Below are 57671 nucleotides of genomic sequence, written 5' to 3'. Positions count from 1 at the left end.
TCCGCGCCCGGGACGCGCCCGGATCCCGTCGCGGAAGCCGGTGTCGACACCTACGCCTGGCCGCAGAACGAGACCTCCACCGGCGTCGCGGCTCCCGTACGCCGGATCGAGGGAGCCGACGCCGATTCGCTCGTGATCGTCGATGCGACGTCCGCGGCCGGCGGCCTCGACGTCGACGTGTCGCAGGCCGATGTCTACTACTTCGCACCGCAGAAGAACTTCGCGTCCGACGGCGGCCTGTGGCTGGGCCTCTTCTCCCCCGCCGCGCTGGACCGTGCCGCGCGCATCGATGCCGGCGACCGCTGGATCCCGGATTTCCTGAACCTGCAGACCGCGATCGACAATTCCCGCCTCAACCAGACCTACAACACGCCGTCGCTGTCCACGCTCGTCACACTCGACGCACAGGTGCAGTGGCTCAACGAGCAGGGCGGCCTGCCCTTCGCTACCGCGCGCACGGCGGATTCGGCAGGGCGCCTGTACCGCTGGGCCGAGGCGTCCGCTGTCGCGACCCCCTACGTCGTCCGGCCGGAGGACCGCTCCAACGTGATCGTGACGGTGGACTTCGACGACGCCGTGGATGCTGCGCGCGTCGCCGCGATCCTCCGAGCCAACGGGATCGTCGACGTCGAGCCCTACCGCAAGCTCGGCCGCAACCAGCTCCGCATCGCCACCTTCGTGGCGATCGAGCCGGACGACGTCTCGGCCCTGATCGCCTGCATCGACCACGTCGTCGAGAACCTGCTCTAGGGGCCGGCGTCCACAGGCCCCCGCTGTGTGGACAACATCGGGTGACTGGTCCTCCACATTCACGTCCTGCCCTGCGGAATAGAACATGTGTTCCATAAAATAGAGCCATGGCCATCGCACCGACAGAACCGCTGACGCGGGCAGGAAGCTCGTTGGATGCGGCGCGCACCGCCCTTGCCGACTGTGCGAGTACCTTCGGCCGCCGGCACCATGTCCTGTCCAGGACCGAGGCCCTCGACCTCGTCGTCGAGGTCGAGAACGTGTCCAGGATCGTCGATCACCTGCAGATCCTCGTCGCCCGCGTTGCGGAGGACCATCATCTCGACGCGGACGAACGACCGGACGCCGGCCTCGTGTCCGTGCCGGTTCGGCCTCGGATATCGACGACCGTCCCCGGCCCGGAGCAGACATCGTCTCCCGCGCGGGCGGGGAGCGGCGACGGGTTCAGGGACTGCGCGGAGTTCCTGCGGGCCGTGCTGGGCATCGGTCGCGCGGAGGCGCGACGGCGGCTGACCCTGGCTGCGGTCGTACTCCCCGGCCTGTCGGCAACGGGAGCGACCGTGCCTGCGCCGCTCGGGGTTCTGGGCGATGCGTCCAGGGCCTGCCTGATCAGTGGTCGCGCGGCCACCGTCATCGCGCAGGCCATCCAGCGGGTGCACTCCTTCGCCACACCGGATCAGCTCGCCTCCATGGAGCACCACCTCACGCGCCAGGGCATCGAGTCCGACGAGGACGTCCTGCGGGTGCTGGCCCGCCGCTGGGAATCAGTGCTCGATCAGGACGGACAGGAGCCCACGGAGAAGATCCTGCGGGCCCGGCAGGGCGTGTTCCTCAAGGGCCGTCGCCATGGCCTGCACGTCCTCGAGATCGGTGCGACCGATGAGCAGTTCGAGCACCTCGCCACCGTGATGAATTCGGCAGGAAATCCTCGCGGAGCCCAGCAGCAGCCGGCCTCTGCGGCGAGTGCCACAGGAGAAGTCCACGGGGTGGCACCTGCGGTTGCCACCGGGGCACCCCGGAGCGCGGCCAATGCCACGGGCAGTCTCTGGAGCGACGGTCTCGGGAGCAACGGTATCGGGAGCGACGGTATCGGGAATCCGTCGAACAGCCCGGCCGCTGGTCACGGTGGTCCTCCGACGGTCACAGCCGGTGCCGGCGCCGCCCCCACGAGGGCACAGAACCTGCTGGAAGGCCTTGTGGCTGCGTGCAGGATCGCCCTGTCCGGTCCCGGTCTTCCGGCATCTGGTGGACACCGCCCACAGGTCATGGTGACGATCTCCTACCAGGATCTCGTGGGCAAGGCCGAGCGGGCCGGCTCCGCCGTATTCTCGGAACAGGTCAGTGCCCGGACCATCCGGAAACTCGCCTGCGATGCCGACCTCATCCCGATGGTCCTGGGAGGAAGCGGTCAGGTGCTGGATCTCGGACGGGCCCAGCGGCTCTTCCCTCCCCACCTCCGCCGTGCCCTGGTAGCACGCGACAAGGGCTGCGCCTTCCCCGACTGCTCGATCCCGGCCAGCTGGTGCGAAGCCCATCATCTGACGCCCTGGTCCCGTGGCGGATCCACCAGCATCGACAACGGCGTCCTGCTGTGCTCGCACCACCACCACACCGTTCACCAGGGAACCTGGGACGTCCACTCACGGGCAGGCATCCCGTGGTTCACTCCACTCACCCGCACAGGACGCACGGGCGGACCTCGGCGAAACCTGTTCTGGCAGGCAGGGCAGGTCATCGATGCGGACGTCGGGCATCAACGGATCCCGCCCGCCCCGACCTAGCCGGACTAGCCGAACCGGCAGGGCCTTGTGGGCACCCTCGATGCAGGATCATCGGCCGGGCATGACGTGCGGCGGGCACCAGCAACCCTAGGGCGTGCCGTCGCCCGCCCCGGCCTCATGATCGAGCCGAAGGCGCCGGGGCGCCGACCGGTCGTAGCGCAGCCGCACCTCGTGATAGCGCCAGGCCCAGAAGATCCCGGCCGCGGCCGCGATGAGTCCCGAGGCCGCAGCGACACCCAGGCTCCACCGTGGACCGAAGACGTCGGAGACCCAGCCCACCACCGGTGCGCCCAACGGCGTCCCCCCGAGGAAGATGGCGAAGTACAGGGCCATGACGCGACCACGCATGGCCGGATCGGTGGTGGTCTGCACGTAGGCGTTGGCGCTCGTCATCAGCGTCAATGCGAACAGCCCGACAGGTACGAGCGCCAGCCCGAACAACCAGAGGGTCGGCGCCAGGGCTGCGAGGATGCAGGCGATGCCGAACGCGGCCGATGCACCGAAGACGAAACGCAGGCGCGGACGGTCCCTCCGCGCCGACAGCAGGGCTCCCGCCACGGACCCGATGGCCATGACCGAGGACAGCACACCGAAGACCCCGGCGTCCTGCCCGAACTCCGTGCGGGCCATGGAGGCGATGAAGACCGCGAAGTTCAGGCCGAAGGTACCCACGATGAAGATCGCGAGCAGCACCATCATGAGGTCCGGCCGATGCCGCACATAGCGGAACCCCGCACGGATCCGGCCCTTGCCCGCCGCCTGCCGGGGCTGCTTGTTCAGCTCGGAGCTACGCATCACGAGCAGTACGTAGACCATCGCACCGAACGTGAGGGCGTTGATCATGAACACCCAGCCGGGCCCCACCCCGGCCGTCAGCAGGCCGGCGACCGCAGGGCCGATCAGTCGGGCACCGTTGAAGGAGGCACTGTTGAGGGCCACGGCGTTGGGGAGGTACTCGTCGCGCACGAGCTCGGACACGAAGGCCTGCCGTGCGGGCGCATCGAACGCCGAGACGATACCGAGCGCCAGGGCGAAGGCATAGACGTGCCACAGGACGGCGACGTCGAGGATGACCATCAGACCGAGACCGACGCCGAGGAGCGCCATGCCCACCTGCGTGACGGCGAGCAGCCGACGCCGGTCGACCGTGTCCGCGATCAGGCCGGCCCACGGCGCGATGACGAGCTGCGGCCCCAGCTGCAGCGCCATGACGATACCGAGGGCCGACGCGTTCTGCGGCGTGAGGATGTCGTAGACCAGCCAGTCCTGAGCGGTCCGCTGCATCCAGGTGCCGATGTTGGAGATCAGGGCTCCGACGAACCAGAGCCTGTAGTTGTGGATGCCCAGCGATCGGAAGGTGCTCATGCGCGTCCCGTCCCGCTCCGGTTCCACAGGGCGGTCACCGGGTGTGGGTGTCTTCCGCGGCGTCGTCGGTGGACCCCTGATCGTCGGAGCCGACGGCAGGAGCCGCCTCTCCGTCCTGTGCCCCGGCGACGGCGGACGGTGCCGGCTCGTCCGCCTGGGAGTCCTCGGGGCGCACCCGCTCGGACCACGGCAGCCACTCGGGCGCGATGAGCGACGCTTCCGAGGGCAGTAGTCCGACCTCGCAGATCGTCACGTCCTTGCTGCGCGCCACACGGGCCACACTGGCGTACCAGTGCCACCCTCCGTATCCGGGGACGAACGCCTCGAACCGGTGCGTGACGAGGCGCTCGCCCTCGACGACGGCGGACACGTGGCGTCCGACCTGCGCCTCGGGGGCGACCTCGAGGATGCCGAGGCGCGCGCGGTCCACCGCGGCTTCGAGCACGACGTCGGACTTGGGGATGCGACGTGACGCCCGGGGCTTCCGTGGCGTCCCGGTGGAAGCGGACACGTCGGCTTCGTGCGGCGGCATCACGGCGTCGGTGGGCGCAGGAGCGTCGGCGGTCTCCAGGTTGCTCGGGGTCATGACCGAAGCCTACGCGTCGAGGTCGTCTGCGACGGCCCTCAGCACGGCCGCGACCTTCGAGGCGTGCGCCTTCTCGGGGTAGCGCCCCTTGCGGAGGCCGTTGGACACCCCGTCGAGGAGCTTGATGAGATCCTCGGTGATGACGGCCATGTCGTCTGCGCTCTTGCGGGTGGCCTTGACCACCGAGGGCGCCTGCTCGAGGATGCGTGCGGACAGGGCCTGGGGGCCGCGACGCCCGTCGGCCACGCCGAACTCGAGCTTCGTGCCGACCTTCACCTCGCTCACGCCGGCGGGCAGCGCCGAGGCGTGCAGGAACACTTCCTTGCCGTCGTCGGTGGACAGGAATCCGAAGCCCTTGTCCGCGTCGAACCACTTCACTTTGCCGATGGGCACGTCGTCTACCTCTTCTTAGCTGTACCGGGCGGCGAGCGCCTGCGGTCCGGGCCCCGGCCCGCGAGTACTACCCGATGCCCGGGCGCACTGCCGCTCGGCGCAACCGGGGAAGTCTGTACCCCCTAGGATATAGCGTTTTCCGCGGCCACCGTCGCCGTGGTTCTTGTAGTCTGGGACGGCTATGATCCCCGATGAACCGACTCCGGCCCCCTCCCCCGACTCCCCCCGCAACGCTGTCGACGACTTCCCGGACAGGACGTCCCGTGGCCGGTCGGTGATCCTGGTCCTCGCAGTCATCTTCGCGGCGGTCGGGCTTCTCTCGCTCGCCGCGATCCTCGCCACCGCGTTCCTCCAGGGGACGGTGTGGCCGGGGTTCGTGCTCGCCACCTACTTCTGCCTGCCGATCGCCTTCCTCCTGATGGCCTCGCTCCTCATCTGGTCAGCCGTCTCCCGCCGCCGATCCTGAGCCGGCCCGGCAACGCCAGGACGACGTCGGGCTCCCGGTCACCCCCGCCCGTGTCGGAGGCGGCAGGTACCCTTGAATGAATGTCCGCCATCCGAGCATTGGCCGAAGACCTGGCCCGCAGGAGCGACGACGACCTGCGCGGCCTGCTCGCAGTCCGGCCCGATCTCATCCTTCCCCCGGTGCCCGACTTCGCCGCGCTCGCGGCACGGGCGTCCACCCGCGTCAGCCTGCAGCGCGCCCTCGAGAACGTCCCTCGCCCGTACCTCCAGGTCCTCGAGGCGATCGTCGTCCTCAGCGACGACGACGGCGCCGCCGTCTCGCAGGCACGGCTGATCAGCGCCTTCACGGATGTGGACCCCGTGGCCCTCGACGCCGTCCTCACCGACCTCGTGGCGCGCGCCCTGATCGTGGGGTCCGCGATGGGGGGCTTCCTGCCCGTGGGCGCACTGCCCGACGCCGTCGGCCCCTACCCCGCCGGACTCGGCAGGCCCTTCCGCACGCTCGCCAGGTCCATCCCGCGCTTCGGTCCCGCGCTGATCCAGGCCGTGCCGCTGCTGGACCCCGATGCCGTCGACGGCGCGATGACGAGCGCCTCCGCCGCGCAGGCCCTCGCCCTCCTCACGGCGGACCCGGCCAGGTGGGACCGCGTCCTGTCCGACGCCCCGGAGCCCGCCGTGACGCTCCTGTCCCGGTTACGGGACGCTCCGGTCGGCTCGACGGCGGCCGCGGGCGACACGGACACGCCGCCTGCGGTGCGCTGGCTGCAGGACCGGTGCCTGCTCGCGCCGCTGGATGCCCTGCACGTGGAACTGCCACGGAACGTCGGGATGGCGCTGCGCGGGCATGCCGTCTTCCCGTCGCTCGACGTGGTGCCGCCCACCGCCACCGGGCGCACCACCCGTGCGAGCCTGCGCGACAATGCGGCGTTCGGTGCCATCGCTGAGACCCTCCGGCTCATGACCGCCCTCCTCGGTTCCGTGTCCTCCACGCCCGTCGCCACCCTGCGCTCCGGGGGCGTCGGGGTGCGGGAGCTCCGGCGGGTGCGAGAGGCGCTGCGCAGCGATGACGGCACGGCGGCGTGGCTGCTCGAACTCGCCGCCGCCGTCGGGCTCCTGACCCTCGATCCCGACGACTCGCGCTGGAAGACCTCCCGGCTCGACGCCTGGGAGGCCCTGGACCGGGACGCCCAGTGGCTCCTCCTCGTGGAAGGGTGGCTGGCCGTGGACCGGGCGCCGGCACTCGTCGGGTCCCGGCTCCCGGAGGGCACCGCCATCAACGCACTCGCCGCGGAGGCCTCCCGGCCAGATGCCCCCATGGTGCGCCAACGGCTCCTCGCCGTGGCCGTCGAACTCGCCGACGCCGCTTCGGGTACGGACGCGGCCCATCCGGCACCGGTCCCCGTCCTCGACGAGCAGTCCGTCATCGGCCTGGCCTCCTGGCACCAGCCGCGCCTGCACCGGCGGTTCGCCCGCCTGCTGCCCGGCATGCTCGCCGAAGCCGCCTCCCTCGGGTTGACCGGCGGCGGCGCCCTCACCGATGCCGGACGGCTGGTCGCCGAGGACCGCTTCGAGGACGCCGCACTCGCCGTCCGCGAGGCCCTGCCGGAGCCTGTCTCCCAGGTGGTGCTGCAGGCCGATCTCACCGCCGTCGCACCCGGATACCTGCAGCCGGAGATCGCCCGCGGACTGCTGCGCATGGCCACGCCCGAGGGGCAGGGCCCGGCCACCACCTACCGCTTCTCCGCCGACTCGATCCGTGCGGCACTCGACGCCGGCGAGGACGCGCCGTCGATCCTCGCCTTCCTGCGCTCCTCCTCGGCCACCGAGGTACCGCAGGCCCTGGCCTACCTCGTGGAGGACACCGCATCGCGGTACGGCAGGCTCCTCGTGGGCCGCGCCGGCAGCTACCTGCGCACGGAGGACGACGCCGTCACCGCTGCCGTGCTGGCGGACCCCCGGGCCGCGGTGCTCGGCATCGTCCAGCTGGCACCGACCGTCCTGGTCTCGCCGGCCTCGGCGCCCGAGCTGACGGCGCTCCTGCGGGACCTCGGGTTCTCGCCGGCCTCGGACGCCGTCGGTACCGTCGGTCCGCCGCCCGGGCAGAGCGAGCCCTCCCCGCCCGCCCGCGTGCCGGCGGACCAGCTGAGGTCGCGGCTCAACCCCTGGTCCGTGGCCGAGGACGAGATCGCCGCACAGCTCACGGCCCTGCGCTCGGCGAAGCCCGGTCCGGCGGACCCTGGGAGCGGATCCGACAGTGGGACGCTCCTCGGGCTGGAGACGCTGCGGGCCGCGATCCGGTCCCGCAGTCGTATCCGCCTCGGCACCGCGGACAGCGAGGGGAATCACGTCCGCCAGGTCCTTGTTCCACTCTCGGTATCGGGGGGCCGCCTGCGCGTGGTGGACCCCGAGACGCAGGTGGAGAAAGTCGTGTCCGTGCATCGCGTTATGGACGTGGAAATCCTCGAAGGGAGCACCGCAGATGGCTGACGGGCCGCTGATCGTCCAGAGTGACAAGACCATCCTGCTCGAGGTGGACCACGAGCAGGCCACCGAGGCACGGCATGCGATCGCAGCCTTCGCGGAGCTCGAACGTGCCCCGGAACATGTGCACAGCTACCGCCTCACCCCGCTGGGTCTCTGGAACGCGCGTGCCGCCGGGCTCGACGCCGAACGCGTCCTCGACACGCTCCTGAAGTACTCACGCTTCCCGGTGCCGCACGCCCTGCTGATCGACATCGAGGACACCATGTCCCGGTACGGTCGCCTCCGTCTCGAAAAGGATCCGCAGCACGGCCTCGTGCTGCGGACCACCGACTACCCGGTCCTCGAGGAAGTCCTGCACGCCAAGAAGATCCAGCCGCTGCTCGGCCCGAGGATCGACGGCGAGACCGTCGTCGTCCACTCCTCCCAGCGCGGCCAGCTCAAGCAGCTGCTGCTCAAGCTCGGCTGGCCCGCCGAGGACCTCGCGGGCTACGTGGACGGGACCCCCCATCCCATCGTGCTCGACGAGACCGGCTGGTCCCTCCGCCCCTATCAGCAGCTCGCCGTCGAGAACTTCTGGTCGGGCGGTTCCGGCGTCGTCGTCCTGCCCTGTGGTGCGGGGAAGACGCTCGTGGGAGCCGCCGCGATGGCCACGAGCCAGACCACCACGCTGATCCTCGTCACGAACACCGTGTCCGCCCGGCAGTGGAAGGACGAGCTGCTCAAGCGCACCTCGCTCACGGAGGAGGAGATCGGGGAGTACTCCGGAGCCGTGAAGCAGGTGCGGCCGGTGACCATCGCGACGTACCAGGTCCTCACCACCAAGCGGGGTGGACTGTATCCGCACCTGGAACTGCTCGACGCGAACGATTGGGGCCTGATCGTGTACGACGAGGTCCATCTCCTCCCCGCCCCCATCTTCAAGATGACCGCCGACCTCCAGGCGCGGCGCAGACTCGGGCTCACGGCCACCCTCGTGCGCGAGGACGGCCGCGAGGGCGAGGTGTTCTCGCTGATCGGCCCGAAGCGGTACGACGCCCCGTGGAAGGACATCGAGGCGCAGGGCTACATCGCCCCGGCCGACTGCGTGGAGGTACGGGTGGACCTGCCGCGCGACGAGCGGGTCGCGTACGCCATGGCCGAGGACGCGGACAAGTACCGTTTGTGCTCGACCTCAGACGCGAAGTCGGACGTCGTGGAGAAGCTCGTCGCGGCACACAAGGGCGAACAGCTCCTCGTGATCGGCCAGTACATCGACCAGCTCGACGACCTCGCGGCTCGGCTTGATGCACCCCTGATCAAGGGTGAGACGACGGTCAAAGAGCGGCAGCGGCTCTTCGACGCCTTCCGGGCGGGCGAGGTCACGGTGCTGGTGGTGTCCAAGGTCGCGAACTTCTCGATCGACCTGCCGGAGGCATCGGTGGCCATCCAGGTCTCGGGCTCGTTCGGATCGCGGCAGGAGGAGGCCCAGCGCCTCGGCCGCCTGCTGCGTCCCAAGGCCGACGGCCGGGCCGCCCGCTTCTACACCGTCGTGGCACGGGACACGCTGGATCAGGACTTCGCGGCGAAGCGCCAGCGCTTCCTCGCCGAACAGGGCTACGCGTACCGCATCCTCGACGCCGCCTCGATCGGGGACGTGCCGCTCGGGGACACCCCGGCCGGCGATGCTCCTACGGGTGATGCGCCCACCGGGGACAAGGAGCCCAGAGACTAAGGAGCTATCCCACAGGGATGGTCCAGCCAATTCACAGACAACGTGCGGATACTGGTGGGGTGAAGAAAACAGCCCCCGAAGCGAAACTGCTGGTCGTCGACGACGAACCGAATATCCGCGAGCTCCTCTCCACCTCGCTCAGGTTCGCCGGTTTCGACGTCGTCGCCGCCGCCAACGGTCGCGATGCCCTCGCCGCTGCCGAGACGCACAACCCCGATCTCGCCGTGCTCGACGTCATGCTCCCCGACATGGACGGCTTCACCGTCACACGTCGCCTGAGGGCTGCCGGCAGGCACTTCCCGGTGGTCTTCCTGACCGCCCGGGACGACACCGACGACAAGGTCACAGGACTGACGGTCGGTGGCGACGACTATGTCACCAAACCGTTCAGCCTCGACGAGGTCGTGGCCCGCATCCGGGCCGTCCTGCGCCGCACGCATCCCCTCGAGGACGACGACGCCGTGATCCGCGTCGACGACCTGGAACTCGACGACGACGCGCACGAGGTGAGGCGCGGCGGGGAGACGATCGACCTCTCCCCCACCGAGTTCAAGCTCCTGCGGTACCTCATGATGAACCCGAACCGCGTGCTCTCGAAGGCCCAGATCCTCGACCATGTCTGGGAGTACGACTTCAACGGCGACGCGTCCATCGTGGAGTCCTACATCTCCTACCTCCGCCGCAAGATCGATCGGAACCCCGACGCCGTCGCCCTGATCCAGACCAAGCGCGGAGTGGGATACCTGCTTCGCACCGCCGACAAGCGGTAGCGCAGCCCCTTGATCAAGCGCTGGACCGCGGCGTCGCTCCGCTCGCAGCTCGTTGCGATCATCATGCTCCTGATGATCGTCACGGTGGGTATCACCGGCCTCGCGACGGTGTCCCTCCTGCGCGACGGACTGATCGACCGCGTGGACGCCGATCTCCAGAGCAACGCCCGGGCCGTCGCGGCCGAGATCTACACCGCCGAACCGCAGGCGGACGGCGCCGTGCTGCGGTACTACGCCGCCGTGCTGGACGGGAACGGCAACAAGCTGGTGGCGAACCAGTCCGATGATGCCGAGGACATCCCGGACCTCGGCGGCATCACCCAGGAACGCATCATCGACCTCGATGGCAGCGGCTTCGACGTGGCCAGCACGGACGCGGACAGTGAGGGCTGGCGGGTGCGGATCTTCAGGTTCGCCAACACCGAGGGCTATCTCGCGATCGGTTCCCGCCTCAACACCGTCAACGAATCGTTGCAGGAGGCCACCGAGATCATCTTCACCTCGGGCCTGATCACCACGGTGCTGGCCTCACTCATCGCGTTCGTCGCCGTCACCCGGCAGTTCGCCCCCCTCGCACGGGTGGAACGCACCGCAGCGGCCATCGCCGCCGGCGATCTCTCCCGTCGTGTCGCCGTCGAACGCCCCTCCACGGAGATCGGGCGTCTCTCGCGGTCCCTCAACGCGATGCTCGCGCACATCGAACGGGCGTTCGCCGCCCGGACGACGTCGGAGACCAAGATGCGTCGCTTCGTCGCGGACGCCTCCCACGAACTGCGCACACCGCTCGTCACCATCCGCGGCTACTCCGAGCTCTACCGGCACGGTGCCCTGCAGAAGGAGGAGGACGTCGCGGCTGCGATGGGGGGCGGATCGAGAGCGAGGCCGTGCGCATGGGCCAGCTGGTCGAGGACCTCCTGACCCTCGCGAGGATCGACGAGCAGCGCCCCCTCGACATGAAGCCGGTGGACCTCATGGTGCTCGGCCACGACGCCGCCTTCGACGCACGGGCCACGGCACCGGACCGGACCATCACCGTGATCGGGCTCGACGGCGGTCACCCGCGCTCCGCACCGACCCGGGGCGATGAGGCCCGCCTGCGCCAGGTGGTCGCGAACCTGATGACCAATGCGCTCCGCTATACCCCGGAGGGCTCGCCGATCGAGCTCGCGGTCGGCGTCGCACCCGTACTGCACGGTCACAGCGATGCCATCCTCGAGGTCCGCGACCACGGCCCCGGGATCTCCGAGGACGACGCCGCGAAGGTCTTCGAGCGCTTCTACCGTGCCGACACCTCACGGCACCGCGAGACGGGCGGCACGGGGCTCGGCCTCGCGATCGTGGCCGCGCTGGTCGCCCAGCACGACGGCTCCGTGCGGCTGGAGGAGACTCCGGGCGGCGGCGCCACGCTGTCGATACGGCTGCCGCACGTGCCGGCCGAGGACCAGGCCGACGACGTCGACCACGCCGATGAGGCTGAGGCTGAGGACGATCAGGAGCACGCCTACTCGAACGGCATCTCCCCTCCACAGGCACCCTCGACGAAGCCCGTTGTCCACAAGCAGCGCGAGGGCCGCTGAGGGTCCCCTGCCGTGCCCTAGCGTCGGACGAGTCCAGCACGCGTGAGCACAGAGGAGCACAGCAATGGCATTCTTCAACGTAGACACCGACAGCCTGGCCGCGAAGAGCAGCCAGGTGCAGGCCACCATCACGAGGCTGCGCGCGGAGGTCGACTCGATGCAGGCCGGGCTGCGTGAACTCGAAGGACTCTGGACCGGCCAGGCCGCGAACAATTTCCAGCAGCTGATCCTGCAGTGGCGGGCGACCCAGCAGCAGGTCGAGGAATCCCTGACCGGCATCAACGAAGCCCTCACCATCGCCACCCAGCAGTACGCCGAGGCCGAGCTGAGCAATGCCCGCATGTTCATGAGCTGACCCGATCGCGCCGACGACAGCAGGCTCCACCCCGTCCGCGTATCGGGACGGAGGCGGCCGGAACGCCTGCGGTCCCCGTCCGGGCCGTGGACGCCGGAAGGGCGGCACTCCCCTTCGGGAGTGCCGCCCTTCTCGTACTCGGGTGGCGGGTGGCGCCGGGAGGGCTAGAAGCCGCCCATGCCGCCCATGCCGCCCATGTCGTCGCCACCGCCGGCAGGAGCTGCCTTCTCCGGCTTGTCGGCCACGACGGCCTCGGTGGTGAGGAACAGGCCTGCGATCGACGCCGCGTTCTGCAGTGCCGAGCGGGTCACCTTCACGGGGTCGTTGACGCCGGCGGCGAGGAGGTCCTCGTACTCGCCGGTGGCCGCGTTGAGGCCGTGGCCGGCGGGCAGGCCGCGGACCTTGTCGACGACGACGCCCGGCTCGAGGCCGGCGTTGAAGGCGATCTGCTTCAGCGGAGCATCGATGGCGACACGGACGATGTTCGCGCCCGTCGCCTCGTCGCCCGAGAGCTCGAGGTTGGCGAACGCCTTGGCGCCGGCCTGGATGAGGGCTACGCCACCACCGGCGACGATGCCTTCCTCGACGGCTGCCTTCGCGTTGCGGACGGCGTCCTCGATGCGGTGCTTGCGCTCCTTAAGCTCGACCTCCGTGGCTGCGCCGGCCTTGATGACTGCGACACCGCCGGCCAGCTTGGCCAGGCGCTCCTGCAGCTTCTCGCGGTCGTAGTCGGAATCGGAGTTCTCGATCTCGGCGCGGATCTGGGCCACGCGACCGGCGATGGCGTCGGCGTCGCCGGCTCCCTCGACGATGGTGGTCTCGTCCTTGGTCACGACGACCTTGCGCGCGGTGCCGAGCAGGTCGAGGGTAGCGGTCTCGAGCTTGAGGCCGACTTCCTCGGCGATGACCTGGCCACCGGTGAGGATGGCGATGTCGGCGAGCTGTGCCTTGCGGCGGTCACCGAAGCCCGGAGCCTTGACGGCGACGGACTTGAAGGTGCCGCGGATCTTGTTGACCACGAGGGTCGCGAGGGCTTCGCCCTCGACATCCTCGGCGATGATCAGCAGCGGCTTGCCGGACTGCATGACCTTCTCGAGAACGGCGACGAGATCCTTGACGTTGCTGATCTTCGAGTTGACGATCAGGATGTAGGGATCCTCGAGCACCGTCTCCTGGCGCTCGGCGTCGGTGACGAAGTAGCCCGAGATGTAGCCCTTGTCGAAGCGCATACCCTCGGTGAGTTCCAGTTCGAGGCCGAACGTGTTCGACTCCTCGACGGTGATGACGCCTTCCTTGCCCACCTTGTCGAGGGCTTCGGCGATCAGGTCACCGATCTGCGTGTCACCGGCGGAGATCGATGCCGTGGCAGCGATCTGCTCCTTGGTCTCGATCTCCTTGGCGGAGGCGAGCAGCTCGTCGGTGACGGCCTTGACAGCCTTCTCGATGCCGCGCTTCAGGCTCAGCGGGTCAGCTCCGGCAGCGACGTTGCGCAGGCCTTCCTTGACGAGGGCCTGGGCGAGCACGGTGGCGGTGGTGGTGCCGTCGCCTGCGACGTCGTCGGTCTTCTTGGCGACCTCCTTGACGAGCTCGGCACCAATCTTCTCGAACGGATCGTCGAGTTCGATCTCCTTGGCGATGGACACGCCATCGTTCGTGATGGTGGGGGCGCCCCACTTCTTCTCGAGCACGACGTTGCGACCACGGGGGCCGAGCGTCACCTTGACGGCATCAGCGAGGATGTTGAGCCCTCGCTCGAGGCCGCGGCGGGCCTCTTCATCAAAAGAAATGATCTTGGCCATAACGGCTTAGGTCCTTTCGGGACGGTTGCATCTGAAGCACTTGAATGCGCTGCCTGTGTGCGGTGCCCGCGACGGCCGGACGACGCCTGAACGATCTCTTTCACGTTCCGGGCGCCACCCCCACCACAGAGGTTTGCCTGCTTCACTCGCCACCCGCAGATTTAGCAGTCTGCGCGCGTGAGTGCCAACTCAATAATTAGCACTCTCACCACCTGAGTGCAACCTGCCCCGCCCCTGGACGGCGTGCTTGTGACGGTGTGGCGAACGGTTGCACCCGGGGCGTAGCGCAGAGGGCATCGAGGGCATAGGTTGGGCCTATCACGAGCACAAGGGGAGGCACAGTGTCGTCGTCAGCAAGCGGTCCCGAAAGACAATCGGACGGTCAGTCCGAGGGGCAGTCCGAGCGGCAGTCCGGCGGGCAGCCCGGCGGGCAGCCCGAGCGGCAGGACCCGGAAGCCACCGCCTCCAGCGGGAGCCCCACCACCCCGGGACAGGACTCCAGCGGCGGTCCGGAAGGACGCCCCTACCCCGGTCCTGCGGGCGCCGGCGACGCCGCGACCTCGTCCCGGCAGCCGGTCACCAAACCGTACACACCGGCTACGGACGCCGATCCGTATGCGTCCAAGCCTCCGGTGCAGAACCCGTACACCCAGCAGACCCCGGGCCAGGATCCGTACCAGCAACAGATGCCTACCCAGAGCCCCTACCCGCAGGACCAGAACCCTCAGGGCGGCTACGGCCAGAGCCCGTACGGGCAGGCGCCCGGCGCACAGTCCCCTCCGACCCAGGGCGGCTACCCGCAGGGTCCGTACAACCAGGGCGGTTACCCGCAGGGCGGCTACAACCAAGGCGGTTACCCGCAGGGTCAGTACGGCCGGCCGTACGCGCCCCAGAAGTCCCGCGTGGTCGCCGGAGTCCTCGGGATCCTGCTCGGGTCCCTCGGTATCCACAGGTTCTACCTCGGCTACACCACGATCGGTATCGTCCTGGTCCTCCTGTCCACCGTCGGAGTGTTCCTGACGTTCGGGCTCAGTGCCATCGCGGCCGGTATCTGGGGACTCATCGAGGGCATCCTGATCCTCGTCGGATCCGACCAGTTCAGGACGGACGCTCGCGGCGTGCCGCTGAAGGACTGACTCTCAAGGAGTGACGCTCGCGGCGTGACGGTCGCGCGGGCGGCCTGCCCGCCGGTCGCGACCGCGCTCCCAGCTGCGGCCCCGGCCGCCGTCATTGCCGCACTCCCGGTCGCACCCGCGGCCGCAGTCAAACCGCGGTTCCGGTCCCGGTCACGGCTACGTTTGCCGGTCGCAGCCGTGCTCACAACCGCGGCCCGTCACAGTCACGGCTTCGGCCGCCGGTCACGGCCGCAGTCACAACTGCGGTTCAGGTTCGTTCACAGCTACGGTTGCCGGTCGCAGCCGTGCTCACAACAGCGGCCCGGTCACAGTCCCGGCTTCGGCCGCCGGTCACGGCCCGGGTTCCAGCTCCGGTCCTAGCTACGGCCGCCGGTCGCGAGCGCGGCCCCGGCTACAGCCCCCGGTAGCAGCCGCGGCCGAACCGGCACCACGTGGAATGCCTACTGGAACTCCGGGCCGAGCACCACGGAGATGTACGGCGAGATCCCGGGGCTGTCGGCGAGGTCGGTGATGCCGAGGTCCGCCGCCACCGCCTCGGCGGCCGCCCGCTGCTCCTCCCCGTTGTAGAAGACCACGGAGGTGTCCAGCGGTGCGCCGGCCCAGTTCCCCGGCAGCGCCGACACCCAGCCCTCGGCGGCCAGACGCGCCGAGGCCACCGACGCCAGTCCGGGAGAACCGGTGCCGTTGAGGACGTTGACCGTCTGGGCGAGATCGAGGTCGGCCTCGTCAGCACCCGTCGTCGCGTCCGCATCCGGTTCGTCGGTCGCGTCGCCGTCATCCGCGGCGGTGGCTCCGGTCGAGGCCGACGGCTCGTCGGACGACGCATCGTCCTGGGTGGCCGACGCGCTGGGTGCGCTGCTGGGCAGCACGGCTGCAGCGCCGTCGCCCCCACCGGTGAAGCCCAGCCTGGGGAGGAGGAAGTAGGCGCCGAGGCCGATCAGGAGAGCGAGCACCCCCACCGTGATCTTGAGGCCCAGCCCACTCGAACGTGCCGGGATGAGCCGCTCCCGGTGGACGCCCTGGCGCGCGGAAGCCTCCGGGACCTTGTCGAACTCGTCCCGTGGGTGATCAGTCATGGATGAGGTTGTCCTTCGCTCGTGGACCGTGGCGGGCTGGATCAGATGTCCGCGCCGAGGCGTCGGGCGGAGCGTGCCTTCTGGCGGGTGGATCGCAGGCGCCTCAGCCGCTTCACGAGCATGGGGTCGTGGGCGAGGGCTGCCTCGGTGTCGATCAGGGCGTTGAGCACCTGGTAGTAGTGCGTGGCCGACATGTTGAACAGGTCGCGGATGGCCTGCTCCTTCGCACCGGAGTACTTCCACCACTCGCGCTCGAGGGCGAGCATGCGCTGTTCACGGTCCCCCAGGGCCGGCTTCGGATCCTGCCCGGAGGCCGGGTGTTCCGGGTGGCTCTGTGGCTCCACCATCGCGCCACCGCCTTCCGTCTGCCGGCACAACTGTCCTCCCATGGTAGAGCGGAATTACACGGGTGTCATTCCGGGAGCGGGGCCCTGATGGGGGCGCGAGAATGGGGCCATGACCCACGATGACGGCGCACTCTTCGATCTTCCCGACACGCCTCCCGCGAGCAGTACGACGAAGGCCCGCGGAGCCCGGAAGGGAGCCGGGACCACGGCTCCCTCACCCAACGCCTCGGCCTTCCCGTTCGCGGCACCGGCCGACGTCGGCGACCTCCTCCCCGCCGACTGGGCCGAGGCCCTGAAGCCTGTCGAACCGGTCCTCCACCAGCTCGCCGAGTCCCTCGGGTCCGATCTCGACAAGGGGCGGCAGGTACTGCCCGAGGCTCACCACATCCTCCGTGCCTTCACCACTCCGCTGGCCCGCGTGCGCGTCGTCATCGTGGGCCAGGACCCGTACCCGACGGCGGGCCACGCCGTCGGGCTGAGCTTCGCCGTCGACCCTGCGACCCGCCCCATCCCGCGAAGCCTGGTGAACATCTACCGTGAGCTGGCCTCCGACACCGGCTCCGCGCCGCCCGCGACGGGCGATCTGTCCGGCTGGGCGGAGCAGGGCGTCCTGCTCCTCAACCGGGTGCTCACGGTGCGCGCCGGCGAGACCGCCTCGCACCGCGGGATCGGGTGGGAACTGGTGACGGACGCGGCCATCGGCGCACTCGTGGCCAGGGGCGGCCCGCTCGTGGCCATCCTCTGGGGCAAGGACGCCCTGCGCCTCAAGCCGCTGCTCGGCGCGACGCCCACCGTCGAGTCCGTGCACCCGAGCCCGCTCTCCGCCTCCCGCGGATTCTTCGGCTCACGACCGTTCACCCGCGCGAACGAGCTCCTGGCGCAGCAGGGAGCCGACCCGATCGACTGGTCGCACACGGCGGCGGACACCTCCGGCGCCTGAATCGGCGCTGATCCGGCGCTGATCCGGTCCAACCGTCGGTGCCACCCGCTCGGGCCTACCGCCGCCGGTTCCGCTGGCGCTCGTTGGAGCTCAGCTTCCGCGTGAAGGGCCTGGCGAGGTTGTCCCCGAGAACGACCCCCGCGGCGACCGCCAGCACGATCGTCAGGGCGTTGAAGAGGCCGAACGCGCCGTCGCTCGCCACCTCGGAGTCGATGGTGAGCATGTACATGGAGCGGAAGATGGTCAGTCCCGGATACAGGAACAGGACTGCCGGGACCGCGACGACCAGCTGCGGAGCACCGAGCCGGAGTGCCACGACGCGCGACAGCGCACCGATCAGGATCGCGGCCAGGGCCGGCGCGAGCCGGTAGCCGACGCCCGCAGTCATCGCGCTGATCATCAGGAGGTATCCCGCGACGGCCACGAGGGACGTCGGGATCACGAGCTTCACGTCGGTCTGCTCAGCGACGCAGATCATGGCCACGGCCACGAAGGTGAGCACGGCGACCACCGGCCACGGATACCGGCTGCCCGAGGACTCGAGGACCTCCAGCTCGGGGATGCCGAGCGCTGCTCCGGCCACCAGGGCGACGGCGATGCCCGCCACGAGGGCGGCGAAGACGAGGACCGCGGAGAGGAACCGGCCCGCGGCGGTGACGGGGAATCCGTTGATGGCATCCTGGGTCGCCGAGACGAGCCGGCCCGTGGGCAGGAGCAGGAGGATGCCACCCACCACCACGAGGGCCGGCGAGATCGGCACGTGCAGCCACCAGAACAGCAGCGCGATGAGGGTGACGAGTGCGGAGGACGTCGCGACCGAGAAGAATTCCGGTACGCGCCATTCGCCCAGCTTGCGGCTGACCAGGTCCACGAGGATGCAGCTGGCGAACCCGATCAGTGACGCGAGCGGGCTCCCGCCGACGAACGCGACGATGGCTGCCGCGAAGATCCCGAACGCCCCCGTGACCATCCAGCGCGGGAAGGGCTTGGGCCGGTGGATGATCTCGTCGAGCCGCTGCGCGGCCTCGGTGCGCGAGACACCGCCGTCGGCGATGTCGGAGACCAGCCGGTGGATGGCCGTGAGGCCGGCGTAGTTGTTCGTCCAGGAGCGCACCACCCGCAGGACGGTCGTCGGCGTCTGGTCCCTCGCCGAATAGTTGATCACCACTGACTGGTTGGTGATGTCCACCTCGATGTGGTCGAGGCCGAAGGCCGCGGTGACCGCGATGATGCTGCTCTCGACCTCGAGGGCTCCCGCGCCGTACCGGAACATGGTCTCGGCGAGGTTGAGCGCGAAGTCCAGGGCCTTGCGTGCACTGGCGTCCGGGCCGCCGACGTGGATCATGGGGTTCGCATACGGGCTCCCGGCGAGCCGCTCCACGATGCTCATGGCCTGGGTGGGCGGGGCCTCGCCCTGGACGAGGCGCCGGAGCATGGTGCGGGCGGCCGCGTTGGGACGGGTCGACGACGGCACGCTACGGGGCGTGGTGGGCAGCGCGTCGGTCGGCCGCGCAACGGGTTGCCGCTGCCGGCCCTGGCGTGGGCCCTTCGGAGCGGCGGCCGGACGCCGCGGCGGCATGGGGGCCTTCGGAGGCTTTCCGCCGTCGCCCTTGCCCGCAGCGAGCCTGCTCTTCTCGTCGTCGCTCGGATCGAAGGGACGCCGGATGACGGGCAGGGCTTCGGCGACGGGCGACGGATTGGTGGTGGGCGAGTGGCCCTCCACCGGTTCCTCACGATGGCCGTCTGTCATGCGAGCACCTCTTGAATCGTCCCTCCGGTGGTTCGGGTGGCCTGGGAGGCCTAGTAGAAAGGCTGCCGGTGACGGCGCCAGTGGATCTGCCGGGCGACACGTTCGCCGATGGAGTGCCACACACGGTAGGTGCGGGGCCGGACGATGGCGTCGTAGCATCCTGCGAAGTCGGTCACCGTCTTGGTGAAGCTCGTCTTGAACATCCCGAGCCCGTACTGCGGGTGGTCCTTGTCCTTGAGCCGGCTGGCCGGAGGGGTGCCGCAGAAGTCGTACTCGCGGGCGCCGAGGCGTTTCATATCAAGGATCGCCTCCCACTGGACGAGGTGCGAATCCCCGTACTGGTTGCGTTTGGGCAGGGAGCCGCCGTCCTTGTAGGTGGCCTTCCGGCCGTAGAGGATGACGAACGCACCGACCGAGGGTTTCCCGTCCTCGAAGACGAAGTAGAAGCGCCCCATGCCGGCGTCGACGAACTCCTGCCAGAAGCCGCGGTAGTACTCGTACGGCCTCGGCACGGCGGAGAGGCGGCCCTGCTGGGCCTGGCCGATCAGCGCGTACATGGTTCTGTACGTCTCCTCCGTCGGCTCGACCCGCTGGGCCTGGACGCCGTCGCGCAGCGCACGGCGCACGGCGTTCCGTCCGCGTGAGGAGAGGTTCCGCAGCAGCTGGTTCTCGTCCGGGGTGAGGTCGAGGATGGCGGTGCTGTCATTGGCCTGGATGTTGAACGTCTTGACGAGACCGGCGCCGGTGAAGAGGGCACGCAGCTCGTCGGTATCCGGGAAGTCGGGTTCGATCTTCACCGCGAACACGCGGCCCGGACGGCGACGGGCGTAGGCGACGACGGCGTCGACGAACGGCGGGACGTCCTCGGGTACGGCGGTGTCGGGGGCCCTTGATCAGGTACCAGAGGGCACCGAGGGCGGGGATGCTGCGCTGGTAGGCGATGACATAGCTGGTGTAGGCGGCGGACTCGACGGCGAGGTGGACCGGCAGCCAGCCCTGGCGCTGCTTGACGCGGCTGAACGGACCCGACTGGAGGATGTTGCCTCCCAGCGGGTTCGCGGGGACGAGCTCGTCCCAGCGCGCCACCTCGTCCGCCGTGGCGGCACGTGCGGTGAACTCCGTCATTCTCAGTACCAGCTCTCGTGGTGGCGCATGCGGTGGATCTTCAGGGCGGCCCGTTCGCCGATCCGCAGCCAGGCGCGGTGCTGGAGGGGCCTGACGGGGAGGTCGAAGGTGCCCACGAAGTCGGTGATGGTGGAGTTGAACCCGGTCTTGAACATGCCGATGCCGTAGTGCTCGTGGTCCTTGTTCTTCGCCTCGCTCGACGGCGGCGCGCCACAGAGGTCGTACTCCGTGACCCCGCGGGTCTTGAGCCACTCGATCGCTGCCACCTCGAGCAGCGCGCTGGCTCCCCGGACGGTGCGCTTGCGTGTGCTGGCGGCGTCCTTGCGGCTGGCCTTCGCGCCGAGCACCATGATGAAGTCCGCGGACACCACGTCGCCGTCCACGTAGGCGAACAGGAAGGCCCCTGCCTGGGCACGGGCGTGGCGCTGCCAGAAGGCGGTGTAGTACTCCTCACTGCGGATCGAGAAGCTGCCCTCCGCCGTCTCGTCGAGCAGGCGGTAGAAGATGCGGCAGTTCTCGTCGTCGACCTCCACCACGCGCGTCTCGACGCCGGCCTTGCGGGCAGCACGGATGTTGTAGCGGGTCTTCGAGCCGAAGGACGCCTCGATGCTCTCGAGGTCGCCGGAGATGTCGAGGATCACCGTCGACACGTTGGGCTGGACGTTGACGGTGCGCATCAGGCCCGCGGCCTCGAGGGTCGCCGCCACGGCGGGATCGGCGGGGAGTTCCGGGTCCACCTTGATGCCGAACACGCCCCGGCGGGCGGCGAATGCCTTCAGCTCGGGCAGCAGCGCGACGAGGGCTGCGGCGTCGCGGACGCCCGGGCCCTTGGGGACGTACCAGTAGCGGCCGAGCGGGAGGACGGTCTTCTGCAGCACCGTGAGCGCGGTCCCGTCCATCATCAGGTAGACCGGGGTCCAGCCCGTAGCACGCTTCTGCTCGGCGAATTCCCGCCCCTGCATCACGTTCCCGCCGTCCGGATTATCCCTGATGATGCTGTTCCAACGGGCTATCTCGTCGGGCGTCGCGAAGCGGGTAGTCATGATGATCGAGTCTACGGTAGGGCCCGAATCCCCTCCAAAGCAGCAGCGCCAGCCCGCCGATCGTTGCCTGGGTGACCTATCGCTGGGGCGCCCGGCCCGGTTAGCATCGCGATATGGACTTCAGATACCTCGGCAACAGCGGATTCAAGATCTCGGAAATCACCTACGGCAACTGGCTGACCCACGGGTCACAGGTGGAGAACGACGTGGCGACACAGTGTGTGCGGGCAGCACTCGATGTCGGCATCACCACGTTCGACACGGCGGACGTGTACGCGAACACGGCGGCGGAGACGGTTCTCGGCGAGGCCCTGAAGGGTGAGCGGCGGCAGTCGCTCGAGATCTTCACGAAGGTCTGGGGTCCCACGGGCCCCAAGGGTCATAACGACGTCGGACTGTCCCGCAAGCACATCATGGAGTCGATCGACGGCTCCCTCCAGCGCCTGCAGACCGATTACGTGGACCTGTACCAGGCACACCGGTACGACTACGCGACGCCCCTCGAGGAGACGATGCAGGCGTTCGCGGACATCGTCCGCCAGGGCAAGGCCCTCTACATCGGGGTCAGCGAGTGGACCGCGCAGCAGATCCGCGACGGACACGCCCTCGCGAAGGATCTCGGCTTCCAGCTGATCTCCAACCAGCCGCAGTACTCCATGCTCTGGCGGGTCATCGACGGCGAGGTCGTCCCCACCTCCGAGGAACTGGGACTGTCGCAGATCGTCTGGTCGCCGGTGGCCCAGGGCGTGCTGACGGGCAAGTACAAGCCGGGCCAGCAGCCCGAGCAGGGTACCCGCGCCTCGGACGACAAGGGCGGCGCCGACATGATCAAGCGCTGGATGAGCGACGAGGTCCTCACCGGCGTGCAGAAGCTCGCACCCATCGCCGACGGTGTCGGCCTCACCATGGCGCAGCTCGCCATCGCCTGGGTGCTGCAGAACCCGAACGTCGCCTCCGCCATCATCGGCGCATCCCGCCCCGAGCAGGTCGAGTCGAACGCGGCCGCCGCGGGCGTGAAGCTCGAGGACGACGTCCTGAAGGCCATCGACGACGCGATCGGCGACCTCGCCGAGACCGATGTGGCGAAGACGGTCTCCCCCGCGACCAGGCCGGCCTGATGACGGAGGCAGCAGCGCTGCGGGTCGCCGTCACCGGCTCGAACGGCAAGCTGGGCCGCAGCGTGGTGCGCGGACTCCGTGAGGCCGGGCACCACGTCCTGGAACTGGACCAGCACGGCGAGCGCAGCCCCGACTTCCTGCGGATCGACCTGCGGGACTACGGACAGGTGGTCGACGCGCTCCTCGGCGTGGAGGACAGGCACAGCGGATTCGACGCCGTCGTGCACCTCGGGGCCATCCCGGCGCCGGGGCTGCAGGCCGACGTGGCCACCTTCCACAACAACATGACGGCCACCTACAACGTCTTCCAGGCGTGCCGCCGCGCGGGGATCAGGCGGATCGTCTACGCCTCGAGCGAGACCGTCCTCGGGCTGCCGTTCGACACCCCTCCGCCCTACATCCCCGTGGACGAGGAGTACCCGGCCCGCCCCGAGAGCACCTATTCGCTGGTCAAGCACCTCGAGGAGCAACTGGCCATCGAGCTGACGCGCTGGGACCCGCAGCTGAGCATCACGGCGCTGCGGTTCTCGAACGTCATGGATCCGGAGGACTATGCGGAGTTCCCGTCCTTCGACGCGGACGCCACCGCCCGCAAGTGGAACCTGTGGGGCTACATCGACGGACGCGACGGCGCGCAGGCCGTGGCGAAGGCCCTGGCGAACGCCGCCCCGGGGTTCGACCGCTTCATCATCGCCGCGGCCGACACCGTCATGACGCGCACGAGTGCGGACCTCGCGGCGGAGGTGTTCCCCGACGTCGACGTGAGGCGTGAGGTGAGCGGCACCGAGACCCTGCTCTCGATCGACAAGGCACGGCGCGTGCTGGGGTTCGACCCCCGCCACAGCTGGCGCGACCACGTCTAGCAGCCGCGCCCCCGGCCGGGCGGCGGCGTCGACTGTCGCCCGGCCGGGAACATCAGTAGGCTGATGATCGAAGGATGCGCAGCACCGACGAAAGGCAGAGAAGATGACCGAGAACCTTCCCGATGAGGAACTGACCATCGTGGGCGAGGAGCCCGAGACGCCGAACGACTCGCTCGCTCCCGAAGCCTTCGACCCCGTACTCGAGGGCCAGCCGGACGCGTACGAGGGTGCGGCGGAGGACAATCCGGAGCGCTGGCAGGAGGATCCCCTCCTGCAGGACGAGCCGGGCGCAGCCGAGACCGGTGACGACGAGAACGACTTCGACGAGAACGGTGTGTCCGCGATCGGCGAGGAAGGCTACCTCAGCGACCAGACCCTGCGCGACGAGACGGCCGAGGTGCGCTTCGAGCACGGGGACGAGCAGTACCCGACCACGGAGCCCATGCTCGGCGAGGCCGCAGCGGACGTCGACTTCGGCATGATGGAGGACGACGAGGTCGACGCGAGCGACGACCCCGCGAACCGCGGCGGATCGCCCCTGAGCGCGATGGACGAGCAGGACGTGAAGTAGTCCACCACCGCTCGTGGACCTGACGAAGCCCCGGGTACGCCCGGGGCTTCGTCATGTCCCCGGATGTCCACGCGGCGTCGCGTTCCGCGCCTGGTGCAGGGCACCGGGAGCGGCGGGCGTCCCCTCGACCGCGCAGTGCGCCGGGTGCTCGCTCTCCGGGACGGCCGGCTTCCGGATGGTCAGGGCCGCCAGGAGGCCGCCGCACACCAGCACCACGGCGCCGATCATGCAGGCCGCGGCGAACCCCGCCTCGAACACGGCCGGATCGCCGTAGGCGTCCCCGGTGAGCCCGACGGCGGCCGGCAGGACGGCGATGGCGACGAGGCCCGCCGCGCGGGCCACGGCGTTGTTCACCCCCGACGCCAGTCCTGCCTGGTGTTCGGGCACAGCGGACAGGGCCGCCGACGTGAGGGGCGCCACGAGCAGCGAGAGGCCCAGCCCCAGCACCACCACGGGCGGCAGTACGTCGAGGACGTAGGACGCCCCCGGCCCGATCCGCAGCATCAGGACCAGCGCCACGGCGCACAGCAGCGGGCCCACGGTCATGGGGATCCTCGGGCCGATGCGCGAGCCGAGCGCTCCCGCTCGGGGGGAGAGCACGAGCATCAGGGCCGTGATCGGCAGCATCGAGGTCCCGGCTCCCACCGGGCTGAATCCCGCCACGATCTGGAGGTGCAGGACGAGCAGGAAGAAGATGCCGCCGAAGACGGCGTAGATGAGGAAGGTAACGGCGTTCGCGGCGCTGAACTGACGGTTGGCGAAGATCCGCAGCGGGAGCATCGGATGCGCCGTGCGCCACTCCACGACCAAGAACACCGCGGCGGCGAGGAGACCGAGGACGGCGCTCGCCAGGACGGCCGGCTGATCGAAGCCCCTGGCCGGCGCTTCGATCAGCGCATACGTCGTGCCGGCGAGGGCCAGGGCGCCGAGCACCGCTCCGGCGACGTCGATCCGACCCGTGGCTGCGTCGTCGCGGCTCTCCGGTACGTGACGTGCCGCGATCCAGACGACAGCGGCGGCGAGGGGGACGTTGATGAGGAACACCCACCGCCAGGAGACGCTCTCCACGAGCCAGCCTCCGAGGAAGGGGCCGATCGCGGTGGCCACTCCACCGAGGCCGGACCAGGCACCGATCGCTCGGGCGCGATCCTCGCCGGAGAACCCCGCCTGGAGGATGGCGAGGCTCCCCGGCGTGAGCAACGCCCCGCCCACGCCCTGGAGGGCACGCGCCGCGATGAGCAGACCGGCGTCCGGGGCCAGTCCGCAGAGCAGGGATGCGACGGCGAACCAGATGACGCCGATCACGAAGACACGCCTCCGCCCGAACCTGTCCCCGAGGGAGCCGCCCAGCAGGATGAAGGAGGCGAGCGTCAGGGTGTACCCGGTCACCATCCACTGCAGGGCGGCGAAGTCGGCGCCGAGGTCGGCCCCGATCGTCGGCAGGGCGACATTCACGACTGTGGCATCGATCCCCGCGATGCCGGAGCCCAGCACCGTGGCCAGGAGGACCCACCTCCCGGCGGCTGTCCCCATCCGGATCTCGCTCATGACCCACCCATCCGTCCGCCCTGCCCCGCGCCCGTCAGGCCGCGGGATCACGCACAGTGTGGCACTGCCGTCGCCCCGCCGTCATCCCGCACCCGGCGTCGGGCCGTGGACCGGGGCCCGGTTCCGGGCCCCGGTCCGCACCGCGCGACCGATGGGACCGTGGCCCGGCAAGGAGGCGATGTCCGGAGCATGGCCGGGGTACGGCACCGCGCGTGACACCGGCCACACCCGGAATAGCCTCCCGCCCCACCCGGTTACCGACCAGTAGGAAACCAACCGGAAAGCAGGCCCCGTGAAGCTCTTCTCCCCCCTGACCCTCGGCACGCTCGAACTCCCCAACCGCGTCGTCATGGCACCGCTCACCCGGGTGCGCTCGGGCGAGGCGGGCATCCCGGGCGACATGGTCGTCGAGCACTACCGCCAGCGCGCCTCCCTCGGCCTGATCATCAGCGAGGGGACCTACCCGAGCCACGCCGGGCAGGGCTTCCCGGGCCAGCCGGGCCTGGTGGAGGACGAGCAGCTCGCGGGCTGGAAGCGCGTCACCGACGCGGTGCACGCGGACGGCGGACGCATCGTGGCGCAGGTCATGCATGCAGGCCGCGTCACCCACCCCGACACCAACGGCGGCTACGAGGTGGTCGCGCCGAGTGCCATCGCGATCGACGGCACCACGCGCACCGGCACCGGGAAGCAGGCGTATCCCGTACCGCACGCCCTCACGACCGACGAGCTCCCGGGGATCATCGAGGAGTTCGTCACGGCCTCCCGGAAGGCGATCGACGTGGCAGGCTTCGACGGCGTGGAACTCCACGGCGCCAACGGCTACCTGCTGCACGAGTTCCTCTCGCCGGAATCGAACCAGCGGTCGGACGCGTACGGTGGCACACCCGAGAAGCGGGCGCAGTTCGTCATCGACCTCGTCACCGCGGTCGTCGCGGAGGTGGGCGCCGAGAAGGTAGGGCTGCGCATCTCCCCCGCCCACAACATCCAGGACGCCCTCGAGACGGAGGCCTCCGAGGTCCACGCCACGTACGGCACGCTCGTCGACGCCCTGGCACCTCTGGGCCTCGCCTACCTCAGCGTGCTGCACGCCGAGCCGACGGGCGAGCTGATCCAGGACCTCCGCAGGCGTTTCCGCGGCCCCGTACTGATCAACAGCGGCTTCGGTGTGATCACCAACCGCGAGGAGGCCATCGCCATCCTCGAGGACGGCGTGGGGGATGCCGTCGTCGTCGGCCGTCCCGCCATCGCCAACCCGGACCTGGCGCGTCGCTGGCGCGAGAACCTCCCGGAGAACGAGCCGAACCCGGCGACGTTCTACTCCACCGGACCCGAGGGCTACACCGACTACCCGTTCTACGACGGCTCGGTCAACGCCAACTAGTCCCGGCCCAGCTGCACCAGCGACAAGGCGCTCCCGTCACCCGACGGGGGCGCCTTTCTGCATCCCGCCGGCCCGTACAGGGTCCCGACCCGGGTCTCGGTCGGTCAGCCAGGCCCTCAGGCGGGGGTACTGCGCGGCCGCCCAGGCGATCAGGAGTGCTGCCGCGAGATGTGTGTGGAGCATCAGCATGACTTCGGGCGAGTGCCCCTGAGCAGGCCCGGCGCCGACCGGGACCTCACCGCCGTGATGCACGCCACTGGACGGAATCGTCGACGACGTCCCCGTCCCGAGCCCACCGAGAAGCCAGTGGAGCACCTGCTGCGCGACGCCGAGCAGCAGCAGGACGGCCCAGCCGGGCAGCCGGGCCTGAGCCACGAGGGTCGCCGCCAGGACGGCGAGCGCCGCGAGCCCGCAGAGGATCGGGACGCTCGGGAGCGGCCCACCGGAGAGGGCATGGGCGCCCAGCCCGAGGCCGACGGACAGCAGTCCCACGCCGGCGGATCGCAGCATCACCAGGGTGCGGTCGGCGGGACGGGAGACCGGGTCCCCTACGGCGTTCATGCGTTGATCGTAAGCATGCTGAGAACTCCGCGTCACGCGGAAGGTTGCGGGTTATGCTCGCGGCGCTCTGTCCGTAGACTGACCATAAGGGGGCTTAGCTTCCCTGCAACCCGAAAGGACGAGCACATGTCAGAGAATCCCGGCACCAACGACAGCTCCCACGACAAGGCTTCAGCGGACAAGACCTCGGACGATTACCCGGAGACCGTCCGGGCACACCCCGAAGAACCGGCCGAGGGCGCGGACTCGGAGGAGAAGTACAGCGACGGCTCGCAGTAGCCACGCAGCGAACGCGGAAGCGCCGGCCCGATGGGCCGGCGCTTCCCGCGTTCGACCCGCTCCTGCCTCCGGCCCGGGGACCGGTGGCGAGGGACGGATGCGGGCGGGCGGCGCTGCGTCAGCGCGTACCCTCGACCACCTCGCCGAACGGCACCTCCTGCGACAGCTCAGCCTGCCGGTCCAGGGCGTGGCTGCTGACGAGGATGCCGTACTTGCCCTCGGCGACTGACTGCTTCATGACCATCAGCACGGTCTCGGCGAAGCCTTCGTCCTGCGCTTCGAGGAAGGTGATGTAGGCGGGCGGGAGGTTCTCGGGAACGGTGAGCATGACTTCACGCTACCCGTCGCCACCCACGCCTGCCGAGCGTTTTTCAACCCCGGTCGCTGCGGCCCCGCATCTTCTCGGCACCCCGTCCCGAGTGATAGACCATAAGTGTCCTTAGTGTTCCGGTGCGGACGCCTGTACCGGGATGACCACCACTGACATGACAGGGGATCTACGTGACGCACGTACTCAAAGACCACGCCCAGCTGTTCGAGCTGCCCGGCCCATGGACCACCATCTATGCGGAGGGAAGCACCGGCACGGTGGACGGCCTGTCGAACGATGAGATCCTCCCCCGCAGCATCGCCCAGGAGATGAAGGCCGCCGGCGCTCCCGCCGAGGACGTCGACGCCGCGGTGGCGGCGCTCGGCACGACCGCCAAGGGACTCCCCGATCCGGTGACGCGCTACCTCCTCGTGAACAACGGGCAGGCCGTCGTCAACGAGTTCCTCCCCGGCAACCTCGTCGGCCTCGCGGTGACGGCGACCGGACCGATCCCGGACCTCACACCCCTCGTCCGGCACACACCGGAGGACTTCGCGTACCTGGTCGCGGAGGTGGGGCACCACGGGGGCGAGGTGTACCTGCGGTACGCCGACGGCGACGAGGAGCACATCACGTCCGGCGATCCGGACTCCACGATCGAGGGCGACACCATGCACACCCGCAAGCTCGGGAGCGGCGGCTGGGGCCACCGGCGCATGCAGCAGCACGCCGAGAAGGTCTGGAAGATGAACTCCCGCGAGGTGGCGTCCGAGATCGACCGCATCTCGGCCGAGCACGACGCCCAGCTCATCATCGTGGCGGGCGACATCCGCGCGCGGCAGCTGGTCGCGGACGAGGTCTCGCAGGAGTCGCGGGCCAAGCTCAGCATCATCGAGAGCAATACGCGCGCCGACGGCGCTGACGAGACGACGTTCCTCGAGCAGGTGCAGCAGCTCGTGGCACTCACCATGGCCGACCGGCAGCGCAATCTGCTGGAACGCCTCGCCGAGAAGGAAGGCCAGGGGACGCGGACGTCGGCCATCGGTCGTGGCGCCGTGATCACCGCGCTGCAGCAGGCGCAGGTGGAATCGCTCCTCCTGGAGACCACCGCCTGGGACGGCGAGACCCTCCTGGCGCTCGACGCCGCACCGTGGATCGCGACGTCGGAGGCGGAGACCGCCGGCGCCGGCGTCCTGGGCGAGGTACCGGCCGTGGCCGGGCTGCTCCGGGCCGCCGCCCTCACCGACGCCCAGGTCACCATGTACCCGTCCGGGGCGCTCGAGGAGAAGCCCATCGCTGCGCTCCTGCGCTGGCCCACGGGTCCCGACGTACCGGCAGCGGTATAGCCGGTGGCGGAGGATACCGCCGCCGACTTCGTCGTCCGCCGCCTCGCCGCCTGGCGCGTCGAGCGGATCTTCGGCTACAGCGGTGACGGCATCAATCCCCTGCTCGGCGCACTGCGCCGGGCGGGGTCGCCGTCGTTCGTCCAGGCACGCCACGAGGAAGCCGCCGCCTTCATGGCGGTCGCCCACGCCAAGTACACCGGCGGAGTCGGCGTGGTGACGGCCACGCAGGGCCCGGGCGCCGTCCACCTCCTCAACGGCCTGTACGACGCGCGGATGGACAGCGTGCCGGTCGTCGCGCTCATCGGGCAGCAGAGCCAGACCGTGCTGGGTTCCGCCTACCAGCAGGAGATCGACCTCCTCAGCCTGTTCAAGGACGTGGCCTCCGCGTTCCGTCAGCAGGTGGCGGACCCCGAGCAGCTGCCCATGGTGCTCGACCGGGCATTCAAGACGGCCCTCGCCACCAGGTCGCCCGCGGTCGTCATCCTCCCGCACGACGTCCAGCAGGCACCTGCACCCGAGGTGCCGCACGAGCACGGCGTGGTGCCGTCGTCGCCGGTCTGGTCGCTCGGCTGCGTCTCCCCGCGGGAGACAGATCTGCTGGACGCCGCGAGCCTCCTGAACGACGGCGGGAAGATCGCGATCCTGGTGGGGCAGGGGGCGGCCTCTGCGCAGCAGGAGGTCCTCGCCGTCGCCGACCGCCTGGGTGCGGGGATCACGACGAGCCTGCTCGGCAAGCCCTTCGTCGACGAATCGCTGCCCCATGCCACCGGCACCATGGGACACCTGGGCACCACCGCGAGCGCCTACCTGATGGACAACTGCGACACCCTGCTCATCATCGGTTCCAACGACCCCTGGACCGAGTTCTACCCGGCACCGGGGCAGGCCCGTGCCGTGCAGATCGACATCGACCCGAAGGCCATCGGCAACCGGTACCCCGTGGAGGTGGCCCTGCACGGCGACGCGGCGGAGACTCTCGGAGCCCTGCTGGTCCTGCTGCACGGACACCAGGACCGGTCCTGGCGCAGGGAGGTCGAGGAGCAGGTACGGCAGTGGCACCGGGTCGCGACCGAGCGGGCCATGACGCCTGCCACGCCCGTGAATCCGGAGCGGGTGGTGCACGAGCTCAACGCCGTCCTGCCCGATGACGCGCAGGTCGCGGTCGACGTCGGCAGTTGCGTCTACTGGTACGCACGCCAGCTCCGGCTGCCGCGCGGCGTACCCGCCCACCTCTCCAGCACGCTCGGCTGCATGGGTGCCGGGGTGCCGTACGGCATCGCTGCGAAGCTGGCACATCCGGACCGCCCCGTCGTCGTGCTCGCCGGGGACGGAGCCATGCAGATGGCCGGTCTCGCCGAACTGGTCACGGTCTCCGGACTGTGGCGCGACTGGGCAGATCCACGGTTCGTCGTGTGCGTGTTCTCGAACGGCGACCTCGCCGAGGTGACGTGGGAACAGCGCGAGATGGAAGGGGAACCGCGGTTCGAGGCGAGCCAGTCGCTGCCGGCCGTCGACGTCGCGGCCTACGCCCGCCTCCTCGGCCTCGACGGCGTGAGGGTGGAGGATCCCGAGGATCTGGCGGACGCCTGGCGGCGGGCCTTCGCCGCGGACCGGCCCTTCGTCGTCGATGTCGTGACCGACCCCGACGTGCCGTTGCTGCCGCCCTTCCCGGCGGGCGCCGCGAAGCTCGGGTCCATGCGGGGCGCCATCGGGCAGGAGCCGGCGGGCAGTGCGGCGGGGCTCCTGCAGCGCTACGCGGAGATCGAGGAGGGCACCGGGTCCCGGTCGTCCTGACCGGCAGGGGCGGTGCCAGCTAGCGGCGCCGCCTCTGCGCGGCCTGGCGTCCGAGTTCCGCCACCGCGGCCGCGGCGATCACGAGCGACAGCGCGACGGCGGCCAGCATCACGTACAGGACCACGAGGGTGGTCATCGGCGACGAGGCGCTGTGGAGGATCCGCAGGCCGCCGAACAGCCCCACGGCCCAGAAGATCCCTACACCGATGAGCGCATACGCCGCACGCCCCTGGCCACGGTCGAAGCCCATGCTCCGCGCGCACTGCGCCAGGAGACCCTGCCATTGGTTCATAGGTCAACTATTACTGTGCCGCCGCACACCGCTGCGAGCCCTCCGCTATCGTGTCCCTCACATTGACAGCCCTCCGGAGCTCATGCAGCCGCCCGGGGCCGGTCCCTCACCGGCCCCGGCGCCCCGGCCCACGCCGGAGCCAGGGCAGAACCCGCCAGCCGCCCGTGACCCCGGTGGCCTCCCGATCGGCGCGGAACACGTTCCCGGATGCCTCGGGCATCGACCCGCCCTTCAGGGCGAGTGCCACGTATACGCGGGCCACGACCGGCTCGTAGACGGCGGGGGCCAGGGCCCGGGCGTAGACGAACAGCGACTGGACGCGCCCCACCTGCGTGAGCCGCCGGGGCCTGCGGGAGACACGGACGATCGCGCGTGCCACGCGGACCGGGTCCGCGACCGGTGGGAGCGGACGCACGGGCCGGCCCGTGTAGTTCGCGGCGTGCTGGTGGATGGGGGTGTCGATGGTGGCCGGCAGGACGGCGCAGACGTGGATGTCCGGCGCATCGCGCAACTCCATGCGCAGCACCTCGAGGAACCCGAGGAGCCCGAACTTGCTCGTCACATAGGGGCTCACGAGGGGTGAGGTGATCCTCGAGTAGACGGACGCCACCGACACCAGGACACCGCGGCCCTGGCGCCGGAACACCCGCAGGGCTGCACGCGCCCCGTACACCTGGCCCAGCAGATTCACCTCGACGAGCCGGTCGAACACCTCCGAGGGCGTCTGCTCGAACGTACCGAAGCTGTAGAGGGAGGCATTGCCCACCCATACGTCGATGCCGCCGAAATGCTCGACGGCGGTCTCGGCCAGACGGTCGACGTCGGCCTCCGAGGAGACATCGGTGGGCACGGCGACGACCCTCGCCCCCCGGTCGCGGCATTCGGCCGCGACGGCCTCCAGCGTCCCCGCATCCCGTCCGGCCAGGACGAGCCGGGCGCCGTCGTCGGCATACAGGCGAGCCGTCGCCCGCCCGATACCACTGGATGCTCCCGTGATGACCACTGTCGCCGACTCACCCATGCGCCTGCCTCCCGCTCGTCCATCCCGCACCCTCGCAGGTCCCCTTCCGAGTCTTGGGGGGCGTCACGGAATTGTCACGCACTTCCGGGATGGCCCCCGTGAGCCCCGCCCCGCCCCGACTCCTGCTCCTACCTTCGTGGCCGGGCGGGGTCGCCGCCAGCCACGTCGTCGCCAGCCGGACCGACGCGCCGGCCGACACACGGAAGGGAGCACCCCGCGAGGAGCACTCCCTTCCGTCGGACGTGGCTGCGGTCAGGTGCCGCGGCGCTGATCCTTGTCCGTGGTGACGTCGGGGTCCACCTCGTCCGCCGCCTGGACGTGGTGCGCCACCTTGCCCCGCAGCCCCTCGGCGTCGTTCTGGCGTTCCTGGGCCTGCTGCCGGAGCCGCTCGGCCTCGACCTCCGCCCGCTGCGCCTCCGCATCCGCCATGGAGGCCTTCGCCTCACGCTCGCGGGCCTCGAGCTCCGTCGCCTTGGCCTGCTCACGCATCTCCGCTGCGCGGTGCCTGTCCTCCTCCTGCTGCCGCTGCCGATGGGCGGTCCCGCGCTTGCGGGCCAGCATCGCAACGACGGCGATGATCGCCAGGAGCACGACGATCCCGACGATGATCCAAACCACTTGACCTGTATCCACTGCTGACTCCTTCACTCGTCGGCGCCGAGGCACCGAACCCGGTTAACCCCCGAAGCCACCGAGGCCGGGGATCTTACCCAGCAGGTCCTTGGGGTTGATGCCGAACTTCGCAAGCAGGTCCGCGTGCTGCTCCGGGTCCACCTGGTCCGGGAGTTCGGACTGCGCCTGATCGGCGTGGTCGTGCTTGCCCTGGCTCTTCAGCAGGTCGATGATCTGCGACTTGTCAATCTTCACAACTGTCTCCTCGTAGTCTCGAACGCCCATTACTAAGCGTGCTTACGAAAGCATGGCACAGGGTTCCGCGCTTGTCACGAGTGTCCGCCCGGACCGCCCGGACCCCGGGCGGACGCAGGAGAATGGGCGCCATGGACCTCACCATGACACTCCTCGCCGACACCCACGTCCCGAAGCGCGCGAAGGACCTCCCGGACGAGGTGTGGGCAGCGGTCGGGGCCTCGGACGTCGTCGTGCATGCCGGGGACTGGACGGAGGCGGCCCTGCTGGACGAGCTGGAATCCCGCTCGCGCCGGCTCATCGCCTGCTACGGCAACAACGACGGCCCTGAGCTCCGGCGTCGCCTGCCCGAGGTCGCGCGGGCGGAGCTCGACGGCGTACGCCTCGCGGTGGTGCACGAGACCGGCCAGAAGCAGGGCCGCGAGGCCCGCATGGAGGCCCTGTACCCCGACGTCGACGTCCTGGTGTTCGGACACAGCCACATCCCCTGGGACACCCGGACCGCGTCCGGGGTGCGGCTCCTCAACCCCGGCTCCCCCACCGACCGCCGGCGCCAGCCGTACTGCACCTACATGACGGCCGTCATCAGCGCAGGCCACCTGGAGGTCACCATGCACCGGCTGCCGCTCCGCTAACGCGGGTCCGGCCGGCTGTCCAGTGGCGTGCCCACCGGCGACACATTCCCGCACACCTGTTCGTCAGGTCAACGATCTGCCTAGGGTTTACAGGGTGAGTACCGCGAACACCACCAGTACCTCGTCCGGCCGCTCCAGCGTCAAGTGGATCCTGATGCTGGGAGCCCTCGCGGCCCTTCCGGCCATCACGACCGACATGTACCTCCCCTCCCTCCCGGCGGTCGCCGACGACCTCGGGACCACCCAGGCCGCGGCGCAGTTCACCATGTCCGGCATGCTCATCGGCGCGGGCGTGGGCCAGCTCGTCATCGGGCCGTTCTCTGACCGGTTCGGCCGACGCCTGCCCCTGCTCATCGGGATCTCGCTCCATGTCGTGACGTCGATCCTGTGCTCGATGACGCCGGACATCGGCTCCCTGATCGCCCTGCGGGTCTGCCAGGGCTTCTTCAACGCGGCCGCCTCGGTGGTCGCCATCGCCGTCATCCGCGACCGGTTCGTCGGCTCGGACGCCGCACGGCTGCTCTCGCGGCTGATGCTCGTCATCGGGGTCGCACCCCTCTTCGCCCCGACCGTCGGGCAGGCCATTGCCGGCGCGTGGCAGTGGCGCGCCGTGTTCTACGCCCTCGCGCTCATCGGACTCGCCCTCGTGCTCATCGTGTGGCGCTTCATGCCGGAATCCCTGCCCCGTGAGAAGCGGCGCTCGGGGGACCCCCGGCGCGTCGCCGGCGGCTACCTGGCGCTGCTCCGCGACCGGCACTTCATGGCCCTCGCGGTGATCCCCGGCCTCGGACTCGCCGTGATCATGAGCTACGTGGTCGGTTCACCCTTCGTCTTCCAGGACGAGTACGGCCTCAGCCAGGGCCAGTTCGCCGCCGTGTTCGCGCTCAACGGTGCGGCGATCGTGGGGTCGGCCCAGCTCAACGCCGCCCTGGTCCGGCGTGCGGCACCCATCCGCGTGCTCCGGGTCGCCGTGATCGTGCAGCTGGCATGCGCACTCGTCCTCCTCGCCCTCGTACTCACCGGTCTCGGCGGCATCGTCGGGCTGATGGCGGGCCTGTGGCTGGTGCTCGGGACGCAGGGACTGATCCCTGCGAACTCCTCCGTGCTCGCACTGCACGACTACGGACACATGGCCGGTACTGCCGCCGCCGTGATCGGCGCCCTGCAGTCCGGCGTGGCAGGCCTGGTGAGCCCGCTCGTCGGCCTCCTCGGCGGCGATGCGCTGGCAATGGTGTGCGTGATGCTCTCCGTCGCCGCCCTCACGCTCGTGGTCCTGGGCCTCGGCACACCCGCCTACCGCAAGGGCGGCTGGCGGGAGCGGGACGGCATGGACCCGGGCCCGACGGCGACGGCCGGCGAGACGGAGGAACGCGAGGCCGAGCAGGTGGAGGCGCAGGGCCCCGACCAGCGCTGATACCGCCGTCGTCGCGCAGGCCCGTGGCTCACGGGACGATCCCGATGTTCCCCCTGGCGTGGTGGAGGACCGCGTGGGCCGTGGTCCCGAGCCGCGCCCCCAGGGCATTGCCGCCCTTGGCCCCGAGGACCACGCAGCACGCCGTCGTGGTCCGTTCCACGATCAGCCCTGCGGCCGAGTGACCCGCGGCGGACTCCTCCGCCACGGACAGCCCGCTCACGCCCGCCAGTTGGGCCGCGGCCCGTTCGAGAACAGGGTCCCGGCCGTCGGACGGCAACGGGGCCGGCGTGCGTCGGCGGTGTACGCGCACATGGAGGAGGTCCAGGCGCTTGTGCAGGGTCCGCGCGAGATCGGCGGCCGCCACGGTGGCCCGGTCGCTCGCGGGTGAACCGTCGACGGCGGCGATGACGGTGTCGTACGTCGGCCGGGCTTCACGGACGACCATGACGGGGCACGACGCGCTCGAGGCGAGGCGGAGGCTGACCGACCCGATGAGCAGTTCGGCGAAGCCGCCGAACCCCCGGGTCCCCGTCACCAGCAGGGATGCCTCCGCCGAGAGCCGCGTCAGGGTCTCGGCCGGGAACCCGACGACGAGCCGTGCGCGGACCTCGAGATCGGGCTCGGCCCGGGCCGCGAGGTCCTGCCCTTCGGCGACGAGCCTCTCGGCCTCCCGGCGCAGGCCGCTGTCCTGCACGCCCGTGACCGGACCGAGATCGTGGGTGAAGAACGGCCACGACCAGCAGTGCACGACATCGAGGGGTAGCTGGGCGGAGATCGCGTACCGGGATGCCCACAGGACGGCCCGCTTCGATCCGTCGGAGCCGTCGTACGCGACGAGGACGGGCCGTCGCAGGGCGATGCCGCCGGCGCTCTCGGTCATGTCCCGGGGCCGGCCCGCCGGACGGCCGGCGCTCCGCGGATCAGCTGGCCTGGCTCCATGACGGTTGCTCCTTGGTCTCGGGCGGCGCCACCCTTCCATTATGACTGCGCCGTTCCCCGCCGGGTAGGGCCGATCTGCCCGGTGGAAGGGCCCTTCGACCCTCCCGCCACCGGACGGATGGGGCCATCATGGTCAGCACGACGTCTGCTCGCGCAGGCACATGAGGTGCTGAGGTGGAGGAGGACGGATGCCCGGCATCGAGCGTGGCAGGGCCCCGCGGCAGGTCTCGGTGTTCATCCTGGACGACCACGAGCTGGTGCGCCGCGGGTTGCGTGAGCTGCTCGAGGACGAGGGCTTCGTGATCGTCGGGGAGTCGGCGTCGGCGGAGGAGGCGGCCCGGCGGATCCCGGCGCTGTGCCCCGATGTGTCCATCCTGGATGCGCGATTGCCGGACGGTGCCGGGATCGAGGTGTGCCGCGACGTGCGGTCCGTCGATTCGTCGCTCGCGTGCGTGATCCTGACGAGCTACGACGACGACCAGGCGCTCCGGGGCGCCGTCCTCGCCGGGGCGACGGGGTACATCCTCAAGGAGATCCTCGGGTCCGACCTCGTCGAGAAGGTGCACCTGGCCGCCGAGGGGGTGTCGCTCTTCGAGACAGGGGTCCGCGAGCGCATCGTCGCCGGGCTCGTGGAAGCCTCCGTGGAGGACCCGCGCCTGGCCGCCCTCACGAGCCAGGAGAAGCGGGTCCTCGATCTGATCGGAGCCGGGCTGACGAACAGGGAGATCGGCGCGGAACTGTTCCTCGCCGAGAAGACCGTGAAGAACTACGTGTCGTCCCTGCTCTCGAAGCTGGGGTTCCAACGACGGACGCAGGCGGCCGTCTTCATCTCCAGCCCTGAGCGTTCTCCGTCTGCCTGACGTCGACCGGCATCACGAGGTGGATGCGGGTCCCGTGACCGGGGCTGCTGGTGATCGCGAGCGTGCCTCCGCAGAGCTCTGCCCGGCGCCTCATGTTCGCCAGCCCGCTTGCTCGGGCCGGGGCCGTGAAGCCACGGCCGTCGTCCTCGATCGCGAGTTCCACCTGCCCCTCCGAGGCGGCGAGCGTGATGGTGATGACCTGCGCGTCGGCATGCCGGAGCGCATTGGAGAGCCCTTCGAGGAGGATGGCCCTCAGGTGGTCCGCCCGGTCCCCCTCCACGAGGGAGTCCACCGGGCCGGAGAGGTGGAGGACCGGCTCGAGGTCGTGCCCGTCGAAGGCATCGGCCACGAGGGAGAACACCGTCGAGGTGAAGCTCGGTGCGGCCTGGGGGACGGACCGGAGGGAGTAGATGGTGTCGCGGAGCTCCCGGATGGTCGCGTCGAGCTCGGTCGTGACGGCGGAGATACGGTCCAGCGCGTGCGCGTCGGCCGTGTATTTCCGGAGTGTCTGGATGCTGAGGCCCGCTGCGAAGAGACGCTGGATGACGACGTCGTGGAGGTCCCTGGCGATGCGGTCGCGGTCGCCGAACACGGCTTCCTGCTCGCGCCGGCGGTGGGCCCGCAGCAGTTCCAGGGCCAGCGACACATGGGAGGTGAAGGACCGCATCATCTCGTGATCGACGTCCGAGAACGTCACGGTGCCCGAGGCTCGGCCGATGAGGAGGAAGTGCCGCTCGCCTTCACCGGGGAGCCTGCTGCACAGGGCGGTGTCGATCGTCTCGGCTGCCGTACCGGGGAGGACCAGGGCGAGATCGGTTCCGGTGATCAGGGCCGGCGGCGAGGTGGCCGTGAGATCCCGGAGCAGGGCGGCCCCCCGCACACGTCGCCCGAGGTGGGCCTCGGCGCCGGCGCCGTCGGCGGCTTCGCAGATGAGCCCGCGATGATGGCCGAGGTCCCGCAGGACGATCACGAGGGTACTCTGCGACGCGCGCAAGGCATGCTGCGCGACCAGCTCGAGGTCGCTGTGGGTGCCGGTGTGCCGCCCGAGAAGCTGGCGCGCGGCATCGAGCCCGCCTTCCAGCCACCGGGTCCTGCGGTTCGACTCGTCGAACAGCCGCGAGTTCTCGATGGCGATCCCGGCCGCGGAGGCCAGGGCGACGACGAGCTGCTCGTCGGCATCGGAGAAGTCCGCTCCCCCGCGCTTCTCCGTCAGGTACAGGTTCCCGAAGACCCTGTCATGGACGCGGATGGGCACACCCAGGAAGGACGTCATCTGCGGGTGATGGGCGGGGAACCCGTAGGCGAGGGGGTGACGGCGCAGGTCCGCGAGGCGCACCGGCCGCGGTTCGGTGATGAGCAACCCCAGCACCCCGTGGCCCTGGGGAAGCGGCCCGATCCTGGCGATCTCGTCGTCGTCGAGGCCCACGGTGATGAAGGGACGCAGCAGGCGGCCGGGTCCGATGACGCCCAGCGCCCCGAACCGGGCGTCGACCAGCCGGCAGGCGGCGGAGACCACCCGTTCGAGCACGGTGTCGAGGTCGAGGTCGTCCGCGATGGCGGCGAACGCCGAGAGGATGTTCTCGATGCCCGCGGTGGGGGGCTGTCCCTGTGATTCCGGGGGCAGGTACTGCGGCTGTCTGTTCACAGAACGTTCCGTCCTGTTGCCCGGGGATCGCCCCGACTCGTTGGGGTTCGGCCGTCCGTGGCCGCTAGGACCGGTCATCCAGATCCCTGCGCCGGGCTTCGTGTGCCCTCCCGCAGGTGCGCAGCGCTTCGTGGTCTCGCGCTATGGAAGCCGAGACTACACCCATGGGATTCCTTCCGGACCCCGGAGAACCGGAGTCCGGCGGGGAAGGCCCCGCCGGACCCGGCTCCGCTCAGGAGCCCGGTGCGATCACCCGCAGCCGGATACCGGTCGCGGCCGGCATCGCGGACGCCAGCCGGGACGTGAAGGAAGAGACCTCGAGGTCCTTCTGCACCGAATCCCAGGCCTCGGCCTCACCCAGATCCAGGGTGACATCGGTCGCGGGCGCGAGGCTGGCGGCCCGCCGGACCACCAGGTCCAGGCCGTGGACGTTGACCGGTGACACGCACCCGTGGACGATGATCCTCACGCTCCTGACGTCCGGGTCCGCCCGAACGAGTACCTTGAGTTTCTGACGCGTGGCCGACGGGTGTGCTGCCCGTGCCACGTCCCTCGACATCCCCTGCCTCACCGGTCGAGGGCTTCCGCAGGACCGGCCCCTCGGACACCGGCGGGAACCTCCGTGGCGCCGTCGGGAATGTCCTCGCGTCGCCGACCCTTCAGGTAGTCGAGGTCCTCCTCCGACAGGAGGTATTCGCCATGGCCGTCGGTCGTCATGGACGTACCGCTCGAAGCCTCCACCCGGTTCACCAGCGTGCGGGGAAGGACGAGGCAGCCCGGATTGGCCAGAAGCCATTGCTGCACGGTGGGGTCGATGCTGGTCCAGAGTGTGCGGATGGTCATGGTGGGGTCCTCCTCGAACCTCAGGGGTGCTGCTCTTCGCGCCCTGCGCCGTACGACGTCGTCGTCGTGCACCCATCCCATGCCAGACGGTGAGGGGTGGCTAGGGCCTAAAGTCCCGTCCGACGCACCACACCGGCGGCGTCACGTCCAGTGCGCATCCATCCGGACGGCTCCCTGGACCGGGCCGGTACACTGTGCCCTCCCCGGAGCGCCGGGGTGGTGGACCACGCGCCGGCTACGTGCCGGCGACCACGTACTCGCCGTGCAGCTCGTCCGCCAGGTGCTCGATGTCCCACGGGGTCGGATCGCCGGTGGCCACAGCGGTCAGGTCCACGACCATCCAGTTCCCGCCGCGGACGAGACGCACTTCTCCCTGCTGCGAACCGCTCCAGATCCCGTAGCTCTTCTCGAGGGATCGCTCGTCCGGGTACAGGTCCACCTGCACGTTGTCGGCGCACAGGCGCTGCTCGGAGGCCAGCAGACCCCCGTCCATGGGTGCGATCGGCTCCCCCGCGGGATCGGACTCGCAGCCCAGCACCGCGTCGACGGCACTGAAGGCCTCGTCCATGGAGCCGAACGCGGGGAGCTCGCCGTCCTCGGCCCGATCCTGGACACCGCATCCCCCGAGCAGGACTGCCAGGGAGACGGCCATGACTGCGCTGCCCGGCACACGTGTTCGCTGCATCGATCCCCCCAAATGGACTCCTGCGTGGCACTCTTCCACACGCGGGTCAGGGCGTGAAGGGTCAGCCCGTGATGGTGGGCGCGGGAGCGTTGATGATGCTGGGCACGAAGCGGCAGTAGTAGTCGGTGATGTAGCCGTCGGACTCCCGGATGCCCACCCCCACGCTCTCGCCGTCGACCACCCAGCAGCCGAGGACGGGCCGGTTGCCGTCCATCGACGGCAGCGGATGCCAGGCCTGGTAGCACCATCCTTCCGCCCCGTAGCCGCCGGGCTGCTCGATGTCGATGCCGTCCGCGTGGATGCGGATGTTGTCGCCCTCACGGCCGTGCAGCGGCTTCGCGACCCACTCGGACAGTTCGCGCGGCGAGTCGAGGTAGGCGGGCAGCAGATTCGGGTGGTTCGGGTACAGATGCCACAGGGCAGCCAGCAGGGCCTTGTTCGAGAGGAGCATCTTCCACGCCGGTTCGATCCACCGCGTGGAGGTGGGCCAGGCGAGGACGTGCCGGCCGAAGTCCTCCTTGATCATCAGCTCCCACGGATAGAGCTTGAACATCGTGGAGATGGGCTGGTCGTCGAGGTCGACGAAGAGCTTGCCGACGGCATCCCAGCCGATGTCGCTCATGTTGATACCGACAGTGGTCCATCCACCCTGCATCGCGACGTCACGCATGTAGGCCGCGGTCATCCAGTCCTCCCCGGATGATTCGACCTCCGTGTGTGCGACGTGCAGCGTGGTCAGCCCGGACGCCGCGTAGAGCTTCCGCCAGGCGGCGACGAGCGCCTCGTGGATGCCGTTCCACTGGTCGTGGTCCGGCCGGACATCCTGCAGCCAGTAGTACTGCGCCAGCGAGGCCTCGATGAGGCCGGTCGGCGTGTCCGCGTTGTACTCGAGGAGCTTCGCCGGTCCGTGGCCGTCGAACGCCAGGTCGAACCGCCCGTAGACGGCCGGGTCGGATTTCGCCAGGGACTCGGCAGCGAGGCGGAGCGCGTCCGGTCCGATGCCGATGGTGCCCATGGCTCCCGTGGCGAGGTACCGGGCGGCCTCGAGGGACATCCGGTGCAGTTCCTCGGTGACGCCCTCGAGCGTCTCCACCTCGCTCATCTCGAACTCGTAGTAGGCGTCCTCGTGCCAGTATTCGACGGCGCCGCCGTCGGGCGTGATGGTCGTGGAGTAGATGAGGCCGACGCTCTCGATCTTCGCCCGCCAGTCCGGCCGGCGGGTGGATGGCAGTCGCCGCATGTCAGCCGCCGGTCCCGCCGTTGCTGCTGCCGAATCCGCCGCGCGACACGGACGACGCCCCGTCGGGGCTGACGCCCGACCGGGAGGTCGCGCCGGACGGCACCGACCTCGTACCGCCGGAAAGGCCCGCGCCGACGGCGGGGATGCTCCTGCGGCCGGAGCCCATGGCGAGGAAGTACCAGCCGTACAGTCCGGAGGACACGCCCTGCTCGCTGCAGCGGTCGTCCTCGGCCCGCTCCTCGGTGGTCCGGTCCTGGCACACCTTCGCGTAGTCGGCGTCGATCACCTCGCCGTCGGGCGAGCACCCGGTCAGCAGTGCGCTCGCGAGCAGTGCGGTCACGCCGAGGGCGACGCCGGAGCTGCGGCGGACGCGGACGCCGCGTTCCGGCGGGGGCGCCGGTGCGCCCGGTCCGACTGCGCCGGGGTGGGAATCCATAACCACCTTTCTACCGGTGTCGCCGGGCCGTGTCATGCACGATCGGTTCCGCGGATCTCCGTCGCCTCGTGCGTCGGCCGGAGGACGGCATCGTTGCAGGGGTCTGGTCACGACGCCCCGATGGACCTATGATGTTGGCCGTCCGGCTTTGCGAGCCGGACGACGAGCGAGGAGGTGGAGTCATGAAGGTCAGTGTCGTTGCGCTGTGCGCCGCCCACCCCATGAACACCGCCTCCCCTGCTTCCGCGCCGTAGCGCGCCGTGGGAGGCCTCCCCCCAGAGGACCCACGTTGAACACACTCGAGCAGTACGGCTTCACCGACCGCATCGACGGTCTCTTCTCCTTCCATTTCCCCGGCCCGGACGTCCCGGAACCTGCCCGCGTCATCCGGGCTGATCGCGGTCGCGTGCTCGTCGCCTCGCGACATGGCATCGTCCATCTCGACGGCGGGAACTCCCTCGTCACCGGCGACTGGGCCGCGATCGAACCCGGCGGCAGTGTCATGGGCTGCCTGCCCCGGTCCTCCCTGCTCCAGCGCAAGCGGGCGTACGATCCCCTGTCCGAGGCGCAGATCCTCGGCGCGAACATCGACCTGCTGGGCGTCGTCGTCCCCCTCGACCGGCCGCTGTCGACCAACCGGCTCGAGCGGACCCTCGTCGCGGCCTGGGACTCCGGCGCCCTGCCGATCGTCATCCTGACGAAAGCCGACCTCAGCACCCGGTTTGACGACGTCGTCGCCGAGACCGTCCGGCGCGCCCGGGGAGTGGAGGTGCTCACGACCTCGGCCGAGGACCGTGACGGGCTCGAGGACCTCCGCGGGAGGATCGGGGCCGGACAGACCCTGGCACTGCTCGGTCCGTCGGGCGCGGGGAAGTCGAGCCTCATCAACGCCCTGCTGGGCGATCACCGCCAGGACACCGGCGAGGTCAGGGCGGGGGACGGGAGGGGCCGGCACACGACGACGGCGCGGGAGCTGGTGCCGCTCGGCGACGGCGCCGTGGTGATGGATACGCCGGGGCTGCGCGGCTTCGCCCTGTGGGATGCCGAGAACGGCCTGTCCGAAGTGTTCGGGGACATCGAGGACTTGTTCGGGGACTGCCGGTTCCGCGACTGCGCCCATGACCTCGAGCCGGGATGCGCCGTCCGGTCGGCCATCGAGTCGGGAGCGCTGGAGGAGCGCCGCTGGCTGAGCTACCGCAAGATGGAGCGCGAGCTCGCGAGCCTCCACCGGCGGCAGGACGCCGCGGAGCAGCGGCGCCATGCGCGGTCGTTCCACCGGGTGGCACGCGACGCGGCCCTGGCGAAGGACTTCAGGAACCGCTTCAGGGAGACCCGCTGAACGCCGTGCCTGCCACGGGGCGTCGACGCAGGGACTGCGCCGATCGTGGCCGGTGACGGCGAGGACGGACCGGAGGCGGCGGCGCGCGTGGCCTGACGCGGCGCGGGCGTCGGCCTCCGCACCGGGACGCCGGGACCGGAGACCGCGGAGGCAGGCCGTCCGTGGAAGCAGCGGGTCGCTGGGGCGAACCCCGTCGGGAGACTCATCCGGCCGTGGCATCGCGGGCCTGTCGGAGCCCCCTGTCGGATTCGAACCGACGACCCCCGCTTTACAAGAGCGGTGCTCTGGCCAACTGAGCTAAGGAGGCGTACCGGCCAGAGCCGGCGGGCGCCGTCGTCCCCGATCCGGTGGGAGGGGACGCCGAGCGCTCGTTAAGGGTAGCCCAGCGCCGGCACCGCGGGAAATCAGTGATGACCCGCAGGGAACACGGCCGGACGGCGGACACCGACGAGGCTGCTCTTCTCCAGCGCGGGCACCCCGATCCCCTGGCGGCGCGAACCGATAGAGTCGGTATCGAGACCAAACTACTGCGATGGAGCCAGTTTTGAGCGCAGCACAACCTTCCACCACACCCGGCGTCACGCCGCTCGCCGCGGCAGCGGGACAGTTCGGTGATTTCGACTTCATCGTGGTGTCCAACCGGCTCGCGGTGGACCGGGTCGTCGACGAGCACGGCGAGAGCTCGTGGCGGCGATCCCCCGGCGGGCTGGTGACGGCACTGGCACCCGTGATGGCGAAGGCCGACGGAGCGTGGGTCGGCTGGCACGGCGCACCGGACGAGACGCTCGAGCCCTTCGACGAGGCGAACATGCGCCTCGTGCCCGTGCCGCTCAGCGCCGAGGAGGTGGAGCTCTATTACGAGGGCTTCTCGAACGCCACCCTCTGGCCCCTGTACCACGACGTCATCGCGTCCCCGGAGTTCCACCGCACCTGGTGGGACTCCTACCGGAGGGTCAACGAGAGGTTCGCCGAGGCGACGGCGTCCGTCGCGGCCGAGGGCGCGACGGTGTGGGTGCAGGACTACCAGCTGCAGCTCGTGCCCAAGTTGCTCCGGGAGGCGCGGCCCGATCTGAAGATCGGCTTCTTCAACCACATCCCCTTCCCTCCGCTGGAGATCTACGCGCAACTCCCGTGGCGCCGCCAGGTCATCGAGGGTCTCCTCGGCGCCGACCTCATCGGGTTCCAGCGCCCCAGCGATGCCAGCAACTTCCTCCGCTGCGTGCGGCGCTTCAAGGGCTACACCATCAAGTCCCAGCAGGTGCACGTACCGGCCGGCGACGACGGCTCCCCCGCCTACGTCTCCCGTGCGGAGGCGTTCCCCATCTCGATCGACACGGCCTCCATCACGGAACTCGCGCACCGTCCGGACGTCATCGAACGGTCCCGGGAGATCCGGCGTGAGCTTGGCGACCCGCAGCACATCCTGCTCGGCGTCGATCGCCTCGACTACACCAAGGGCATCGGCCATCGCCTCAAGGCCTACGGCGAACTGCTCGAGGACGGAGCCATCACCGTCGAGGACGCAGCGCTCATCCAGGTCGCGAGCCCGAGCCGCGAGCGCGTGGAGCAGTACCGCATCCTGCGTGAGGACATCGAGGGCGCCGTGGGCCGGATCAACGGCACCCACGACACCATGAAGAACACGGCCATCCGCTACCTCCACCACAGCTACCCGGTGGAGGAGATGGTGGCGCTCTATCTCGCCGCCGACGTCATGCTCGTCACGGCGCTCCGCGACGGGATGAACCTCGTCGCCAAGGAATACGTCGCGGCCCGTACGGGCAACACGGGCATGCTCGTCCTCAGCGAGTTCGCCGGAGCGGCGGACACCCTGCGGCAGGCGATCCTGGTGAACCCACACGACATCGACGGGCTCAAGGGAGCCATCGTCTCGGCCATCTCCATGCCGAAGGTCGAGGCTATGCGACGCATGCGGCTCATGCGCCGCCAGGTGGTCCAGAACGACGTCGAACGCTGGTCGCAGGCGTTCCTGAACGCCCTGCAGACCGGAGGCCCCGGCCATGGCGCTTGAGGCGGAACTCCGGACCGCCCTCCGCACCCTGGCCGCCACGCCGCGACTGCTCGTGGCACTGGACTTCGACGGGACGCTCGCCCCGCTCGTCCAGCGGGCAGAGGACGCGCGGGCGCTGCCGGCGTCGGCCGCGGCACTGCGCGCACTGACAGCACTCCCCGACACGATGACGGCGCTCATCTCGGGACGTGCCCTCGACAGCCTGCGGGCCGTCGCGGACCCGCCCGAGGAGGCCCTGCTGATCGGCAGCCACGGGGCGGAGACCTGGACCGGGCCGGACGGCGTACCCCTCGCGCTGACCCCGGACCAGGAGGATCTGCTGGCCCGGGCCGTCGCCGCCGTCGAGCGGGCTGTCGCCGCCCATGAGGGGACGCGCATCGAGTTCAAGCCGGCCGGCGTCGTCCTCCACACCCGCACAGCCGCGGACGACGTCGCCGAGTCAGCCGTCGCAGCGGTGCGGGCGGAGCTCGCGCCGTTGGAGGGACTCAGTGTCACCGAGGGCAAGCGCGTACTCGAGATCGCGGTGGTCGAGGCGGACAAGGGCCAGGGGCTGACCCTCCTGCGGCAGGTGACGGAAGCGACGGGCGTCCTCTTCGCGGGCGACGACGTCACCGACGAGGATGCGCAGCGCACGCTGGGACCGGACGACGTCGGCATCAGGGTCGGCCCCGGCACGACGGCCGCGCGATTCACCGTGGCCACCCCGGAGGACTTCTCGGACGTGCTGAAGGAACTCGTGGCGTTGCGCAGATCGGGTGCACAAGGCTAGGGAACGTGTCATACTACGGGAGCGTGGCCCCGAGCCACCGGTACTGCTGGCCGACCGCGCACCACAACTGAATATTCTTCCATTCACTACGGATCGTCGGGCACGTACCTGCCCGTGAAAAGGAACCAACACCATGGCAACGGTAACGTTTGACCAGGCCACGCGCCTGTACCCGGGCACCGAGAAGCCCGCTGTCGACAAGCTCAACATCGACATCGCCGACGGCGAATTCCTCGTCCTCGTAGGACCCTCCGGTTGCGGAAAGTCCACCTCCCTGCGCATGCTTGCCGGCCTCGAGGACGTCAACTCCGGACGCATCCTCATCGGTGACCGCGACGTCACGGATGTTCCCCCGAAGGATCGCGACATCGCGATGGTCTTCCAGAACTACGCTCTTTACCCCCACATGTCGGTCGCCGACAACATGGGCTTCGCGCTCAAGATCGCCGGCGTCTCCAAGGAAGAGCGCGCCGAGCGTGTCCGTGAGGCCGCGAAGCTCCTGGACCTCGAGGACTACCTGGACCGCAAGCCGAAGGCCCTCTCCGGCGGCCAGCGCCAGCGTGTCGCCATGGGTCGTGCGATCGTGCGGAACCCGCAGGTCTTCCTCATGGACGAGCCGCTGTCGAACCTCGACGCGAAGCTGCGCGTGCAGACCCGCACCCAGATCGCCTCGCTGACCCGCCGCCTCGGCGTCACGACGGTCTACGTCACGCACGACCAGGTCGAGGCCATGACCATGGGAGACCGTGTCGCGGTCCTCAAGGACGGCATCCTCCAGCAGGTCGACACCCCGCGCAACCTCTACGAGCGCCCGAAGAACGTGTTCGTGGCCGGCTTCATCGGCTCCCCCGCGATGAACCTCCTCGAACTGCCCGTCACCGACGGCGGCGTCCTCTTCGGTGGCATCACCTACCCCGTCCGCAGCGACATCCTCAACGCCGCCGCCGGCAACACCGTCACGCTCGGTGTCCGCCCCGAGGACCTCGTCCTCAGCAGCCCGGGTGAAGGCCTGCAGGTCGAGGTCGACGTCGTCGAGGAACTCGGCGCCGATGCCTACATCTACGGCCACACCACGCTGGACGGCAAGAACCACGACATGGTGGCCCGCGTCGACGGCCGTCGCCCACCGATGAAGGGCGACACCGTGTACGTCCGCCCGGAGCAGGGCCATGTGCACCTGTTCGACACCTCCACGGGTGAGCGCCTGGCCGAGACGGTCTAGCGTCCTCGCGGACCGCGCATCACGTACGACGACGGCGGTGGCTCCACCGGACATCCCTTGGATGCCGGCGGACGCCACCGCTTCGTTTAACGGCAACTAGGCTTGAACCAGGACCACCCCAGCCCTACCTCGAAGGCAGCACCATGACAGAGACCTCGAACGCCCAGTGGCATGACGAGCCGACCGACTACGACCAGACCGGCAAGTTGCCGCGGCTGCGGCCGGCGTCGTCCGCCGATCCACGCTCACTCGGGTCCCTGAACATCACGGCGGCGGCCACCGATCCGGAACTCCTCGACCTCCCCTGGCACATCGCCCTCGAACAGTGGCCTGCGAGTGCACTCGCGGCGCTGCCTCGCGGTATCTCCCGGCACATCGTGCGCTTCGCGCACCTCGGCGGGTCGGTCATCGCCGTCAAGGAGACCAGCGAGCACATCGCCCGCCACGAGTACCACATGCTGCGCAAGCTCCAGCGACTGGACGTGCCCTGCGTCGAGCCGGTCGCCGTCATCTCCGGCCGGACCACGCCGGAGGGCGAGGAGCTCGACCCGGTGCTCGTCACGCGGCACCTCAAGTTCTCGCTGCCCTACCGTGCCCTGTTCTCGCAGACCCTGCGGCGGGACACCCTGACGCGCCTCATCGACGCGCAGGCGCTGCTCCTCGTACGCCTCCATCTCATCGGCTTCTACTGGGGCGACGTCTCGCTCTCGAACACGCTGTTCCGCCGTGACGCCGGTTCGTTCGCCGCCTATCTGGTCGACGCCGAGACCGGCGAACTGTACCCGGAGCTGTCGACCGGCCAGCGGGAGTACGACCTCGAGATCGCGCGCGTGAACATCGCCGGCGAACTGATGGATCTCGCCGAGGGTGGGCTCATCGAGGAGAAGGTGGACCCGCTCGCCACGAGCGAGCTGATCATGGACAGCTACCGCCGCCTGTGGAGCGAGCTGACGGAGCAGGAGTCCTTCGAACTCGGCGAACGCTGGCGGGTGGGTGCACGGATCCGGCGTCTCAACGAGCTCGGATTCGATGTCGAGGAGTATGCCATCAAGACGGCCGCGAACGGCACGGAGATCCAGCTGCAACCCAAGGTCGTCGATGCCGGGCACCACAGCCGGCGCCTCCTCCGCCTCACGGGCCTCGACGCGCAGGAGAACCAGGCGCGGCGCCTCCTGAATGCCATGGACGCCTACCGCGCGGACAACAGTCCGACCCTCGACGAGGAGTTCAGTGCCCACCTGTGGGTGAACGAGGTCTTCGAGCCGATCGTGCGGGCCGTTCCCCGCGAGCTGGGTGGGAAGCTCGAGCCGGCCCAGGTGGTCCATGAGGTCCTCGAACACCGGTGGTACATGTCGGAGCGCGAGGACAGGAACGTCCCGCTGGCGGAGGCTGTGCAGTCCTACCTCGATGACGAGCTGCGGCACCGTCGCGACGAGGCGGCGATCATGCTGACGGCCGACGCCCGGACGATCGGCATCGACGAGGACTCGGAGTACACCGACAACTAGGCCTTAAGAGACGAAAGGACCGGCAGCTCTCGGCTGCCGGTCCTTCTTCATGTATCGATCAGGGGCAGGTGGTGGGCTGGCCCTGGATGGTGACGGGGCTGCCGGACGGCAAACCGCTGCACGCGTCGATGAGCTGCTGCCCGAGATCGGCGGCGAAACTGGCGATGACCGCGATCAGGATCGCGCCGAGGATCGTGAACACCGCACCGATGATGATGCCGGCGAGGGCGAAACCATTGCCCATCTTCGCTTTCCGCGACTGCACGAAGGCGATGATGCTGACGACGAGGCCGACGGGTGCGATCAGGATGGCGAGGATGAAACCGACGATCCCGAGAGTCCTGCCCGGGTTCACAGTGGTCTGGCCCTGGTAGCCCTGCTGTCCCGGGTAGTTGCCCGCACCGGAGCCGTACTGCCCCTGCTGGCCGTAAGGGGACTGCCCCTGCTGGCCGTAGGGGGACGTGCTCTGCTGGCCGTACTGGGGCTGATTCTGCCCGTACTGGGGCTGATTCTGTCCGTACTGAGGCTGGTTCTGCTGGCCGTACGGCGAGCTGCCCTGCGATTCCGGAGTGTTGTCGGTCATGGTGCCCCCAAGGGAAGTCGTGGAAATGGCGGAGAGTCTCCGGCAATTTCTTGAACAGTATCATTGGGCGGCAGCACGGATCAGGAGCGCCCGCGCAACGATCAGGAGACGATCGCCTTGCCCGGGTTGAGGATGTTCGACGGGTCGAAGACCTGCTTGAGGCGGGCCTGCAGGTCGAGGACCTCCGGTGACTGCTCCCACGCGAGCCAGCGACGCTTGTACTGGCCCACACCGTGCTCGCCGGTGATCGTCCCACCGAGGTCGAGCGCCCGCTGCACCGATTCGTCCAGCGCCGACTCGAGGCGCTCCTGTGCCTGGGGTCCCTCACTCCGCTCCACCCAGAACGTGGGATGGAGGTTGCCGTCTCCTGCGTGGGCCACGACCTTCAGCTTCACCCCGTGGCGACGGGCCATGTCCTCCAGTGCGGCCACATACGGGACCAGTTGGGATTTCGGGACGGCGACGTCCTCCCCCACCCTGTACAAATCGTCGACCTCGTCGCCCCGGCTGTGCCGCCGCAGATCGATCAGCCGCTCCGCCTCCTCCGACCCTTCTTCGCTGATGACGGCGCCCAGCCCGATGAGCGCACCCCTGATGGCGTCCGCCTCCGCCCCGGCCCCGTAACCGTCGGTCTGCACGAGGAGCAGCGAACCACCCCGGCGGCGCAGATCCGAGCCGTGGGCGCCGTCGAGAGCCTCGAGCGTCCTGCCGTCCAGGAGTTCGAGGATCGAGGGTTGGACACGGGCCCGCCCGATGGCGAGGACCCCTGCGGCCGCCTGCGGGAAATCGTCGAAGAAGGCCGCCAGCGTGTGTACTGCCTGTGGGAGGTAGCGGAGGCGGACCGTGATCCCGACGATCACGCCGAGGGTTCCCTCCGAGCCGGTCATCAGCGCGGTGAGATCGTACCCGGCCACTCCCTTGAAGGTCCGGTGGCCGGTGGAGACGAGGGTGCCGTCGGCCAGCACGACGTCGAGGGCAAGCACCGAGTCGCGGGTCACACCGTACTTGGCGCAGCGGAGCCCACCCGCGTTCGTCGCGACGTTCCCGCCGATGGTGGACCACCGGTAGCTCGCCGGGTCCGGGGCGTACATGAGCCCGTGCTGTGCCACTGCGGCATTGAGGTCCGCGTTGACCACTCCGGGCTCGACGACGGCGATCTCGTCGTCCGGGCTGATCTCGACGATCCGGTCCATGAGCTCGAGGGACAGCACGACACAGCCCGTCGTGGCGTGCGCGCCACCGGACACACCCGACCCGGCACCCCGGCTGACGACCGGCACGTCGTGGCGCGTCGCCCACTGCAGGAGGATCTGCACGTCCTCGACGGACCGCGCACGGACGACGGCGACGGGCAGGGTCTCCCGCAGGACAGGCCCCTGGTCACGGGAGTACTGCGCGAGGTCTGTAGCCGTCGTGGAGACGCGTCCGGGAAGGGCCGCGACCAGTTCCTCGAGGACGGCCGGGTCGATCATGACCCTCCCATGAAGCGCCGGTATCGGGCGGCTGCGAGAGGCCAGAAGTCCCTGTAGAACTCGTAGAGGTCCTCCGGATCCGTCGTGGACCACCCGCTGTGGACGAACTCCAGCGTTGCGGCGGCATGCCCGGCATCGACACCGCCGGTAGGTCCCGGGGCCACCTCACCTCGTGCGGCCTCAGGGCGTACGGACGTCGGAGCATCCTCCGTCACCGTCAACCGCACCATCGTGGTGGACGCCGAGCCGAGGTGCCGCCATCGCAGGTCGAGCGACTGCCCGGGCCGGCCGTCGGTGACCTCGCCCCACACGTTCTCCTGCTCGTCGGCAGACGTCTCCACCAGGGCGTTGTCCTCGAGATCGAAGAAGCTCTCGGCGCCCCAGCGGCTGAGCTCGTCCGCGGGCCACCACAGGTGGAGGTGCTCGGTGAGCCCTGCCCAGGCGTGCTCGACGGGCGCCGGCACGGTAACGGCGGCCCTCAGCGCGGGGCGCGGCTCCGGATCATCGGCGGCGGAAGGATGTGAGAACAAACCACTCATGTACCGACCTTACTGCCGGCGGCTGGGTGGCATTGTTGCCTGGGCTTCCTGGCGGGTGGCCGAACCGTGTGTCTGGGGGTGGTTAAAGGGGTGAGGCCCCACCGGTGGTGGGGCCTCGTCCTTGTAATGGTTGTCCGGCGGTGTCCTACTCTCCCACACTCTCTCGGGTGCAGTACCATCGGCGCTGTGGGTCTTAGCTTCCGGGTTCGGAATGGGACCGGGCGTTTCCCCCACGCTATGACCGCCGTAACCCTTGCTACCGGCCTGACCGGGCGCCCTCCCCCGTGCTGGGGGTTTGGGTTCGGTGGCGGTAAATCTGTGGGTGTTGGTCGTGTTGTGCTGGTTGGACCTATTCAGTTGTAGGTGGTGCCCCCCGCCTGGTGCGGGGCCCTGGGTCCTTGCCTGCCCTGGTGGGGGCGGGGTGGGGACGGGTCCCGGTGGGGGTGGTTCCTGTTGTTGGTTGGGAACCGCATAGTGGACGCGTAGCATGTCGATCTTTCACCCGCCCCTGCGTCACCGTTCGTGAAGGGGGTTCGGGGTCCTGGTTGCCCGGGATCCCGTGACCACCTTGTCGTGGTGGGGGTGGGTGTGTGGTGTAAGTTATCGGCTTATTAGTACCGGTCAGCTTCACAGGTCTTTAGTCCCTGCTTCCACGTCCGGCCTATCAACCCAGTGGTCTGGCTGGGGGCCTCTCACACTCTTGGTGTATGGAAATCTCATCTTGAAGCAGGCTTCCCGCTTAGATGCTTTCAGCGGTTATCCCATCCGAACGTAGCTAATCAGCGGTGCACTTGGCAGTACAACTGACACACCAGAGGTTCGTCCGTCCCGGTCCTCTCGTACTAAGGACAGCCCTTCTCAAATTTCCTGCGCGCGCAGCGGATAGGGACCGAACTGTCTCACGACGTTCTAAACCCAGCTCGCGTACCGCTTTAATGGGCGAACAGCCCAACCCTTGGGACCTACTCCAGCCCCAGGATGCGACGAGCCGACATCGAGGTGCCAAACCATGCCGTCGATATGGACTCTTGGGCAAGATCAGCCTGTTATCCCCGAGGTACCTTTTATCCGTTGAGCGACGGCCATTCCACAATGTGCCGCCGGATCACTAGTCCCGACTTTCGTCCCTGCTTGAGATGTCTCTCTCACAGTCAAGCTCCCTTGTGCACTTACACTCGCCACCTGATTGCCAACCAGGCTGAGGGAACCTTTGGGCGCCTCCGTTACTTTTTAGGAGGCAACCGCCCCAGTTAAACTACCCATCAGGCACTGTCCCTGACCCGGATTACGGGCCGAAGTTAGATATCCAGAGTGACCAGAGTGGTATTTCAACGATGACTCCACGTGAACTGGCGTCCACGCTTCACAGTCTCCCACCTATCCTACACAAGCCACACCGAACACCAATACCAAACTATAGTGAAGGTCTCGGGGTCTTTCCGTCCTGCTGCGCGTAACGAGCATCTTTACTCGTACTGCAATTTCGCCGAGTTTATGGTTGAGACAGCGGGGAAGTCGTTACTCCATTCGTGCAGGTCGGAACTTACCCGACAAGGAATTTCGCTACCTTAGGATGGTTATAGTTACCACCGCCGTTTACTGGGGCTTAAATTCCCAGCTTCGTCCCACGCAAGCGTGAAACTAACCGGTCCTCTTAACCTTCCAGCACCGGGCAGGAGTCAGTCCGTATACATCGTCTTGCGACTTCGCACGGACCTGTGTTTTTAGTAAACAGTCGCTTCCCCCTGGTCTCTGCGGCCCCGATCCGCTCCGGCGAGCTAGTCGCCTTCACAGTTGGGGCCCCCCTTCTCCCGAAGTTACGGGGGCATTTTGCCGAGTTCCTTAACCATAATTCTCTCGATCGCCTTAGTATTCTCTACCTGATCACCTGTGTCGGTTTGGGGTACGGGCGGCTGGAACCTCGCGCCGATGCTTTTCTCGGCAGCATAGGATCACCGAATCCCCCCTTGACGGGGGTCCCATCAGATCTCAGGCTCGTGACTGAACACGAGGACGCGGATTTGCCTACGCCCTGCCCTACATCCTTAGACCGGGACAACCATCGCCCGGCTCGGCTACCTTCCTGCGTCACACCTGTTAATACGCTTACCTCCCGAGATCAGGTCCCGCGATCCACAAAAAACCACGTCACCACAAGGGTGGGCGGTCATGCTTCTGGCGGTTAGTATCCCTCGATCAGTATTGGCGGTTCTTCGCCGGTACGGGAATATCAACCCGTTGTCCATCGACTACGCCTGTCGGCCTCGCCTTAGGTCCCGACTTACCCAGGGCAGATTAGCTTGACCCTGGAACCCTTGATCATTCGGCGGACGGGTTTCTCACCCGTCTTTCGCTACTCATGCCTGCATTCTCACTCGTGTAGGCTCCACCGCTGGTTTCCACCGCGACTTCACTGCCCACACGACGCTCCCCTACCCATCCACATCCTTGAACCAAGAGAACAAGTCTCCGGCTTGGGATCTATGTGAATGCCACAACTTCGGCGGTGTACTTGAGCCCCGCTACATTGTCGGCGCGGAATCACTTGACCAGTGAGCTATTACGCACTCTTTCAAGGGTGGCTGCTTCTAAGCCAACCTCCTGGTTGTCTGGGCAACTCCACATCCTTTCCCACTTAGCACACGCTTAGGGGCCTTAGTTGGTGGTCTGGGCTGTTTCCCTCTCGACTATGAAGCTTATCCCCCACAGTCTCACTGCTGCGCTCTCACTTACCGGCATTCGGAGTTTGGCTGACGTCAGTAACCTTGTAGGGCCCATTAGCCATCCAGTAGCTCTACCTCCGGTAAGAAACACGCAACGCTGCACCTAAATGCATTTCGGGGAGAACCAGCTATCACGAAGTTTGATTGGCCTTTCACCCCTACCCACAGCTCATCCCCTCCATTTTCAACTGAAGTGGGTTCGGTCCTCCACGACGTCTTACCGTCGCTTCAACCTGGCCATGGGTAGATCACTTCGCTTCGGGTCTAGATCACGCCACTCACTCGCCCTATTCAGACTCGCTTTCGCTACGGCTTCCCCACACGGGTTAACCTCGCGACGTAACACTAACTCGCAGGCTCATTCTTCAAAAGGCACGCCATCACAGCTACAAGGCTGCTCTGACGGTTTGTAGGCACACGGTTTCAGGTACTGTTTCACTCCCCTCCCGGGGTACTTTTCACCTTTCCCTCACGGTACTGGTCCGCTATCGGTCATCAGGGAGTATTTAGGCTTACCAGGTGGTCCTGGCAGATTCGCACGGGATTTCTCGGGCCCCGTGCTACTTGGGATCCTCTCCAAACGGCGTCACGCATTACGGTTACGGGACTAACACCCTCTCCGGCCGGGCTTTCAAACCCGTTCACCTATACGCACGCACTCATTTCACCAGTCCGGCAGAACTGGAACGGAAAGTCCCACAACCCCAGTGATGCAACGCCCGCCGGCTATCACACACCACTGGTTTAGCCTCGTCCGCGTTCGCTCGCCACTACTAACGGAATCACTATTGTTTTCTCTTCCTGTGGGTACTGAGATGTTTCACTTCCCCACGTTCCCTCCACGTACCCTATGTGTTCAGATACGGGTCACCCGGTCACTCGCGCGCCGGGCGGGGTTTCCCCATTCGGACATCCTGGGATCAAAGTTCGGTTATCAACTCCCCCAGGCTTATCGCAGATTCCCACGTCCTTCTTCGGCTCCTGATGCCAAGGCATCCACCGTGTGCCCTTAAAAACTTGACCACAAAAGATCAAAAAACATATCGAGAAAACCAGGCCCGAACATACGTCCGAAACCAGATTTATCTTAGAAATTGCTTCTTTTTAAGATGCTCGCGTCCACTATGCAGTTCTCAACCAACAACCCCGTCACACCCGAACACCCGACCCCACACCCCCCACAAACGAGGGAGAACCAGGGAACAAACCGGGCGCGCAGCATGCGCGGGAAAACCAGAAACAACCAAACCCCACCCCCCGACACGCGGCACCAACCCCACACCAGGAACCCGACACGCACCCGAAGAAGAACCACCCAAGGAATCCACAAAGGACCCCTCACGTCGCCTTCCCCGCACGCACCCGGTACCCGGTCCACGACCGACACCACCCACGAAGAACAGGGCCCTGTTATCTCAGGACCCAACAGTGTGCCAAACGATTACCCGAACAAACCCCGACACGCGCTTTCCAGACACCAGCCGGCCACCATCCCCTTCCAGGGACACCAGCACCACCGGTGCGTACTCACACGCCACCAGGACCCCTCCGGGACCTATCCATTGATATTCCACCCATGAGCACCCACCGCGGAACAAACGCCCGCGCTATGGGCTGACTCCTGCAGGCCACACACCCACCACTGAGGATGGACGACATGAACCTGAGGCGCTCCTTAGAAAGGAGGTGATCCAGCCGCACCTTCCGGTACGGCTACCTTGTTACGACTTAGTCCCAATCGCCGGTCCCACCTTCGACGGCTCCCTCCCACAAGGGGTTAGGCCACCGGCTTCGGGTGTTACCAACTTTCGTGACTTGACGGGCGGTGTGTACAAGGCCCGGGAACGTATTCACCGCAGCGTTGCTGATCTGCGATTACTAGCGACTCCAACTTCATGAGGTCGAGTTGCAGACCTCAATCCGAACTGAGACCGGCTTTTTGGGATTAGCTCCACCTCACAGTATCGCAACCCTTTGTACCGGCCATTGTAGCATGCGTGAAGCCCAAGACATAAGGGGCATGATGATTTGACGTCGTCCCCACCTTCCTCCGAGTTGACCCCGGCAGTCTCCCATGAGTCCCCGGCATAACCCGCTGGCAACATGGAACGAGGGTTGCGCTCGTTGCGGGACTTAACCCAACATCTCACGACACGAGCTGACGACAACCATGCACCACCTGTAAACCGGCCACAAGTGGCTGACACATCTCTGCATCATTCCGGTTCATGTCAAGCCTTGGTAAGGTTCTTCGCGTTGCATCGAATTAATCCGCATGCTCCGCCGCTTGTGCGGGCCCCCGTCAATTCCTTTGAGTTTTAGCCTTGCGGCCGTACTCCCCAGGCGGGGCACTTAATGCGTTAGCTACGGCGCGGAAAACGTGGAATGTCCCCCACACCTAGTGCCCAACGTTTACGGCATGGACTACCAGGGTATCTAATCCTGTTCGCTCCCCATGCTTTCGCTCCTCAGCGTCAGTTACAGCCCAGAGACCTGCCTTCGCCATCGGTGTTCCTCCTGATATCTGCGCATTTCACCGCTACACCAGGAATTCCAGTCTCCCCTACTGCACTCTAGTCTGCCCGTACCCACCGCAGATCCGGAGTTAAGCCCCGGACTTTCACGGCAGACGCGACAAACCGCCTACGAGCTCTTTACGCCCAATAATTCCGGATAACGCTTGCGCCCTACGTATTACCGCGGCTGCTGGCACGTAGTTAGCCGGCGCTTCTTCTGCAGGTACCGTCACCCACCCAAAAGATGGACTTCTTCCCTACTGAAAGAGGTTTACAACCCGAAGGCCTTCATCCCTCACGCGGCGTCGCTGCATCAGGCTTGCGCCCATTGTGCAATATTCCCCACTGCTGCCTCCCGTAGGAGTCTGGGCCGTGTCTCAGTCCCAGTGTGGCCGGTCACCCTCTCAGGCCGGCTACCCGTCGTCGCCTTGGTAGGCCATTACCCCACCAACAAGCTGATAGGCCGCGAGTCCATCCAAAACCACAAAAGCTTTCCACCAACATGGCATGCGCCAGAAGGTCGTATCCAGTATTAGACCCGGTTTCCCAGGCTTATCCCAGAGTCAAGGGCAGGTTACTCACGTGTTACTCACCCGTTCGCCACTAATCCCCCCACAAGTGAGGTTCATCGTTCGACTTGCATGTGTTAAGCACGCCGCCAGCGTTCATCCTGAGCCAGGATCAAACTCTCCGTAAATGCATTACAGACACAACAACACCACCCGGGAAAACGGGTGACACCATTGCACAAAATTCGAAACCAGCCAAAAAAACCAGCCACCACACGGGGTGCGGCAACCAGCAAATTCAACCAATCAAAAAACAATCGGTATCAACAAACTTGGCACACTATTGAGTTCTCAA

Annotated in this window: 51 protein-coding genes, 1 tRNA gene, 3 rRNA genes and 1 pseudogene (1 of these 56 running past the window's edge); 26 read left to right on the top strand and 30 right to left on the bottom strand. The window is 68.4% G+C overall.

Going from position 1 to position 57671, the window contains the following annotated elements; translation table 11 throughout:
- Positions 1-750, top strand: partial view of a phosphoserine transaminase gene (serC, locus tag QFZ50_RS00280; protein ID WP_307080727.1) — the 3' portion only. 375 nt of this gene lie to the left of the window's left edge; only the last 750 of its 1125 coding nucleotides appear in the window; its start codon lies beyond the left edge, outside the window; it ends in the stop codon at positions 748-750.
- 107 nt (positions 751-857) lie between these two features.
- The gene (locus QFZ50_RS00275; RefSeq protein WP_307080725.1) at positions 858-2531 is read left to right on the top strand and encodes an HNH endonuclease signature motif containing protein; all 1674 of its coding nucleotides are present in this window, start codon (positions 858-860) and stop codon (positions 2529-2531) included.
- 87 nt (positions 2532-2618) lie between these two features.
- Here the strand turns inward: QFZ50_RS00275 and QFZ50_RS00270 are convergent, their stop codons facing one another.
- From QFZ50_RS00270 to QFZ50_RS00260, 3 genes are read right to left on the bottom strand one after another with little or no spacing between them, the layout of a single operon-like run.
- Complete coding sequence (locus QFZ50_RS00270) at positions 2619-3896, bottom strand: MFS transporter (protein ID WP_307080722.1); 1278 nt, start codon at positions 3894-3896, stop codon at positions 2619-2621.
- 34 nt (positions 3897-3930) lie between these two features.
- The gene (locus QFZ50_RS00265; RefSeq protein WP_307080720.1) at positions 3931-4482 is read right to left on the bottom strand and encodes a DUF3027 domain-containing protein; all 552 of its coding nucleotides are present in this window, start codon (positions 4480-4482) and stop codon (positions 3931-3933) included.
- Between the two features lie 9 nt (positions 4483-4491).
- A complete protein-coding gene (locus tag QFZ50_RS00260; RefSeq protein WP_104051854.1) occupies positions 4492-4875 on the bottom strand; it encodes a cold-shock protein in 384 nt (127 codons plus the stop codon).
- A 181-nt stretch (positions 4876-5056) separates the two neighbouring features.
- Here QFZ50_RS00260 and QFZ50_RS00255 point away from each other — a divergent pair, with 181 nt between their 5' ends.
- From QFZ50_RS00255 to QFZ50_RS00225, 7 genes are all read left to right on the top strand, one after another.
- Positions 5057-5341, top strand: a complete 285-nt coding sequence (locus QFZ50_RS00255) for a hypothetical protein (RefSeq protein ID WP_307080717.1) — start codon at positions 5057-5059, stop codon at positions 5339-5341.
- Positions 5342-5421: 80 nt separating this feature from the next.
- Positions 5422-7827, top strand: coding sequence for a helicase-associated domain-containing protein (locus tag QFZ50_RS00250; protein WP_307080715.1), 2406 nt, complete (start codon positions 5422-5424; stop codon positions 7825-7827).
- Positions 7820-9535 (top strand): DNA repair helicase XPB, encoded by a 1716-nt coding sequence (locus QFZ50_RS00245; protein ID WP_307080714.1) that lies wholly within the window; start codon positions 7820-7822, stop codon positions 9533-9535. Before QFZ50_RS00250 ends, QFZ50_RS00245 begins: the two co-directional genes overlap by 8 nt.
- Before the next feature lie 59 nt (positions 9536-9594).
- The gene (locus tag QFZ50_RS00240; RefSeq protein WP_105031248.1) at positions 9595-10305 is read left to right on the top strand and encodes a response regulator transcription factor; all 711 of its coding nucleotides are present in this window, start codon (positions 9595-9597) and stop codon (positions 10303-10305) included.
- A 9-nt stretch (positions 10306-10314) separates the two neighbouring features.
- Entirely contained in the window at positions 10315-11223 is a 909-nt protein-coding gene (locus QFZ50_RS00235; protein ID WP_307080712.1) for a HAMP domain-containing protein, read from the top strand.
- Entirely contained in the window at positions 11196-11882 is a 687-nt protein-coding gene (locus QFZ50_RS00230) for a sensor histidine kinase (protein ID WP_307080710.1), read from the top strand. Before QFZ50_RS00235 ends, QFZ50_RS00230 begins: the two co-directional genes overlap by 28 nt.
- Positions 11883-11946: 64 nt before the next feature.
- A complete protein-coding gene (locus tag QFZ50_RS00225) occupies positions 11947-12237 on the top strand; it encodes a WXG100 family type VII secretion target (protein ID WP_307080707.1) in 291 nt (96 codons plus the stop codon).
- Positions 12238-12401: 164 nt separating this feature from the next.
- On the opposite strand, the gene groL is transcribed toward QFZ50_RS00225, so the two are convergent.
- Positions 12402-14036: a chaperonin GroEL gene (groL, locus tag QFZ50_RS00220; protein WP_307080705.1), complete on the bottom strand. Its 1635-nt coding sequence runs from the start codon at positions 14034-14036 to the stop codon at positions 12402-12404.
- A gap of 686 nt (positions 14037-14722) precedes the next feature.
- On the opposite strand from groL, the gene QFZ50_RS00215 reads away from it, so the two are divergent.
- On the top strand, positions 14723-15172 hold the full coding sequence (locus QFZ50_RS00215) for a TM2 domain-containing protein (protein WP_307080703.1): 450 nt from the start codon (positions 14723-14725) through the stop codon (positions 15170-15172).
- Between the two features lie 440 nt (positions 15173-15612).
- Here the strand turns inward: QFZ50_RS00215 and QFZ50_RS00210 are convergent, their stop codons facing one another.
- Complete coding sequence (locus tag QFZ50_RS00210; protein WP_307080701.1) at positions 15613-16248, bottom strand: LytR C-terminal domain-containing protein; 636 nt, start codon at positions 16246-16248, stop codon at positions 15613-15615.
- Between the two features lie 41 nt (positions 16249-16289).
- Positions 16290-16595, bottom strand: a complete 306-nt coding sequence (locus tag QFZ50_RS00205) for a DUF3263 domain-containing protein (protein ID WP_307080699.1) — start codon at positions 16593-16595, stop codon at positions 16290-16292.
- A gap of 109 nt (positions 16596-16704) precedes the next feature.
- Here QFZ50_RS00205 and QFZ50_RS00200 point away from each other — a divergent pair, with 109 nt between their 5' ends.
- On the top strand, positions 16705-17535 hold the full coding sequence (locus QFZ50_RS00200) for a uracil-DNA glycosylase (protein ID WP_307080696.1): 831 nt from the start codon (positions 16705-16707) through the stop codon (positions 17533-17535).
- A 55-nt stretch (positions 17536-17590) separates the two neighbouring features.
- Here QFZ50_RS00200 and QFZ50_RS00195 read toward each other — a convergent pair whose 3' ends face one another.
- The 3 genes and pseudogenes from QFZ50_RS00195 to QFZ50_RS00185 all read right to left on the bottom strand — a co-directional run bounded on the left by QFZ50_RS00195 (position 17591) and on the right by QFZ50_RS00185 (position 21453).
- Entirely contained in the window at positions 17591-19114 is a 1524-nt protein-coding gene (locus tag QFZ50_RS00195) for a threonine/serine exporter family protein (protein WP_373462292.1), read from the bottom strand.
- Positions 19115-19335: 221 nt separating this feature from the next.
- Positions 19336-20410: pseudogene (locus QFZ50_RS00190) on the bottom strand (lipid II:glycine glycyltransferase FemX).
- A 2-nt stretch (positions 20411-20412) separates the two neighbouring features.
- The gene (locus QFZ50_RS00185) at positions 20413-21453 is read right to left on the bottom strand and encodes a lipid II:glycine glycyltransferase FemX (protein ID WP_307080690.1); all 1041 of its coding nucleotides are present in this window, start codon (positions 21451-21453) and stop codon (positions 20413-20415) included.
- Positions 21454-21566: 113 nt separating this feature from the next.
- Between QFZ50_RS00185 and QFZ50_RS00180 the strand changes: the two genes are divergently transcribed.
- The 3 genes from QFZ50_RS00180 (at position 21567) to QFZ50_RS00170 (ending at position 24005) form a co-directional block, all read left to right on the top strand.
- A complete protein-coding gene (locus QFZ50_RS00180; protein ID WP_307080688.1) occupies positions 21567-22571 on the top strand; it encodes an aldo/keto reductase family protein in 1005 nt (334 codons plus the stop codon).
- A 17-nt stretch (positions 22572-22588) separates the two neighbouring features.
- Positions 22589-23434, top strand: a complete 846-nt coding sequence (locus QFZ50_RS00175; RefSeq protein WP_307086566.1) for an NAD-dependent epimerase/dehydratase family protein — start codon at positions 22589-22591, stop codon at positions 23432-23434.
- Positions 23435-23537: 103 nt separating this feature from the next.
- Positions 23538-24005, top strand: a complete 468-nt coding sequence (locus QFZ50_RS00170) for a hypothetical protein (protein ID WP_307080686.1) — start codon at positions 23538-23540, stop codon at positions 24003-24005.
- Positions 24006-24056: 51 nt separating this feature from the next.
- Here QFZ50_RS00170 and QFZ50_RS00165 read toward each other — a convergent pair whose 3' ends face one another.
- Positions 24057-25553 carry a DHA2 family efflux MFS transporter permease subunit gene (locus tag QFZ50_RS00165; RefSeq protein WP_307080685.1) on the bottom strand — a complete coding sequence of 499 codons (1497 nt, stop codon included), beginning with the start codon at positions 25551-25553 and terminating at the stop codon, positions 24057-24059.
- Between the two features lie 292 nt (positions 25554-25845).
- Here QFZ50_RS00165 and QFZ50_RS00160 point away from each other — a divergent pair, with 292 nt between their 5' ends.
- The gene (locus QFZ50_RS00160; RefSeq protein ID WP_307080683.1) at positions 25846-26937 is read left to right on the top strand and encodes an alkene reductase; all 1092 of its coding nucleotides are present in this window, start codon (positions 25846-25848) and stop codon (positions 26935-26937) included.
- A gap of 36 nt (positions 26938-26973) precedes the next feature.
- Here the strand turns inward: QFZ50_RS00160 and QFZ50_RS00155 are convergent, their stop codons facing one another.
- A complete protein-coding gene (locus QFZ50_RS00155; RefSeq protein ID WP_307080682.1) occupies positions 26974-27498 on the bottom strand; it encodes a hypothetical protein in 525 nt (174 codons plus the stop codon).
- A gap of 126 nt (positions 27499-27624) precedes the next feature.
- Between QFZ50_RS00155 and QFZ50_RS00150 the strand changes: the two genes are divergently transcribed.
- Entirely contained in the window at positions 27625-27777 is a 153-nt protein-coding gene (locus tag QFZ50_RS00150) for a hypothetical protein (protein WP_307080680.1), read from the top strand.
- Positions 27778-27895: 118 nt separating this feature from the next.
- Here QFZ50_RS00150 and QFZ50_RS00145 read toward each other — a convergent pair whose 3' ends face one another.
- Positions 27896-28105, bottom strand: a complete 210-nt coding sequence (locus QFZ50_RS00145) for a hypothetical protein (protein ID WP_307080678.1) — start codon at positions 28103-28105, stop codon at positions 27896-27898.
- A gap of 173 nt (positions 28106-28278) precedes the next feature.
- On the opposite strand from QFZ50_RS00145, the gene QFZ50_RS00140 reads away from it, so the two are divergent.
- On the top strand, positions 28279-29433 hold the full coding sequence (locus QFZ50_RS00140) for a baeRF2 domain-containing protein (RefSeq protein ID WP_307080676.1): 1155 nt from the start codon (positions 28279-28281) through the stop codon (positions 29431-29433).
- Positions 29434-29436: 3 nt separating this feature from the next.
- The gene (locus QFZ50_RS00135) at positions 29437-31227 is read left to right on the top strand and encodes a thiamine pyrophosphate-requiring protein (RefSeq protein ID WP_307080674.1); all 1791 of its coding nucleotides are present in this window, start codon (positions 29437-29439) and stop codon (positions 31225-31227) included.
- 19 nt (positions 31228-31246) lie between these two features.
- On the opposite strand, the gene QFZ50_RS00130 is transcribed toward QFZ50_RS00135, so the two are convergent.
- From QFZ50_RS00130 to QFZ50_RS00115, 4 genes are all read right to left on the bottom strand, one after another.
- On the bottom strand, positions 31247-31519 hold the full coding sequence (locus QFZ50_RS00130) for a hypothetical protein (protein WP_307080672.1): 273 nt from the start codon (positions 31517-31519) through the stop codon (positions 31247-31249).
- Positions 31520-31625: 106 nt separating this feature from the next.
- Positions 31626-32540, bottom strand: a complete 915-nt coding sequence (locus tag QFZ50_RS00125; RefSeq protein WP_307080671.1) for an SDR family NAD(P)-dependent oxidoreductase — start codon at positions 32538-32540, stop codon at positions 31626-31628.
- A gap of 252 nt (positions 32541-32792) precedes the next feature.
- On the bottom strand, positions 32793-33173 hold the full coding sequence (locus QFZ50_RS00120) for a hypothetical protein (protein WP_307080669.1): 381 nt from the start codon (positions 33171-33173) through the stop codon (positions 32793-32795).
- 42 nt (positions 33174-33215) lie between these two features.
- The gene (locus tag QFZ50_RS00115) at positions 33216-33407 is read right to left on the bottom strand and encodes a hypothetical protein (protein WP_307080667.1); all 192 of its coding nucleotides are present in this window, start codon (positions 33405-33407) and stop codon (positions 33216-33218) included.
- Positions 33408-33538: 131 nt separating this feature from the next.
- Here QFZ50_RS00115 and QFZ50_RS00110 point away from each other — a divergent pair, with 131 nt between their 5' ends.
- Both QFZ50_RS00110 and QFZ50_RS00105 read left to right on the top strand, forming a co-directional pair.
- Positions 33539-34042, top strand: a complete 504-nt coding sequence (locus QFZ50_RS00110) for a metallophosphoesterase family protein (RefSeq protein ID WP_307080665.1) — start codon at positions 33539-33541, stop codon at positions 34040-34042.
- Between the two features lie 94 nt (positions 34043-34136).
- Positions 34137-35456: a multidrug effflux MFS transporter gene (locus QFZ50_RS00105; RefSeq protein WP_307080663.1), complete on the top strand. Its 1320-nt coding sequence runs from the start codon at positions 34137-34139 to the stop codon at positions 35454-35456.
- Positions 35457-35484: 28 nt separating this feature from the next.
- Here the strand turns inward: QFZ50_RS00105 and QFZ50_RS00100 are convergent, their stop codons facing one another.
- A complete protein-coding gene (locus QFZ50_RS00100) occupies positions 35485-36336 on the bottom strand; it encodes a universal stress protein (RefSeq protein WP_307080661.1) in 852 nt (283 codons plus the stop codon).
- Positions 36337-36583: 247 nt separating this feature from the next.
- Here QFZ50_RS00100 and QFZ50_RS00095 point away from each other — a divergent pair, with 247 nt between their 5' ends.
- A complete protein-coding gene (locus QFZ50_RS00095) occupies positions 36584-37255 on the top strand; it encodes a response regulator (RefSeq protein ID WP_307080659.1) in 672 nt (223 codons plus the stop codon).
- On the opposite strand, the gene QFZ50_RS00090 is transcribed toward QFZ50_RS00095, so the two are convergent.
- From QFZ50_RS00090 to QFZ50_RS00065, 6 genes are all read right to left on the bottom strand, one after another.
- Positions 37221-38900, bottom strand: a complete 1680-nt coding sequence (locus tag QFZ50_RS00090) for a GAF domain-containing sensor histidine kinase (protein WP_307080658.1) — start codon at positions 38898-38900, stop codon at positions 37221-37223. The two genes, QFZ50_RS00095 and QFZ50_RS00090, sit on opposite strands and share 35 nt — an antisense overlap.
- Before the next feature lie 232 nt (positions 38901-39132).
- Positions 39133-39369 (bottom strand): hypothetical protein, encoded by a 237-nt coding sequence (locus QFZ50_RS00085; RefSeq protein ID WP_307080656.1) that lies wholly within the window; start codon positions 39367-39369, stop codon positions 39133-39135.
- 98 nt (positions 39370-39467) lie between these two features.
- Positions 39468-39743 (bottom strand): hypothetical protein, encoded by a 276-nt coding sequence (locus QFZ50_RS00080; protein ID WP_307080654.1) that lies wholly within the window; start codon positions 39741-39743, stop codon positions 39468-39470.
- Positions 39744-39978: 235 nt separating this feature from the next.
- Entirely contained in the window at positions 39979-40428 is a 450-nt protein-coding gene (locus tag QFZ50_RS00075; protein ID WP_307080653.1) for a hypothetical protein, read from the bottom strand.
- Positions 40429-40489: 61 nt separating this feature from the next.
- A complete protein-coding gene (locus tag QFZ50_RS00070) occupies positions 40490-41668 on the bottom strand; it encodes a glutathionylspermidine synthase family protein (protein WP_307080651.1) in 1179 nt (392 codons plus the stop codon).
- Between the two features lies 1 nt (position 41669).
- Positions 41670-42104 carry a tRNA-dihydrouridine synthase gene (locus tag QFZ50_RS00065; RefSeq protein WP_307080648.1) on the bottom strand — a complete coding sequence of 145 codons (435 nt, stop codon included), beginning with the start codon at positions 42102-42104 and terminating at the stop codon, positions 41670-41672.
- A gap of 289 nt (positions 42105-42393) precedes the next feature.
- Here QFZ50_RS00065 and rsgA point away from each other — a divergent pair, with 289 nt between their 5' ends.
- Positions 42394-43443: a ribosome small subunit-dependent GTPase A gene (gene rsgA, locus QFZ50_RS00060; protein ID WP_373462230.1), complete on the top strand. Its 1050-nt coding sequence runs from the start codon at positions 42394-42396 to the stop codon at positions 43441-43443.
- A 233-nt stretch (positions 43444-43676) separates the two neighbouring features.
- Here rsgA and QFZ50_RS00055 read toward each other — a convergent pair.
- Positions 43677-43750, bottom strand: a tRNA-Thr gene (locus QFZ50_RS00055).
- 225 nt (positions 43751-43975) lie between these two features.
- Between QFZ50_RS00055 and QFZ50_RS00050 the strand changes: the two genes are divergently transcribed.
- The 4 genes from QFZ50_RS00050 (at position 43976) to QFZ50_RS00035 (ending at position 48974) form a co-directional block, all read left to right on the top strand.
- Positions 43976-45475, top strand: a complete 1500-nt coding sequence (locus tag QFZ50_RS00050) for an alpha,alpha-trehalose-phosphate synthase (UDP-forming) (RefSeq protein WP_307080647.1) — start codon at positions 43976-43978, stop codon at positions 45473-45475.
- The gene (gene otsB, locus QFZ50_RS00045) at positions 45465-46244 is read left to right on the top strand and encodes a trehalose-phosphatase (protein ID WP_307080645.1); all 780 of its coding nucleotides are present in this window, start codon (positions 45465-45467) and stop codon (positions 46242-46244) included. Before QFZ50_RS00050 ends, otsB begins: the two co-directional genes overlap by 11 nt.
- Positions 46245-46377: 133 nt before the next feature.
- Positions 46378-47466, top strand: coding sequence for an ABC transporter ATP-binding protein (locus tag QFZ50_RS00040; RefSeq protein WP_307080643.1), 1089 nt, complete (start codon positions 46378-46380; stop codon positions 47464-47466).
- A 143-nt stretch (positions 47467-47609) separates the two neighbouring features.
- On the top strand, positions 47610-48974 hold the full coding sequence (locus QFZ50_RS00035) for a DUF4032 domain-containing protein (protein WP_307080641.1): 1365 nt from the start codon (positions 47610-47612) through the stop codon (positions 48972-48974).
- Between the two features lie 58 nt (positions 48975-49032).
- On the opposite strand, the gene QFZ50_RS00030 is transcribed toward QFZ50_RS00035, so the two are convergent.
- The 6 genes from QFZ50_RS00030 to QFZ50_RS00005 form a co-directional block, all read right to left on the bottom strand.
- A complete protein-coding gene (locus QFZ50_RS00030; RefSeq protein WP_307080640.1) occupies positions 49033-49557 on the bottom strand; it encodes a DUF4190 domain-containing protein in 525 nt (174 codons plus the stop codon).
- Between the two features lie 101 nt (positions 49558-49658).
- A complete protein-coding gene (locus QFZ50_RS00025) occupies positions 49659-51029 on the bottom strand; it encodes an FAD-binding oxidoreductase (protein ID WP_307080638.1) in 1371 nt (456 codons plus the stop codon).
- Positions 51026-51568: a hypothetical protein gene (locus tag QFZ50_RS00020; RefSeq protein WP_307080636.1), complete on the bottom strand. Its 543-nt coding sequence runs from the start codon at positions 51566-51568 to the stop codon at positions 51026-51028. The genes QFZ50_RS00025 and QFZ50_RS00020 overlap by 4 nt, the downstream gene beginning before the upstream one ends.
- A gap of 132 nt (positions 51569-51700) precedes the next feature.
- Positions 51701-51817, bottom strand: a 5S ribosomal RNA gene (gene rrf, locus QFZ50_RS00015).
- A gap of 341 nt (positions 51818-52158) precedes the next feature.
- A 23S ribosomal RNA gene (locus tag QFZ50_RS00010) occupies positions 52159-55314 on the bottom strand.
- 656 nt (positions 55315-55970) lie between these two features.
- Positions 55971-57504: ribosomal RNA gene (locus QFZ50_RS00005) — 16S ribosomal RNA — on the bottom strand.
- Together the 16S, 23S and 5S rRNA genes form the textbook arrangement of a ribosomal RNA operon.
- Between the last annotated feature and the right edge of the window lie 167 nt (positions 57505-57671).

It is taken from the genome of Arthrobacter agilis (genome assembly GCF_030816075.1).
Taxonomy (GTDB): domain Bacteria; phylum Actinomycetota; class Actinomycetes; order Actinomycetales; family Micrococcaceae; genus Arthrobacter_D; species Arthrobacter_D agilis_E.
This window is presented reverse-complemented; position numbering and strand designations above follow the sequence as displayed.

Coding starts and splice junctions, on each gene's coding strand:
- QFZ50_RS00245 (WP_307080714.1), top strand. CDS start 7,820: ATGGCTGACGGGCCGCTGATCGTCCAGAGTGACAAGACCATCCTGCTC.
- otsB (WP_307080645.1), top strand. CDS start 45,465: ATGGCGCTTGAGGCGGAACTCCGGACCGCCCTCCGCACCCTGGCCGCC.
- QFZ50_RS00110 (WP_307080665.1), top strand. CDS start 33,539: ATGGACCTCACCATGACACTCCTCGCCGACACCCACGTCCCGAAGCGC.
- QFZ50_RS00070 (WP_307080651.1), bottom strand. CDS start 41,668: ATGCGGCGACTGCCATCCACCCGCCGGCCGGACTGGCGGGCGAAGATC.
- QFZ50_RS00275 (WP_307080725.1), top strand. CDS start 858: ATGGCCATCGCACCGACAGAACCGCTGACGCGGGCAGGAAGCTCGTTG.
- QFZ50_RS00025 (WP_307080638.1), bottom strand. CDS start 51,029: ATGATCGACCCGGCCGTCCTCGAGGAACTGGTCGCGGCCCTTCCCGGA.
- QFZ50_RS00205 (WP_307080699.1), bottom strand. CDS start 16,595: ATGGTGGAGCCACAGAGCCACCCGGAACACCCGGCCTCCGGGCAGGAT.
- QFZ50_RS00215 (WP_307080703.1), top strand. CDS start 14,723: ATGCCTACCCAGAGCCCCTACCCGCAGGACCAGAACCCTCAGGGCGGC.
- QFZ50_RS00095 (WP_307080659.1), top strand. CDS start 36,584: ATGCCCGGCATCGAGCGTGGCAGGGCCCCGCGGCAGGTCTCGGTGTTC.
- QFZ50_RS00185 (WP_307080690.1), bottom strand. CDS start 21,453: ATGACTACCCGCTTCGCGACGCCCGACGAGATAGCCCGTTGGAACAGC.
- QFZ50_RS00150 (WP_307080680.1), top strand. CDS start 27,625: ATGTCAGAGAATCCCGGCACCAACGACAGCTCCCACGACAAGGCTTCA.
- QFZ50_RS00195 (WP_373462292.1), bottom strand. CDS start 19,114: ATGCCGCCGCGGCGTCCGGCCGCCGCTCCGAAGGGCCCACGCCAGGGC.
- QFZ50_RS00210 (WP_307080701.1), bottom strand. CDS start 16,248: ATGACTGATCACCCACGGGACGAGTTCGACAAGGTCCCGGAGGCTTCC.
- QFZ50_RS00125 (WP_307080671.1), bottom strand. CDS start 32,540: ATGGGTGAGTCGGCGACAGTGGTCATCACGGGAGCATCCAGTGGTATC.
- QFZ50_RS00130 (WP_307080672.1), bottom strand. CDS start 31,519: ATGAACCAATGGCAGGGTCTCCTGGCGCAGTGCGCGCGGAGCATGGGC.
- QFZ50_RS00075 (WP_307080653.1), bottom strand. CDS start 40,428: ATGCAGCGAACACGTGTGCCGGGCAGCGCAGTCATGGCCGTCTCCCTG.
- QFZ50_RS00255 (WP_307080717.1), top strand. CDS start 5,057: ATGATCCCCGATGAACCGACTCCGGCCCCCTCCCCCGACTCCCCCCGC.
- QFZ50_RS00080 (WP_307080654.1), bottom strand. CDS start 39,743: ATGACCATCCGCACACTCTGGACCAGCATCGACCCCACCGTGCAGCAA.
- QFZ50_RS00225 (WP_307080707.1), top strand. CDS start 11,947: ATGGCATTCTTCAACGTAGACACCGACAGCCTGGCCGCGAAGAGCAGC.
- QFZ50_RS00250 (WP_307080715.1), top strand. CDS start 5,422: ATGTCCGCCATCCGAGCATTGGCCGAAGACCTGGCCCGCAGGAGCGAC.
- QFZ50_RS00180 (WP_307080688.1), top strand. CDS start 21,567: ATGGACTTCAGATACCTCGGCAACAGCGGATTCAAGATCTCGGAAATC.
- QFZ50_RS00100 (WP_307080661.1), bottom strand. CDS start 36,336: ATGACCGAGAGCGCCGGCGGCATCGCCCTGCGACGGCCCGTCCTCGTC.
- groL (WP_307080705.1), bottom strand. CDS start 14,036: ATGGCCAAGATCATTTCTTTTGATGAAGAGGCCCGCCGCGGCCTCGAG.
- QFZ50_RS00230 (WP_307080710.1), top strand. CDS start 11,196: ATGGGCCAGCTGGTCGAGGACCTCCTGACCCTCGCGAGGATCGACGAG.
- QFZ50_RS00270 (WP_307080722.1), bottom strand. CDS start 3,896: ATGAGCACCTTCCGATCGCTGGGCATCCACAACTACAGGCTCTGGTTC.
- QFZ50_RS00170 (WP_307080686.1), top strand. CDS start 23,538: ATGACCGAGAACCTTCCCGATGAGGAACTGACCATCGTGGGCGAGGAG.
- QFZ50_RS00065 (WP_307080648.1), bottom strand. CDS start 42,104: ATGGATTCCCACCCCGGCGCAGTCGGACCGGGCGCACCGGCGCCCCCG.
- QFZ50_RS00020 (WP_307080636.1), bottom strand. CDS start 51,568: ATGAGTGGTTTGTTCTCACATCCTTCCGCCGCCGATGATCCGGAGCCG.
- QFZ50_RS00035 (WP_307080641.1), top strand. CDS start 47,610: ATGACAGAGACCTCGAACGCCCAGTGGCATGACGAGCCGACCGACTAC.
- QFZ50_RS00200 (WP_307080696.1), top strand. CDS start 16,705: ATGACCCACGATGACGGCGCACTCTTCGATCTTCCCGACACGCCTCCC.
- QFZ50_RS00265 (WP_307080720.1), bottom strand. CDS start 4,482: ATGACCCCGAGCAACCTGGAGACCGCCGACGCTCCTGCGCCCACCGAC.
- QFZ50_RS00040 (WP_307080643.1), top strand. CDS start 46,378: ATGGCAACGGTAACGTTTGACCAGGCCACGCGCCTGTACCCGGGCACC.
- QFZ50_RS00155 (WP_307080682.1), bottom strand. CDS start 27,498: ATGAACGCCGTAGGGGACCCGGTCTCCCGTCCCGCCGACCGCACCCTG.
- QFZ50_RS00165 (WP_307080685.1), bottom strand. CDS start 25,553: ATGAGCGAGATCCGGATGGGGACAGCCGCCGGGAGGTGGGTCCTCCTG.
- QFZ50_RS00030 (WP_307080640.1), bottom strand. CDS start 49,557: ATGACCGACAACACTCCGGAATCGCAGGGCAGCTCGCCGTACGGCCAG.
- QFZ50_RS00145 (WP_307080678.1), bottom strand. CDS start 28,105: ATGCTCACCGTTCCCGAGAACCTCCCGCCCGCCTACATCACCTTCCTC.
- QFZ50_RS00050 (WP_307080647.1), top strand. CDS start 43,976: ATGGAGCCAGTTTTGAGCGCAGCACAACCTTCCACCACACCCGGCGTC.